Raw genomic sequence first — 57671 nt, forward strand, 5'->3', positions numbered from 1 at the left:
ATTACGGATTTCAGTCACGATAAACGTTGGAATTTCCGGTTCTTTAATAATGAGATCAATATATTTTGAAGCAATTTCTTCCACTTTTTTGTTTAAAGTTGTTCCTTCATCATCCAATACCACAATCATATTCTTAATAAAGCCTGATAATGTTTCCAGCATGATGATTTCGAATAACTTCGCTTTACTTCTGAAATAATAATTAAGCAGCGCAAGATTAATATCTGCCTCCTCCGCAATATCTCTTGTACGGGTAGCAGCAAATCCTTTTCTGTAAAAAACAGTACGGGCTGCTTCCTTTATTTTTTCTTCTGTACTTATATCTATTTTTTTAGACTCTTTCATTTCCTTCCCAATCTTTTCCAACACAAATATAAAAACTAAATTTTATTTTTAAACAATTATTTTAATCAAATGATTAAAATATGATTTAACGCATTTTTTATTTAAAAAAACAGATAATATTTTTAATGAACAATTAGTTTAAATTAAAACTAATTTTAAGTATATTTGTAAGGATGAGTGATTTAAAACTCATTGTATTTTTTTCTTATTTTAATCATTAAATTATGTCCTCACAAAATCAAAATATTTCTCAATTGGCACTAGAGCTGGGTTTAGCGATGAGTGAAATGAAAAGCAAACTGAGGCAAAGAATTCAGACTAAAATGAATGAGTACGATTCCTCGCTTTCTTTTGAACTCATTGAAATTTTAGGACTCCTCTGGCGAAACGACGGAATCAACCAGCAAGAGATCAGCAATCAGATCAGCAAAGACAAATCAAGCATCACTTATCTGATTAACAACCTGACAAAAAGAGGACTTGTAGAACGTATTGAGTACAAAAACGACCGGAGAAACAAACAGGTTTTCCTTACAGAAAATGGAAGGAAATTGATGGAAACATTATATCCATGGGCACTGGAACTTTATGAAAAAGCGGCAGGAGATCTTCATGAAGACGAACTCAACAATGCTCTGCTCCTGATCAAAAAAATGACAACCAATCTTAATAAATAAAGGCTCTTAAAGGCTAAAAATCTTTACGAAATGAGAACAATACTTGTACCTGTTGACACAACATCGACCACCGAAAACGCAGTAAAGCTTTCTGCAGACTGGGCAAAGCAATACGGATATGAACACATCATCCTCTTAAAAACGAATAATGAATCTGTATTTGAATACCTGCATATCGCGGAAGGACATTCTTTCGTGAATGAAGAAAGCATCAATATGGTATTGAAAAATACAGAAGAATTACTGGAAAAACTAAGCCAGATCATCCTCGAAAAATCGCCTGAAATAAAAGTTTCGAAAGCAACTACCGATATGTCATTAATAAGAAGCATTAATGATATTATAAAGAATCAGGAGCAAGTAGAATTAATTATTTTAGGCAGCGACGACAACACATCTGTAACTGACAGCTTCATTTCGGAGAATATTATAGATATCGCGAGAACGAGCCCTATAAAAACCTTAATTGTTCCTAATAATTATACGTATACTCCAATTAGAAACATTTTGATTCCTTGCGATGTTGAAAGTATTGCAAAGCTGGACAGACTGTTTCACTACAAATCGATTATCCATCAAAAAGACATTCATTTATCACTTTTAAATATCAATAAAAAAGCAAATAATGATGTTACGGATTCAAAAAAAGAAGAGCTTGAAAAATATATTCAGGAGAATTTAAATGATATTCCGAATAGTATTCACTATTCTTATGATGAAAATATCATCAATGGCATTTTATCTTTTGCTTCGTTAAACAAAACTGATCTGGTGATTGCATTACCCGGCAGACACAGTTTCCTTTATTACTTAGCCAACCGAAGTATATCCGAAGGAATTTACCAAAATGCCAATCAACCTGTTTTGATTTTAAAATAGTATATTTTATTCGCCTTTATCCAATATAAATCCCCACTGTATTTCCTTACAATGGGGATTTGTATTATTCGGGAAATAAAAAAGCTATAAACAATGTTTATAGCTTTAATTCTTGCGATCCGGACGGGACTCGAACCCGCGACCTCCGCCGTGACAGGGCGGCATTCTAACCAGCTGAACTACCGGATCAATTTTTTAAAGAAATTGAGAAAACTTCTGCGATCCGGACGGGACTCGAACCCGCGACCTCCGCCGTGACAGGGCGGCATTCTAACCAGCTGAACTACCGGATCATTTGTTTACTTTAAGGAACTTCGTTTCTTTTTTGTGATTGCAAAACTACGACTTTTTTCCTTACCTGCAAATTATTTTCAAAAAAAAGCCTCCCAAAAATGGAAGGCATTCATTATCAAAGTTATTTTTTTACAAGTGTGCGCTTAATTTTTCAGCGATTACTTCTTTTGGAGTTACTCCAACCAATTTGTCAACTACTTCACCATTTTTGAAAATTAAAACAGTAGGGATATTTCTGATACCATATTGCATAGAAATTTCCTGGTTGTTGTCTACATCTACTTTCCCAACTACAGCTTTTCCTTCAAAATCTGTTGCTACTTCTTCGATGATTGGTCCCAACGTTCTGCATGGTCCGCACCATACTGCCCAAAAGTCTACTAATACCGGCTTATCTGATTTTAAAACCGTTTCCTGAAATGAGCTATCTGTAATTTCTAAAGCCATTTTGTTTCTTTTATTTTAATTAATATTATATTCTTTTATTTTCCTTTAATGGATAGTCAAAATTACGATTTTTGAGTAATAGACCTATCTATGCTCAACATTTGTATTTTCTATAACGAAATCTTTAGAAATTTCTTTCAAAGCGGTTACCAGAGCATCAATATCTTCTTTAGTCGTTAAATGACTGAAAGAGATACGAAGCGGCGTACAGTGATCCATTTCATCTTCAGATAAAACCATCATCATCACCATTGAAGGTTTTGACGCTCCCGAAGAACATGCGCTTCCCTGAGAAATAGCAATTCCTTTCATATCTAACTGAAGCCCGATCAAAGGGTTTTTATAAGGTAATAAAGCACTTAAAACAGTGTAAAGACTATTTTCCTTCTCTGCACTTCTTCCGTTGAATTTAATCCCCGGAATTTCTGCTGTAAGTCTTTCTTCTGCATAGCTTTTTATTACCTGCATCTGATTAGTGTATGCTTCCATATTGTTTAAAGAAAGTTCTAACGCTTTTCCTAAACCTACGATTCCTGCAACGTTTTCAGTTCCGGCTCTCAAACTTCTTTCCTGAGGACCTCCTGTAATTATTCCTTTTAACCCGCTTGCCTTTCTGATAAAAGCAAAGCCAACTCCTTTCGGCCCATGGAATTTGTGAGCACTGCAAGATGCAAAATCAACCTGAATATCAGAGAAATCTAAGTTCATGTGAGCCATTGTCTGTACCGTATCTGAATGGAAAAGAGCATTGTGAGCTTTGCACATTTCCGCAACTTTTTTAATGTCCATCAGGTTTCCGATCTCATTATTGGCATGCATCAGGGTAACCAATGTTTTTTTATCTGAAGCTTTTAAAAGTTCTTCAAGTTTATTAAGATCAATATCTCCTTTTTCGTTCGGGCGAATGTAATTTACTTCAACTCCTTTTCTGCTTTTCATATCCAGAACACTTTCAGAAACACATTTGTGCTCTAAAGGAGAACTGATAATTCTTTCTACACCAAGGTGCTCAACACTTGATTTGATAATCATATTGTTAGACTCCGTTCCGCAAGAAGTAAAAATAATTTCAGCGGGAGTTACATGAAGATAATCAGCAACCTGTCTTCTTACGTTTTCGATAAGAATTTTCGCTTCCTGTCCAAAACTGTGTGTAGAAGAAGGGTTACCAAAATTCATTTTCATGGTAGCTACCATAGCATCGATCACTTCTTCAGAAAGAGGTGTAGTTGCAGCGTTATCAAGATATATTTTGTTCATTTTTATTTTGAAGATTTTATTTCTATAGCGTTAAAATTATAATTGGAGGGAACCGTAAAAATCACATAAGGATTCGAGATCACCTGTATTTCCATTCCTCCTCGCTCTACATAAGGTACTTCTACCTGTAAAACATTTTCTTTTACTGAGATTTTTTTAATTTCAGTCACTCTGTGATCTCCCGCCCTGAAAGTTCCCAGATTATAAAGAACCACTTTTTGATCTTTTGGAAACTTTGGAGCCTGCGCTGCAGGTTCGCTGCCATCACTTATTACAACAACAGAATTTCCTTTCAGAGCTTTCTGAAATTCCTGTTCATTTTTAATAATGCTAAATTCAACTTTTCCTGTTCCACCTTGGGATTCGGAAGCTAAAATTTGGGGTTGTGTCTGCATGTCTGAAGTCTTTTGAGAAGGTGTACTTGTACAACTCATCACGGAAGCCCAACATACGATAAGCAGCTTTTTCATTTTTACATTTTTACCTGCCAAAATTAGTGAAAAAATTGGTAATGTCCTTCATTTGCCCATTTTAGCATCGGTTTGTCACCGGAGGTATCTCCGAAGGCTATTATTTTATCGTATTTCTTGTCGTTGATCTGCTCTTTTATTCTTTCCAGCTTCTCTTTTCCGTTACAGTTTTTTCCTACAAAATTTCCTGTAAAAATTCCGTTTTTAAACTCTGCACGTGTGGAAACCAGCTGCATTTGGAATGCATCGGCAAAAGGCTTAGTCCAAATATCCAGTGAGGCGGTAACCAATAAACTTTGTGTATTGTTTCTATCGATATTATTAATAAAATCCAAAGCATTTTCTCTCACAATTTTAGGATAATGATGATCAAAGAACTGCTTAGATTTTTTCTCAATTTTTTCCTGAGACTGCCCTTTTAAAATGGAACCAATGAAACTTTTCTTCACCTTTTCGGCATGGGCAAGTTTCAGCTTTAACAGTATAAAAAGCGGCACATGTTTCAAAAACTGCATGTGGTATTTGACAGGATTGTAGAACTTAAGATACATAAACATCGTATCCTTATAAGTAAGTGTTCCGTCAAAATCAAAACAATACAATTTTTTCATAAATCTATGGCTTAGGAGAAATTTACGAGTTATTAATTAAAGCATTGATAACTCAACAATCAAAAATAAGCAAATTATTAAAAACAAGATCATAGATAATTCTGAAAAATAAATTCGGCCGTGGTCAATGTATTAGCTTAAAATTTCCCTTATTTCCAAAAATTAAAAGTAAACCAGATTATTAGACAGAATAAAAAATAAAAAGATTAATTAAAAATAAATTGGATGTATCTATAATCCTAAAGCTTTAATTTCTTAAATATAAACTCAGGAATGTTTCTAATGATCATCATAATAATACCCCAAATCGGTAAAACATAAGCTGTGTTCTTCTGTTTTCTGAATGCTTTATAGATACAGTCTGCAGCCTGCTTTGGAGTCGCTGTAAGCTTAGGATTCAAAGGTAATCCTTCTGTCATTTTCGTTGCCATAAAACCCGGCTTTATAGTAATGACATGCACTTTTTTATCAAAAAGATAATTTCTCAATCCGCTTAGATAAGCGGTAAAAGCGGCTTTTGCACTTCCGTAAATAAAGTTACTTTGTCTGCCACGATCTCCTGCTACAGAAGAAAGTCCTATAATCGTTCCCGATCTTCTGTTTTCAAATTTATGAGCAAAATAATTGATTACAGGAACCAGTTTCGAGTAATTGACGTCTATAATCTTCTGTGTATTTTTATTGTCATACAATCCTTCTTCAGTTCCTTCTCCCAGATATCCTATTGCACAAAACAATACCGTTGAATTGATATTTTCAAATGCATTATAATCTATTTCTTTCGTAAGATCCAGTTCAATGATTTCTGATTGTTGCAGAAATTTCACATCAATATGTCTGGCAAATCTCTCTGTGGTCTCTTTATTTGAGGTAAAAAGATAGATTTTTTCGAATTTCTCTCCTTCCTGCAGTGCTTTTTCTACAAATGCCTGTGCAACTTCAGATGTACTTCCTAAAACGATCATGAGTTTTGATTATTATTAACAATTCTTTTATGCTGCAAAGACACAAATTTTGAATTCTGAATATTTTTTAGATAATTCGTCAGTGATGATTTACTCATACTGTCTTTGGTAAGGTAAATTCTGCCCCCAAATTCCTGAACGATCTGGTCAAGCTGAGCAACCAATGCTTTAAGTTTTGAATTCACTCTGAAATCTAGCGCCAAAGTATATCCTTCGATAGGAAAAGAGTTATAAGCTTCCGGATTATTTTTGCCGAAAAGTTTTAGAACGGCTAAAAAAGAACCGTTTCCGCTTCTGGCAATCGTTTCCAGAATTTTTTTCATTCCTTCTTTACCCTTTTCTTTAGGAATAACCATCTGATATTGGATAAATCCTGATTTACCGTAGATTTTATTCCAGTCTCTTACTACATCTAAAGGGTAAAAAAACGTTTCGTAGTCAACTATATTTTTAACTTCTTTTTTAGTCTGTTTTTTATAATACAGCAGATTAAAAATCTTTACGGTAAGCTTATTTAAAACAAAACCCGGAAAATAAAAAGGAACTGTGGGTTCAAACTTTTTCTTTAATCGTAAAGGCTTTTCTTTAAAATTCTGAGGAAGCTCATGCTGAAAAGCGTGTTCTCCTCTCATTAAGATACTTTTCCCTATGTTTTTTCCTGTCTGAAGGCAATCGATCCAGGCTACGTTGTAAGTCCAGCTTTCACTTTCGTCAAATAATTTGAAGATCTCATCTAGGTTTTCTGCTTTAATGCTTTCCTGACGGATGTAAGCAGATTCTATATTCTTAAGTTTAAATTTAGCCGAAAGAATAATTCCTGTAAGTCCCATTCCTCCAATGGTCGCCCAAAACTTTTCTGAGTTTTCGTCTCTGGAGCAAGTAATGATCTCACCATTTTCAATCATTAATTTAAATTCCAGCACATATTCTGAAAAACATCCTTCTGCGTGATGGTTCTTCCCGTGAACATCTGAAGCTATTGCTCCCCCTACAGAAACGAATTTCGTTCCGGGAGTTACATATAAAAAATAGCCCTGCGGAACGGAGATTTCCAATACTTCAGAAAGCAAAACTCCAGATTCGCATTCAATAATCCCGTTTAAACGATCAAAGCTGATGAATTTATTTAATTTTTTTGTTGAAAAAATATTTTCGCCTAACGAAGCATCTCCATAGCATCTTCCGTTTCCTCTTGCTATTACTTCATTTCGAGTCAGTATAAAATCTTTGATTTTTGTAAAACTATCATCCGATTTCATCTCTTTTTCTACTACCGGAAAGTTTCCCCAGTTGGTAACCTTTTGTACGAAATTTGGCTTCATTTTTTAAAGTAGATTAAAATTAAAAATGCAGCAACCCATAATATTAAAGTTACCTGTATATATCTGTCTCTGTAAACAATTTTTGTAGGCGATTCTGTTCTGTTGTATACTAAAGTCTGTTGTAAATACCTTAAAAAAGCAAATACAACAAATATCACCGTATAAAATACCGCCGAATGCAGTTTCATCTGAATTTCCGGAGATAGGGTGAACATGAGGTAACAAACAATGGCCAAAGCTACAGAAATGGAAAGTGCAATATCTGCAAACTGAACATTATAGCCATCCAAAGCTCTTCTGGTCTTCCCCGAAACCTGTGCATTGATAAGTTCTCCTCTACGTTTCCCGATTGCCAATACCAAAGCCAAAACGAACGTCAATAGGATTGCCCATTGAGAAATTTTGATCCCAGTAATATAACCTCCAGCTAAAACTCTCAATACAAAACCGGTTGCGATAATAAAAATATCTACAATGGGAACATGCTTCAGTTTAAAAGTATAGGCTAAGTTCATCACGAGATAGGCAGCAATAATCAGAGCAAACTTCCATAAGATCTGATGAAAGTATATTTGCGCGACAAATACCAGCAAAATATCTGCAATGAATAAACCGGCCAGAATCCCCAACGCTTTTGTTTTAGAAATTGCACCGCTCGCTAATGGGCGTCTTCTTTTTTCCGGATGTTTTTTATCGGCTTCAATATCATTGTAATCATTTAGGATATACACTGTACTGGCCGCCAAGGAAAAAATGATAAATGCAAAAATACTTTTAGTAAGTAAATCCAGATTCTGAATATTACCTGAGAAAAAAAGGGGAACAAATACAAACAGGTTTTTTACCCATTGTTCTACTCTAAGTAGTTTTAAATATTTCTTCATTTATGTTGTTTCAGTTGCAAAAATAGAAATTTTAAAATTGATTGGTATAAAAATACAAAAAAACCGCTGAAGCGGTTTCTTTGTTACAACATTTATGTTTTAATTTTCAAACTACTGCCCTTGTTGAGCATCGTTGATCATTTTCTCATTTGCAGTAATTGCAAATTCTACTCTACGGTTTTTAGCTCTACCCTCTTCGGTATCGTTTGATGCAACCGGCATACTTTCACCTTCACCTAAGGCAAATAGTCTGCTGGAAGCTATCCCTTTACCAGATAAATATGCTTTTACAGCATTCGCTCTTCTCTCAGAAAGTTTCATATTATAGTCATCAGCACCTTTACTGTCTGTATGACCATAGATATTAATATTTGTATCAGGATTGTTGATCAAAACCTGAGCAAGTTTATCTAAGTTAGTAATAGATGCAGGTTTTAGGTTTGAAGAATCAAAATCAAAGTTTACAATACTTTCATTCAGTGTAATTTTGATACCGTCTCCTACTCTTTCTACTTCAGCACCAGGTAAAGTTTCTTTAATTTCTCTGGCCTGTTTGTCCATTTTATTACCGATTACGTTACCGGCAACACCACCGATCACACCTCCTAAAACAGCTCCTAAGGCTGCGTTTTTACCTTTTCCAACGTTATTACCTAAAATACCTCCGATAATTGCTCCGGATGCAGCACCTACAGCGGTACCTCTTTGTTGGTGGTTAGAATTCTGTACTGCTTCACAACTTGTCAGTAATAAAGCTGATGATAAGAAAAGAGCTCCGATATATGTTTTTGTAAATTTCATTTTATTTATATTTAAGTTAAACTATTTCATTCCCGTTCTCTGGAAGTTGTACACAACTCTTACATTTTCACCGTCAAAAGGAATGTTCTGCTCCAGCGAGAATTGATCTGTAGCCTGATTAGTCAATGTTAAAGTATATCCTACTGTATTTTGTTTTGCTTTTGTACCTTCTGCGATTTTCTTAAACTCAAAAGTATTACCGTCTTTTACATCAATTTTAATAGGTTGTGTAATCGCCGGGCAAGATCCTCCACCATTTAAAGTATATGCTCCCGTCCAGTTATTTGGAATTAATCTCCAATGACTTCCCACGAAACATTGTGCGTCTGCTCCTTCATCGAAAGGTTTAATCTTGAACTGCTTATCATAATCGATGCTTACGATTTGCCAGTCCCCTTTCATTTTAAGGAACTCTGATCTTTGATTTTGTGATGTTTTTGCGTTGTTAACGGAGGAACAAGACACTGCAAAAAGTGATGTTCCCAACATCCCTGCAAGTAGTAACTTTCTCATTTTGTTGTTTATTATTTTGTTATAATAAAGTTACAAAAAACCGTGCCAAAATAATGAATAAAAATAAAAAAAGTCCGAAATTTTCGGACTTTATATCTATAAATGGTAATAACACTTAGATAATTTATTTTTTAACAGTCTTTTTTACAGATTTCGTAGCTTTTTTTACAGCCCCAGATTGACCATTATAAAAATTAGTGTAAGCGTATTCTGCTGCTTTTTTCACATCAATCACACCTCCTGCCTGAGAATAATCTCCAAATCCGTCTGTAGTGTTCGGATTGCTAGATTTTACTAGAGATTCAATGATCTGAGCCGGAGTAAGGTTTGGCATATACGCTAATAATACTGCTGCTGCACCTGCTACAACCGGAGAGGCCATTGAAGTCCCCTGTAGGTATTTATACTCGTTATGAGGCACTGTAGAATAGATTTCATCACCCGGAGCAAAAACATTAACCATTTTTTTATTGTAGTTAGAGAAACCAGCTCTTAAAGCATCATTTTTATTGGTACTTGCTCCTACTACAATTACATTATTTACAAATGGTTTTTCATCGGTAACATTTTTAAAATTCGTAGGGTAAGCCAAGTGTTCTGCAACGTCTTCGTTTTCGTTACCTGCAGCTTTTACCAAAAGAACTCCTTTATCCTGAGCATATTTAAATGCATCCCAAACTACACTTTTACCTGGAGATACAGGTTTTCCGAAGCTCATATTTAAAACTTTAGCTCCGTTGTCTACTGCATATTTAATAGCGTTTGCAACATCTTTATCTCTTTCGTCTCCGTTTGGAACAGTTCTTACAGACATGATTTTAGCAACTTTTGAAGCTACCCCATACTGAATTTCTTTTCCTTGCGGAAGTCCTGCGATGATCCCTGCAACGTGAGTTCCGTGCATTGCATCAGGACCTTCATAATGATTGTTTCCGTAATTTTTTTCTGAGTAATCATCATAGTTATCTCCTACTATTTCTTTTCTAGGATCGTAAGACAGATCATATTGTTTTGCTTGAGGACCATAATAATCAAGAGCCTCTTTGATTTGGTCTTTCATGATTTTCTCAAACTCAGCAGGAGTTTTCCCCTGAAATTCCGGATTTGCAGCCACTTGTTTCAGTACCTGAAGAATCATTGCATCTTTCTGATCTGTTACTTTAATTGCCGCAACATTTTCAGGAGTCACATTTTTTCCTCCAAGCAATTTCACCATATTCGGGATGGCTTCATCGATCATTGTATACGTCTGGAAGCCTTGTTTTGCTTCAACACTCTTCTTAGAGAAAAGGTCCTTAGCTTTCATATACATTTCAAAATCTTCCGGCATTTTAGCTTGATTTGCTTTATTTTTTGTAGAATCATCTCCTTCAAAGATCGGTTTGTATTTCGCTACCACTCTCGTTACTTCCATGTTGTCGATATCGATATCGCCGTTTTTCCCTCCGATAAAGTTCCATCCGTGAACGTCATCAATATATCCGTTTCCGTCATCATCTTTTCCGTTATTGGGAACTTCATTTGGATTAGACCAGATGTTTTTTACCAATCCCGGGTGATCTACCTGTACTCCGCTATCTAAAACACCTACTACAACCGTTTTAGGCTTAAGTCCTTTAGATTCTAAATATTTGTAAGCATTCTCCGTATTTACACCATATACTTTGGCAGAAGAAAAGTCTTTATGATACCAAGTCATTAAGTCTTTATCTTCTTTTGGGTCTACATTCTTACCTTGAGCTTCCTGAGCGTAAGTAAAACTAAAACCTGCTAAAAAAACAGCAGCTAATAATATCTTTTTCATGTTAGTATGATTGTTTAATATTTCTTATATAAGTCATAGATTCAGGGCCTTTGTTACAAATAAGGTCCAAAATTGACAAATCCTGTATAAAACCCAGTTTATCTGTGAATGTCTGATAATATTCGTCCATTTCAAATTCTGAGGGTTGTTTGGCTGAAAATTTCTCTCTGAAATTAACTTCTTCAGGATTTTTGATATATTCTGCATTCAAAGAATGTGCCTTTTCTATTTTCAGGATCTGTTGCAAAATTTCTAATGCTTTTAAGTTGAAGTCTAAAAGGTATTTTTCTTTCAGGTCAAATATCTTTCTGATCTTATCTTCGTAAAACTCAAAATAAGGAGAGCTTTGATAGGCTGTTTTAATAGATTTCCAATGAAGGCTTCTCCAGTCTTCTCTGTAAGAGATTTCAATGTCTTTTAATGCTCTACTTCCGTTATGATTGATCGGAATAATTAAAGATAATTTTCCGTTTGCCCCGTAAATATTGGCTCTGTTTCTGTAGGTCTGTTTGGGAAAATTTTCAAACTGTTCAAATACGATTTCATTTTCAGGATTTAACAAAACTGAAAACCAGGAAATAGGTGGTAAATAAAATACCGGTAATAATACATTCGTCATATTCATAATGCAAAAATGAAGTATTTTTTCAAATACTTCATTTTTTTTTCACTTTATTTAATCAACCTTTTGTCTTTTGTAAATAATAAATGAGGAGGATTTATTCCTATCTATTGTTTAAACTAACATATTAAACTTTATCTAGTTACCTAATTCAAGTTGATTTTTAACTAAATTATAATAATTATTTTTCTTCTCAACTAATTCATAATGCTTCCCACGTTCAACAATTTCTCCATTTTTTAATACAATAATCTGATCCGCATTTTTAACGGTTGATAATCGATGGGCAACAATAATCACCGTTTTTCCTCTGAAAAAAGACTGAAGATTTTTATGAATGATCATTTCATTTTCTGCATCCAAAGCACTTGTAGCTTCATCAAATAGTATAATATGCGGGTTTTTGTAAACTGCTCTGGCAATCAATATTCTTTGTTTTTGTCCTCCTGAAATACCATTTCCTGCAGCTCCTATTTTTGTTTTGCTTCCTAAAGGAAGCTGTTCTACAAAAGTTTTGATATTGGCTATTTTAAGAGCTTTCTCCAACTGTATTGCATCAATTTCTTCATCCCCAGTTGCTATATTTCTTTCTATTGTATCGGAAAAAATAAATCCTTCCTGCATAACTACCCCAGTGTTTTTTCTTATGTCAACTGGTGAGATTTCTTTTATATTTAAATCATTAAAATAAATTTCACCGTCTACCTGCTCATAAAATTTTAATAAAATTTTTAAAAGCGTTGTTTTACCGCTTCCACTATCTCCTACAATGGCCGTAATTTTTCCTTCAGGAATAAAAAGATTTATATCTTTAAGTACAAAGGGTGATCTTGGACCTTCGTACTGAAATGAAACATTAACAAGATTAATCCCACTATTTACGTGATAGTTTTTTATATTAGTATCTAATCCAACAAAATAATCTTTTTCTTCAGTAGGATGGTTTTGTACTTCATTTAATCTGGATAGGCTAAGTTTAGCATCCTGAGAAGATCGGAAAAAAGAAATCAGCTGAGACAATGGTGAGTTCATTTGTCCAATAATATAGGAAACACTCAAAAGTGCACCTAAAGTCATATTATCTTTAACTACATAAGATGCAGCAAGAAACGTGACAATAATATTTTTAAGTTGATTAAAAAACTCAAAACCAGACATTTGAATCTGATCAAGTTTAAGAACTCTGATATTAATCTTGAGTAGTTTTTCCTGTATTTTTTCCCATTCTCTTAATTTAAATCGCTCGAACTGGTTTAGTTTCATTTCTGAAATCCCATTTATGATTTCATAAATCGATTCCTGATTTTCACTTTTGCGTTGAAAACGAAAATAATCCAGAATTTTTCTCTTTTTCATCCAATAAAGCGACCAAAATATTGATATTACTGTTAAAGCAGTATATACTATTAAAATATTCAGGTTATAATACCCCAGAATTACAAAAAAAACAGAAAAAGTTATTATAGAAAATAACGTGAGTAGACTTTGTGAAGTTAAAAAATCTTCAATTCTTTCCTGATCCTGAATTCTCTGATTAAAATCTCCGAGAAGTTTTGTATCAAAAAATTTAATCGGAAGCTTAAACAGCTTTTTAAAAAAATCAGAAATAATCTGAATATTTACTTTGGTTCCTACTTCTAATACAATCCAGTTTCTGAAAATATTAAAGGTCATATTTCCAACAAAGAAAGCCAGCTGAGTAAGCAATATGTAAGTAACAACTGAAAGATTTTTTTTATCTACCCCCTCATCAATAAGTTTCTGGGTGAGTATGGGAAAGAAAAGTGTTGTTAATGTTCCAAGCAGCAACAGGCAAAACATCTGCCACATTTTTTTATGGTGTGGCTTCAAGTATTTTAGAAGATATTTAAAAGAAATATCTTCTTCTTTTTTATATTCTATTTTATAAAATTCTTCTGTTGGTTCTAAGAGAAAAGCGATCCCCTTTTCATCCTCTACAAGCCAACATTTTTTAAACTCTTGCTCAGAAAGAGAAACAAATCCATGAGCAGGATCTGCTATTTTGTAAATAAGCTTCCCTGAAAAAAAACTTTTTGATATTTTATACAGTACGACAAAATGGTTTTTATTCCAGTGCAGGATACAGGGAAGATGCTTCTTATCCAATGCTTCATATTTTATTTTTGCAGCAGTAGACTGTAACCCGACTTTTTTAGCAGCTTCGCTTATCCCCAATAATGAAACTCCTTCTCTGGTAATATAGCTTTCATATCGGAGATACTGAAGATCAATATCTTTTCCGAAAAATGAACAGATCATTGCCAGACAAGCCGGACCGCAGTCCATTGCATCATTTTGAAATATGAATTTCTTCATTCTTAGCAGATTCTCTTAGATAATAATCTAATATTAGTTTTTCTTTATAGTTAAATTTAAATTCCGGGCATGCTGGAGTATCTTCATACCATGATTTCGGACATCCTCCTCCGCAAACCGGCAGATGCGAGCATTCTTTACACCAAGTTTTTCCAGATTTTATTACGTCTGACCAATTACGTAAGGTAGCATTGTTATCAAAAGTTGAATAATCATTATTTAGATTACCAATTTTGTGTTCGTCTCCACCATAATTATCGGTATACGGAAACTCCCAACAAGTATAAATATTTCCAAAAGCATCATATACTTCTGAATCATCTCTTTCTACCATACATGCATAGTGTATTCTTTTTGGTAACAGGCTTGAAAACTTAATTTTATTATCAAAACAATAAAGTAGCCAGTCAATTTCCTTTTTAGCAAAATCTTCATTGGTTAAAGAATCTTTTCCTGCATCATTTCCTCCCCAATTAACGATCGGTGCGAAACTTACTCCAATATACTGGTTAATACCTTTTTCAACAAAATATTCAAGAAGAGGATCTACAAATGAATGGTTTGTTTTATCAATATTAATTCTCACTGTAATCCCTCCAAGTTTATTTTGATAAGCCTCGGTTTTTGTACAGTCTACAATGTTTTTAAATATTAAATCGAAAGTAGGGTTATTATTATTTTTGGTATATCTTCTTTTATCATGCGATTCAGCCAGCCCATCCAATGTAATCTGAAAATCTCTGACTTTATACTGAGTTACAAGTTCCTGAAAAAGCTTACCTTTCAAACTCAGTCCATTTGTTACCATAGAAGCAGAATACCAAAGATCTCTTTCCTCGCATATTTTTAATAGCCTTTCTGTGGTATTCTTTATAGATTTAAGTCCCGTTAAAGGCTCTCCTCCATACCAAGTAATATTTATTCCTTTATATTTCTTCCCAGAATTTAAAAAGAACAATATTCTTTCTATATATTTTTCAATAATATCTTCCGAAGCATAATCTTTAGTATGGTTTTGTGCACAATAATAGCAACCTAATTGACAGTTTGCAGAAGGCTGGATAGTCATAGACAATACATCTACGCTTTCACGGTTTTCATCATTTTCTGTAACTACTGTATGAAACTCGTCTTCGTTTTTATCTACTATTATTAAATTATCCTTCAAAGTGGCTATGAGCTCTTCATTTATACTTGAAAAATTACCTGCCAGTAGATTCTGATAAATATGTGAATCTACTAAAAGGGAAGAGCCAGTACGGGTTGAAAAGAGTATTTGCTTGTCCGGAAGATCATATTCATCCAATATATCTGTAGACAAGTGATATTTTGATATTTTCATTGTTTAAGGTTGATCAATTTTTAGTTTATAATTAAATTTTATCTTATGTGATTAATAAGGCTGGAAAAATTCCAGCCTATCAAAAAACTTTTATTATCCGTTCCAAGAACAAGTTCTCAAGTTAGGACAAGCTTCACTGTTCCATCCACAGTCAACCAGTTTAGTACAAGTTGTAAGACTTGTATCTGTACTTATACCAGTTCCTCCTTTAATAGATGTAAGGCCTGAATCCTTGATAACTTCGATCCCCTCATGTCTCTCTGATTTTTTAGACATGTCTTTTAGTCTTTTTTTTAACATAATTGTAAAATTTAAAAATTAATAAAGTATAATAAACACTTGTGATCTCACGTGGCCTTTGTTTGATCAGTATGTTTAATCTTTTTTAAAATTTGTTTTATAAACAGAAACTTTATTAATTTCTATTTAATGTCAATCAAATTTTGGTTGTTTATCTTGTTCCAGATATATATATCTGTTTTTAATCATTTTTTGCATCATTTTCTTTTTTTGATTCAGTTCCGCTACTGATGTGATATCAGCATCTTTTACAGAAACTTTATTGCCATTTTTTATATTCTCAGACATTGAGCGGGTCGGATTATTATAAATATCAATCAAATATGTATTGAAGTTCTTTACATTTGTCTTAACGGCTTTTTTATCATAATGATTCTCTAAAAAACTGCTTGTATCATAGGTTTTATTAAATTTGGTGTTTTTAACAAGTTTGTAAACAAAGTTTTCTTGGGAATCTTTCAATAAAAATATCAATCCAGGCAAACCTCTAAACTTATAAGGTCCTTCAGGAATATTTACAGAATCTGCAAACCAAGCAGTCCATTTCCGTCCTCCAAAATCTGTTGTTGCTTTCTGAAGAGTATATCCTTCGTAGGTGATAGTCTCCTTAGAAAGCTCCCACTTCATTTTATCTGTCGTGCTTATCACGAAATATTCAAAAAAATCTCTATACCACTTATTAGTATAGCTATTTGCGTCTCTCACTATTAGCTGATCAGTACCAGTATTAGTTCTTGACACTTCTCCGCTTAGATTATTTTTATTTATAGAATCTTTGTCTAACAAAACCTTATCATAGAATTTTACAGACTTGGGGTTAATGTCCAAAACCATAATATTCTGTTTATAATCCTGTGTCGAATCTTTTCTTGACTTTAGTTCATAAAAGAACCTATTTGTCTGAGAATAATAAAAAAAGGATATAAGCATCACTGTAAATGAGAGAATCTTTTTCATAATTGTATCTTTATTACTTGATCAAACTATTTTTTCGGAGGAGTAACTTTTGGATCTTCATCAAATTCGCCTAAGCCATTAATAGCTCCGGAATTATCTGAGTTTTGCATATTAATAACTTCCTTTATCGTATCAGAATTTTTCATTAATACATTCTTAGAAGATATGCCTATTGAAGTTTTTGTGGATTCAAAATCAAAGTCATCTTGATCATTTCTGCACGACCCTAACAGTAACAAGAACATTACTGCAAGACATGCATACCATTTAAAATTTGTCATTACTTTTCTATATTTTCTGAAACAAATCTAACACAACAACACATTGAATAACAAACACTTAAACCAAATCAATCTTGTATTTATAAATTATTATTTTAATTAAATACAAAACAATTATAAATTCATAAAATATATTTGTATAATCATAAAAAACGCAATAAAAACTATTGTAAATCAACATTTTGTGATTTTAAATATTAAATCATAATTATTTACTTAATTTTGTCCCAGTTTTATGACGCAAGATGAATTTTTCAAGACTATTTATATCCATTTTATTATTTATATTTTCTTTTTCATACACACAGTATAAAGGCCCATATGCAGATTCTTCATATTCAGATTTGGAAAGCAAAATAAAATCTCTAGAAAAGGACCCTAGCAAGCAATGGGAGTACATTATTGATCTTATTAAGAAAGCCAAATCAGAAAATAATTTAAAACAGATCAGGAGAGGCTATGTTCTAGCAAGCTTCAACCAACGAGGAGCTGACCAGATCAAGTACAGTGACAGTGTGGTCATTTATGCTAGAAAAATTAATCAGACCAACCTGTTAGGTGATAGTTATTTATTGTTAGGTATGACTTACGTTACCAACGAAAATTATCCTAGAGCCCTTGATAGCTTTTTAAAAGGCTATGACTACATTCAGAAAGGAAAAGATCCTTATTTATTACATAATGCGGAATATCAAATCGCGAGGGTTAAAAACTACCTAGGGCTATATAAAGAAGCTGATACTCTATTTGAAAAAAGCGTGAATTTTTTCCGCGATAATCATAAAAAAATTGGTGATACAGACTACAGATATTATTACATTTATTCATTAATCGCTTACAGTGATAATAATAATCAAATAAATAAACAAGGTGACTTTAAGCTTATTGATGAAGGTAAAAATTTCATTAAAAACAATAAAGATCTCAAGGAATATTACCCTTACTTCATATCATTGGAAGGAACAACTCATTATTTTCATAAAAACTATTCTCAAGCAATAAATACTCTAAATGAGGCGCTTCGTTTGTATGAAGATAATTGGAAACATCTCAGTGATAAATTTTATATAGGGATGTCTTATTGGAATCTCAATCAAAAAGAACAGGCAATACCTTATTTTCTTGAACTCGATCGTGAATATGAAAAAACTGGAAAACTAGATCCTTTTTTTAGGCCTGCCTTTGAAATATTAATTAAATATTATTCTCAGGCAAATGATGTACGTAAACAGCTGCAGTATGTAAATAAATTAATGGCCCTTGACAAAATATACGAAAGAGATTATAAATATCTATATGGTACTCTAAAAAAAGAATATGACACAAAGAAACTGTCTGATGAAAAAGAGAACCTTGAAAATACTTTAAAATGGGAAAGAACTTTATATATCACCCTGATATTTTTAGGTTTAACAATCATGTCATTTCTTGCTTTTCATCTTATTAAAACTTATAAGAGAAAAAAATATTTTAAAAAGCTTTACGAAGAATTATTTATTTCCCAAAAAGAGAAAGATGAAAAAGAGCCTTTTCTAAAAGATCAACCAATCGAATCTGATGATGAAAAAAAAATAATTCATAACACACTCAATATAAACCCTTTAATTATTGAAAACGTCTTGAATCAACTTAATATTTTTGAAACGGAAAAACATTTTTTAAAAAGAGATATTACGCTTCTCTCTTTATCAAAGACATGTGGCACAAATACTACCTATATGTCTAAAATACTTAATCATTATAAAAATGAAAACCTATCTGGATATCTAAATAATTTAAGACTTAATCATATTGTATCTCAATGGAAAAATAAACCTAAAACAAGATACATCAGCCTACAGGAAACCGCAGAAAAGGCGGGCTATAATTCTACACAGGCATTCGCCAAAAATTTTCAGGAAAAGTACCAGATTCCACCTTCGTATTTTTTAAACCGTCTCAATGAAGAAGAGAAACATCGATAAATTTCAAAATAAGATACCATCTAAAATAAAAAAGACAACTGTTTTAGTTGTCTTTTTATTTTTATAAATTTTCTTCTTTTTTATCCTTTTTGAATAGTTTCATGAAGTATTCCCAACCGAAGAACAGGATAAGAATCATTGCTGCAACCCACCAATATGAAGTTTTGTTGGCTTCTCCTGTATTGGTTGCTTTAAACATTCTGTCCCAACGGATTTTTTTAGGAGCCTGATACGTTGAGCTTGCATCTGGGAAAACTCCCTGAACGCTCATCCATGTAAACATTGGCTTTCCTACAATATTTTCTTCCGGAACAAAACCAAAGAACCTAGCATCTAATGAAGCATCTCTGTTGTCTCCGATCATCATATAATAATCCTGCTGAATCGTATATTGGTTTGTTTCTTTTCCGTTAATAAAGATTTTCCCGTTTTTGTTTTCTAAACTGTTATGTTCATATTCAGAAATAATCCATTGATACGTTGGAAGTGTTTCTTTAGTAATGGTAACAACGTCACCTTTTTTAGGAATTCTCAAAGGACCGTACCAATCCTGATTCCAAGGTTTATTTATCGGGAAGATAGATTGAGTGGTATCAATACTCTTAGTATAAGCTGACTTGTCTGCATTTAATTTATAAGAAACCGTAGCAGAATCTTTAGGAAAAATACTTTCTTCCATACTTACCACATTCGGTAAAGTTTTTATTTCTGCAGCTGTTTTATCTGTCAATCCCTGAAATGCATAGATAAATCCTTTTTCAGTCTGCATCTCTCTTACCGGTAAAAATCCGTAAGTATTGTATAAGGAAGGAATATCTAACTGAGATCCTGTATTTACTGTATAAGCGTGCTGAACTTCCTGATCTCCCAAAAATGTTTCTGCTTTTCCATTGACAAAAAGTCTTCCTCCTCTCATCTCGAAAGTATCTCCTGCAATAGCAACACATCTTTTTACATAAGGGTCTTTTCTATCAATAGCTGTATGTACAGAATCCTGAGGATAGTTGAAAACAACTACGTCTTTTCTCTGAGGTTTATTGAATTGGAAGATTCTCTCGTAAGGAAGTTTTACTGCATCCACATAAGATTTAGGATCATCTTTAGGGTTCCCTTTTTCTCCGGTATCCATAATTGTTCCCTGTAAGAAAGGAATCGCAACGGGACGCATCGGAAGTCTGTATCCATAGCTCCATTTGTTTACGAAAAGGAAATCACCTACTAAAAGTGTTCTTTCCATAGATCCTGTAGGGATTCCGAATGGCTGGGTAACAAAAACGTGGATGATTGTTGCGAAAACTACCGCAAAAGTAATAGAACCGATGAAAGTATCTTTTTTCTTTGTGGTTTTTTCTTCGTCTGTTAAGAAAACATCATTGGCATCTTCATCTTCTATTTCTACATCTTTAGAGTAGTTTACAGTTGCCATGTATATAAATGGAAGAATTACCGTAAGAAGTTGATTCTGGAAAAGGGTTTTTCCAAATTTCTTCATTAAGTAAATATGAAAAACAGACATCATGATAGGCCCTACAATGGGTAAGTAGGATAAAATTGCCCACCACTTTGGATGTTTTGTTTCTTTTAAAATAATGAAATAATTATAGAAAGGGATAAAAGCAAATAGCGGACTATATCCCATTTTCTTAAACAGCTTCCAAGTAGAAATCCCCATCAATACAGATAAGATGAGAACATAAACTGTGTACGTTAAAAAGTAATTCATAAAATTCTTATGCCTAATGTATAATTTAAGTAATCTGGAATGAGCAATGGGTTATTTTGTTCATTGATCATTTCTTACTAATTAGTTTACAATGTAAGGATTTTGTTACAAAATTAAAGACCTAAAACGTCTTTCATTTCAAAATTTCCTTTTTTATCTTTAATCCATTCAGCAGCAACTACAGCGCCCAGTGCAAAACCGTTTCTGTTGAAGGCAGTATGCTTGATTTCAATTTCATCTACTTCACTTCTGTAGAATACACTGTGAGTTCCCGGAACCTCATCTTCACGAATCGCAAAAATACCCAATTGGTTATCTTTCGTTTCATCCAGTTTCCAGGCATCAAACTTTGAATTGTGTTTGAAAATTCCTTCTGCAATAGAAATCGCAGTTCCACTTGGAGCATCTTTTTTGTGAACGTGGTGAATTTCTTCCAATTGGCAAGAATATTCATCTACATTTTTCATTAGATCAGCCAGTTTTTCGTTTAAAGCAAAAAATAAGTTTACCCCTAAACTGAAGTTTGATCCGTATAAAAATGCCGTATTATTTTCAACAGAGATTTTTTCGATTTCAGCTCTTTTTTCCAGCCATCCTGTTGTACCGCAGATTACCGGAATGTTATTTTCAAGACATGCTTTTACATTTTCAAATGCCACTTCGGGAAGTGAAAATTCAATAACAACATCCGGATTATTAAGATTTTCAGCAGTTGGAGTTTCTTTTAGGCGGGCTACGACTTCGTGACCTCTTTTCTGAGCAATTTCATCAATGATTTTACCCATTTTACCATATCCAACTAATGCTATTCTCATATTTTTTTATTATTTTAATTATACCAAAATCTAAATTCAGTATAATTTATTAAAATCTATAACTTAAACTCAACCCCGTTTTAGGAGGGGTAATTCCATATTGATCCTGAATGACTGCAGGTGCAAAAGAAAGGTCCGGATCGTGACGGCTTTCATAAAGATGAGAGTCTACCACAGCATCTACAATATTCAGAATATAAATAAGTCCTGTAATAGCGATTGCATAGTCTCTTTGTCTTTTTGCCCTGTCCTGAACGTTTCCTAAAGCTGTTTTATCCAACCACGGTTTGCTGTCAACAAATTCATTCGGAGTACCGTTCAACTTGGCAATGTAATATTCACGGTATTTTTTGTACTGATTATCATTCCAGATCGCGATTCCTACTCCGGTTCCTACCGCTCCCCATACGATTGGGATTTTCCAGTATTTTTTATTGTAATACTGTCCTAATCCAGGCAAAACTGCAGAGTATAAACCCGCTCTTGTAGGATTAAGCTTTACGGTTTGTCTCGTAGGTCCATTTGCTTTTTCTAAATCTTCTACAATTTTCGATTCAGGTTTAAGAGTTCTTTTAGGTTGTGCTACAGGTTTCTCCTTAATCACAACAGAGTCTACCTTAATGGTATCATTAGGGATTACTTGTGAATAGGCCACTGTGAACAGACACAGAAAAAATGTGAAAAATATTTTCTTCATTTATTTTATATGGGATAAAATATATTCCAGTTCATCTTCATTTTTGAAATCCAGAACCAGCTTACCTTTTTTACCATTTCCGGAGGTTTTAATCTCCACTTTTACATCTAATATATCAGATATTGTTTTCTGAACTCTCTTATAATTATTGGAAAGTTCTGCTTTTGCTCTTTTTGCTGCAGGTGATTTAGGGTTTTTCAGTGCTGTAGCCGCTTGTTCAGCCTGACGAACGTTCAACTGTTCTTTGATAATTAAATCAAATAAAATCTGCTGATGTTCTTCACTTTCCAAGCTGATGATCGCTCTACCGTGTCCTGCAGAAATTTCCCCGCTTCTGATTGCGTTCTGGATATCCGGACTCAATCTTAAAAGTCGTATTGAGTTAGTAATAGTACTTCTGTCCTTTCCTACTCTTTGGCTAAGATTTTCCTGCGTCAATCCAATTTCTTCTAAAAGTCTGTGATAAGTAAGCGCAATTTCAATGGCATCCAGATCTTCTCTCTGAATATTTTCAACAAGAGCCATTTCCAGAAGCTCCTGATCATTTACCAAACGAATATAGGCAGGAATACTGGTAAGACCGGCAATTTTACTTGCTCTGAAACGTCTTTCCCCAGATATAATTTCGAATCTTTCTCCGTCTTTTCTTAAGGTAATAGGCTGAATAATGCCTAAATTCTTAATAGATAGAGCAAGTTCATTTAATGCTTTTTCATCAAAATAAGTTCTTGGCTGGGTCGAATTCGGATAAATATCTTCTATGGATACTTCTACAATATTTCCCACAAATTTATCTGCTCCCACATCGGTAGCAGAATTAATTGTCGCTTTGGATTCTGCACTAAGAATAGCACCTAAACCGCGCCCCATCGCTCTTTTTTTGTCCTTCATATTTTGCTTTTAGCTTGGCTATTTGCTTTTTTTTAATTCTTCACTAATTTTTCGTTCTTCAGCAAAACTTCTTCAGCCAGCTGAATATACTGAACCGCTCCTTTACTTTCTGCATCGTAGTTCAGGATACTTTCTCCAAAACTAGGAGCTTCACTCAGTCTTACGTTTCTGCTGATGATGGTTTCAAACACCATTTCAGGGAAGTGAGAATTCACCTCTTCCACTACCTGATTAGACAGTCTCAATCTACTGTCGTACATCGTTAAAAGAAGTCCTTCGATATCTAAATCTTTGTTATGGATCTTCTGAACATTTTTAATGGTATTCAAAAGCTTTCCTAATCCCTCCAATGCAAAATATTCACACTGAATCGGAATAATCACAGAATCTGCTGCTGTAAGCGCATTCACTGTGATAAGCCCTAAACTCGGAGCACAATCGATAATGATATAATCGTAGTCTTTTCTTACGCTTTCCAATGCTTTTTTCAGCATATACTCACGGTTTTCTTTGTCTACCAGCTCAATTTCTGCTGCTACCAAGTCGATATGAGAGGGTACAATATCAAGATTCGGAGTTGCCGTTTGCTTGATACAGCTTCTTGTATCAACACTATGCTCCAATAAATTGTATGTAGAATACTGAACGTCCTCAACACCTAAACCTGAGGTAGCATTCGCCTGAGGATCAGCATCAATGATTAATATTTTCTTTTCCAATACCCCTAATGCTGCCGCTAAATTTACTGCGGTTGTCGTCTTTCCAACACCTCCTTTTTGATTAGCGATACCTATGATTTTTGCCATTCTTAGAACTTTAAGATTCAAAAATACACTTTTTTCTTTGCTCTAGGTGGGTCACAAAATTAAAAATAGAGTTAAAATATTGTTAATAAGACTTTTAGCAATAAAAAAAATTATCCACAAAAAAAATTCTTTGTGGATAACTGTTATGATTTGTTTTCGAGATATTAATTATCAAACTTCATTGATATTGGAAATTTGAAATAGCTTCTTACGGATTCTCCTTTTACTTTTGCTGGAGTCCATTTTCCTTTGATTGATTTTATAGTTCTTAACGCTTCACTGTTAAAATCACCATTCATACCATCTGCTTTAATTCCGGAAATTGTTCCGTCTTTTTCTACGATGAATGTAATAGTTGTTTTAATTACTCCTTCATTTTCAAAACCTGAAGCATCAAACTTATTCATTACTTTATTTCTAAAGGCGTCAATTCCTCCCTCAAAAGCAGCTTCTACATCTACTTTTGTTCTAGGTGTTTTATCTTCAACTTCCGGAACTACAACAGGAGGTTTTACAGTATTACTAATAACCGGTCCTGTTCCTATTACTGGAGGCGTTGGTATATAATCAGTTTTTGCAGCTTCTCCCTTAAAGTTATCCTGCGTTCCTGCTATAGCATCAATTGGTCTTTCCTCCTTATCAACTTCAGCAGCATTTCTTGTAGGTTGAATCTCTCTTGCATCGTATGTTTTTACATTAGGAGGTGTAGTGGGCTCTACAGGTTCAACTTTTACAGGCGGGACATCTGGCTGATCCACTTTATGTAATTCAATAACTACCGGCGGACCATCCGTAGGAATATGTACCGAACTCTCAGCGTTAAATGCATTAATCACAAATGGCGTAATAGAAACTGCAGCCAATATACTCACACCTACAAAAAGTGCTTTGGTTAATATCCTGTCTGATTCATTTCTTAAAACATAGGCTCCATACTCCTTATTACGGCGCTCAAATAAAACTTCATTAAAACGAAATTCTTGATTTTGGTGTAGGTGTTTCATCACTAAAAATTTAAACTGTTAAAAAATAAAATTATCAGTTTTTCAACTCCTGATAATTAATCCCCAAACGTCTATCAAAATATTTGCCAAAAAATTACCAACATTTCATAAAAACAAAATAAACAGTACAATATTTAAAATTTAACTATATCATAAATATATTCAACACTGATATATAAGCAAAAAAATCCCGCTATTAAGCGGGATTTAAAATATCTGAAATTATTTTAGAATAATTCTTTTCTGATAATGTTCTGGCTTCTTTCTGGACCTACAGAAACCAAGTAAACGTTGATTCCTAAATATTTTTCGATAAACTCGATATATTCCTGAGCTGTTTGTGGAAGTTCATCATAGCTTCTTGCTTTTGTGATGTCTTCTTTCCAACCCGGTAGATCTTGGTAGATTGGTTCGTAGTTGTATAATTTTTCTGTTGAAGAAGTAAAATAATCGATGATTTTTCCGTCTTCAGTTTTATAATGAGTAACAACTTTTAAGTTTTCAATTCCTGTAAGAACGTCTAGTTTCGTAATTACCAAGTTATTGATACCGTTAATCATACAAGCGTGCTTTAAAGAAACAAGATCTAACCAACCCGTTCTTCTTGGTCTACCTGTAGTTGCTCCGAACTCACCACCGATTTGTCTGATACTTTCTCCTAATTCGTTGTCTAATTCTGATGGGAAAGGTCCGTTTCCAACTCTCGTACAGTAAGCTTTTGCCACACCGATTAAGTTTTGAAGGGATGTTGGCGGAACTCCTGCTCCTGTACAAACACCACCCGTAGATGGAGAAGATGAAGTTACGTATGGATAGGTTCCGAAATCGATATCTAACATCAAAGCTTGCGCTCCTTCAAACAAAACGTTTTTACCATCTCTGATCGCTTCGTTTAATTCTAATTCAGTATCTACGATTCTGTCTTGAAGCTGTTTTCCGATCTCTAAATATTCGTTGTAGATTTCTTCAACGTCTAATGTCGGTTTTCCGTAATATTTTTCAAAAAGAGAATTCTTAATTTTTAAGTTTTTCTCGATTTTGTCTCTTAAAATCTCAGGATTCAGAAGGTCGATCATTCTGATCCCAACTCTTGCAATTTTATCTTCATAGCAAGGTCCGATCCCTTTTTTCGTCGTTCCGATCTGCGTTCCTCCGTGTTCTTCTTCACGGTAAGTATCCAAAAGAATGTGGTAAGGCATGATGACATGCGCTCTTCTGCTGATGAAAATGTGATCAGTTTTCAAGCCTTTGCTTTCAATCTGATTCACCTCCTTAATGAAAGATTTAGGATTTACCACTACTCCGTTGGCAATGATACACTTCCCTTTGCACTGAAGAACTCCCGATGGAAGAAGGTGCAAAACGAATTTCTCTTCACCTACATAAACCGTGTGACCAGCGTTGTCCCCTCCTTGGAAACGTACAACGTAATCTGATTTTGCCGATAAAACATCCGTGATTTTTCCTTTACCTTCATCTCCATACTGAAGACCTACAACTACGTAAGTTGACATATTTTACTTTTATTTTAGATTCATGCAAAATTACTTTTAAAAAATTGGGTGAGCAAATTTGTGGTGGATTTTATTTTTGAATGGGATGGAAATCGTTACGGTTTTCCGCATTATTTATTAGTTTACATTACATATATTAGCAATAAAAAACAAAGAAATGCCAAAAAAGTTTACTCAATATTCAATTCTTTTGAGTTCCCCTATGGATTTAGAATCTGAAAGAAATGAAATACCAAATTTAATAAATGAACTTAATAAAACATATGGAAAATCAAATGATGTCCATTTTGATTTAATTAAATGGGAAACCCATTCTGCACCAGGAATTACTCTCCAACATACACAGCAAATTATTAACGAAGATATTGGAGACGAATACGACATTTTCCTTGGTATCATTTGGAAAAAATTTGGAACCAAAACTGCAGTAGCAGAATCAGGAACAGAAGAAGAATTTTTAAGAGCTTTAAAAAGATTTGAAAATGGAGAAAATATTCAAATATTATTTTACTTTAAATCTGAAGCAATTCCCGTAGATGAAATTATTCCGGAACAGATAACTAAAATTAAAAATTTCAAAGAAGTTTTAAAAGAAAATAATATATTATATTGGAATTTTAATAATACTGAAGATTTAATAAGTCAGTTAAGAATTCATCTTCCAAAAAGAACTGATAACCTATTAAATAATTCAACAAATGAGTCTACTACAAAAATAAAATCAAAAGTTAATAGTTTAGATATCTCTTCTGAAAATGAGGAAATTGGTGTTTTAGACTTTATTATTCAATTCGAAGATTATACGGCAAATATAAATTTAGCTTTAAATAATATTTCAGAAGCTACTAATATAATTGGAGAAGAATTTACAAACAAAACAGCTGAATTAGATAGGATTAAAAACTTACCAAAATTTAATAAAAATTTAGTAACCTCAATATTAGGAAGAACAGCAAAAAGTATTGATAACTATACAAATAGACTAATACTTGAATCACCATTATATGAAGAAAATTTTGAGTCAGCAATAAAAATTTGTTCAATTTATATCAATAATATTAACAAAGATAATATTGATGAGAATATTAATAACTTAACATCACTTTTAGAAGAAATTAAAAGTTTAAAAGAAAATATACCTACTGTAATTAATGGAATGGAAGGGTTCTATGATGTTATGAAAAATTGGCCAAATGTATATTCTGTTCTTACAAAATCTAAAAATAAGCTTTTAAATCAATTGGATTCTCTGAGATCTACATTAAAAACATCCTACAATCTAACTAATGAACTTGAAGGTGAATTAGAATATAAATTAAAGTTATAAATCAAATAATTATCATTCCGCAGAAACCTTTCAACAACTTAGATTCCTGCGGAATGACAAACAGTATGGATATTTTATTATTCTTATTGCAACAAAACCTCATCGACAACCACAATCTCCTTCAAAAACACCCCATCGTGCGAAATCACCATCAAAGTTCCATGATAATCCTTAATAGAATTCGTCAGAATTTCCATATTTTGAAAGTCTAAATTATTCGTCAGTTTATCAAATATAATTATACTGGGAACTTTAGTATTCCATATCTTTGATTAGCATCTAAATAAGTTTTTATGTCTCTACCCCAAACCGCAGCCTACCTCTCATCAAAAATAAACAATGAGTCACAGCTTTTTTACACCCTGTTTTCTCCGGAAACAACAAAAGCCACCCTGCTTATTGTTCATGGCATGCAGGAACACAGCGGAAGATATGTAGAGATTGCAGAATATTTTGCAGCTCATGGGATCGCTGTATTGACATATGATCATTTAGGACATGGAAAATCGACAAAAGAGAAAAAGGACATTGGCTTTTTCCAGCTTGAAAAGCCTGATGAAAGACTTATTGCAGATTCGGAAATGATGGCTAATCATCTTGCAGAGCAGTTTCCAGATGTTCCGCATTTTATCTTGGGACATTCTATGGGATCTTTTATTACCCGCTGTCTTCTTCAAAAGGCAAGTAACAAATTTTCAGGAGCAATCATTACAGGAACCGGCGGACCTTTACCTGGAATAAATATTTTGATAGCCTATTTATCATTAGCAAATGCTATCTCACCCCGTCATCTAACTTTTTTAAATTCTGTTTTTACAAGTGTCAATAACAAGCATTTTAAAAAGGATAAAGATTTTAGCAACACCAGCTGGCTAAGTATCAATCCTGAAAACAGAAAAGCTTTTGAACAGGATAAACTCTGCGGCATTCCTTTCACCAATAATGCTTTTTACACTTTATTTACCATTTATAAAAAAGCGACAACAAGAAACTGGGCTTCTTCTATTTCTAAGTCATTCCCTTTTTTATTCGTAAGCGGACAGAATGATCCGATTGGTGATTTTGGGAAAGGAGTGATGCGTACCGTTAACAATTTAAAGATTGACAGTTTTCAGAATGTAGAGGTAAAGCTTTATCCGGAAATGCGCCATGAGATTTTAAATGAGAAAATACGGGAAGAGATACTTAATGAAATTTATCACTGGATTTTAAAACAGTAAAAACATTTATTCCTGAATATAATCAACTTGAATAAGAACAGGCTTTTTAAATATAAAATCCAGGATGATATATCCGGGATAATTTTATGATAATTCGGCTTATAAGAATACAAGTACGAGTATTTAATCTAATTTCAGTTCCTGATCTATCCTAATCTCCTCCAAAAACACTTCATCATGTGAAATCACCAGCAAAGTTCCATGATAATCCTTAATAGAATTCGTCAGAATTTCCACATTTTGAAGGTCTAAATTATTGGTCGGTTCATCGAGAATAATCATATCGGGAGCTTTATTGCTGATAGAAAGCCCGCACAGAAGAAGTCGAAGGCGTTCTCCACCACTCAAAACATCACATTTTTTGTCCCAGGTTTCCTTTCCGAATAAAAATCTTGATAATAAGGTTTTTACTTCAGATTCCTGCAACGCATTATCGTTGAATTGTTGAGCAAACTCATAAACCGTTGCCTGTTTATCAATCAAAGAATATTCTTGATCAATATAAATCGTCTGAAAATCCGATCTGGAAATTGTTCCGACAGAAGGTTGCAGATCTCCGAGCAACAGTTTAATCAAAGTTGTTTTTCCTGAACCATTCGAGCCTTTAATCGAAATTCTGTCACCACTTCGGATTTCAAGATTGAGATTTTCTTTCCAAAGATTGTTTTCATCATATGTATAATTAATTTCCTTCGCCAAAATCAAAATTTTCCCCGAATGCAGATTCGAATCATTAAAATTTACTTTCATCTGATCCGCATTTCTCACAGACGAACGCAAATCCCGCAAATCACCGGAAATATCATTGATTTTCTCAGCATGAACAGATTTTAATTTCGAAGAATTTTTCTCGGCATTATTCCGCAACGTATTCATCATAATTCTTGCCACACCCGATTTTTCCTGCTTTCCTTTTCCTCTCGCATCGAGTTTTTGTTTTCGCTCAATCGTTTCTCTTTCCTTTTCTTTCGCTTTTTTCAGCGCCCGTTCTTTGGAATGAATATCGTTTTGCAAGGCTTCATTTTCAATTTCTTTTTGTTCGGCATAAAAATCATAATTTCCGCCATACGTTGAAATTCCCTGATTGCTCAGTTCAAAAATCGTATCAACCAAATTCAGCAAAGTACGATCATGACTCACAATCACAATGGTTGAACTCGTTTTTTCAATAAAATCGTATAACAGATTTCGACCTTCCAAATCAAGATGATTCGTTGGTTCATCCAGCAAAATAATTTCAGGCTGATTAATTTGAATTCCGGCAAGAAAAACCTTTGTTTTCTGGCCGCCACTCAGGCTTTCCAATTTTTGATCTAGATCTAAATTTTCAAGTTTCCAATATTGTAAAGCATTTTGGCAACGTTCTTCGATATCCCAATCGTCATTCAAAGTTTCAAAATAAATTTCATCCACTTCCCCACTCGTTATTTTTTGGAGAGCTTCTAGTTTTTTATCAATTTTAAGACATTCCGCGACCGTTAAATCATTAAAATTCCCAAACATTTGCGGAACATAAAATAAGTCACCTTGGCTGTTGACATTGCCTTCCAAAGGTTCAATTTCATTCGCCATGATTTTCAGCAATGTGGATTTTCCCATACCGTTACTTCCGACCAAAGCCGATTTTGTGTGAGTTTGTATCGTTAAGTTGATAGAATTAAATAGTAGATTGCCCGCAGGAAACCCAAAGGATATATTGTGTAAAAAAAACATAATTTCTTTCTGTAATTAAAATTAGAACTGCAATAACTTTGGTTGTTATTGTTTATAAAATCTGAAAGAAATTGTATCCTACATCCTGATATTTTGGGTTTTATGAGTTGCAAAGATAAGGAAAAATTATTTTTTGAAGCTTTTTCCCGCTTTCCGTTACAATCTTTTTTTTCAAAAAAGGATTTTCTCTGCAATCGGGGCTAGGATTTTAGCAATTATTTTCAAAGTTTGAGATCATCGTAAGGTTTGTCATTCCGTAGGAATCTCGGCTTACTATTAGAAACATAAGTATTATAAATCCGAGTTTAGATTCCTACGGAAAGACAGCAGAATGGAAAACGATGATGTAACAATATTGAAAATAAACCACCCGTCAAAAATTTCTTTGAAATTTTCGCCACCCCTCCAAAGGAGGGGAATTTTTAAACTGTGATTTGTTTACTTTATAAAGATGCTTCGAATTCGCTCAGCATGACAGGTCTAAATTTTATTCGTTTTTATTGAACAGTGCATTTTAACGGTATCATGCTAAGCTTGCCGAAGGATCTGTTTCATTTTATTAAAACTTTCTCTTCCAATTGTTTAACTAAACTGATACACCCTCAAAAAACTTTCGTCAAAAATCCGTAACTTTGCAGCCTACTAAAAATTTTTATGGAAAGTATTAAAGTTCACGACAAAACTTTTGTTCCTTATTTGAAGGATGCCGAGATTCAGGAGATTGTAAAAGCTACAGCTTTAAAAATTTATGAAGATTATAAGGATGAAGTTCCTGTTTTTATTGGGGTGTTGAACGGAGTAATTATGTTCTTCTCAGACCTTTTAAAACATTATCCGGGAGAATGTGAGATTGCTTTTATCCAAATGAGTTCTTATGCAGGAACAGAATCTACGGGAATCGTTTACCAAAAAATGGAACTAACGAAGGACGTAAAAGACCGTCACATTATTCTTGTAGAAGATATCGTGGACACCGGAAATACTGTTGAAAGTCTTTTCAAATATTTCAACGAAACGCAACGTCCAAAATCTGTAAAAATCGCTTCATTTTTATTGAAACCTGAAGTGTATAAGAAAGATTTCCAACTGGATTATATCGGAAAGGAAATTCCAAATAAATTTGTTTTAGGCTACGGATTGGATTACGATGAGTTGGGTAGAAACTTACCGAATTTGTACCAATTATCTGACGGACAAATCAACCATTAAACGCTGTTGGCTATTAGCTGATAGCTTTTAGCTTAAAAAGTAAAATAAAGAAATAAATTTAATAATAACTTAAAAACGCTAAAGGCTAAAAGCAGGGAAACTTAAGGGAAAAACCAAAAGGCAGCTGTAATTGCCAGAAGCAAAACAACATTATGATAAACATTGTTCTGTTCGGCCCTCCAGGAAGTGGAAAAGGAACTCAAGCTCAAAACTTAATCGAGAAATTCAATTTAAAGCAAATCTCAACGGGTGATCTTTTCAGATTCAATATGAAAAATGATACTGAGCTTGGGAAACTGGCAAAGTCTTATATCGATAAAGGAGAATTGGTTCCGGATCAGGTAACGACAGATATGCTGGTTGACGAAATCAGAAAACCGACCGATGCTGCAGGATTTATTTTCGACGGATATCCAAGAACTGCTGTTCAGACAGAAGCTTTGGAGAAAATCGTAAAAGAGGAATTGAATGATAAGATCGACGTTTGTCTTTCTTTGGTAGTGGAAGATACTATTTTGGTTGAAAGACTGTTGAAAAGAGGAGAAATCAGCGGAAGATCTGATGACAGCAATGTAGAAATCATTGAAAACAGAATAAAAGAATACTACGCAAAAACAGCTGAAGTAGCCGAGCTTTACAAACAACAAGGTAAGTATGTAGAGATCAACGGTGTTGGAGATATCAACGAGATCTCTGAAAAACTTTTTGCTGAAGTAGAAAAAGTAAAATAAAAACAGTTGATAGTTGATGGTTGATAGTTTTCAGCAATCAACTGACAACCATTAACTGACAACAAAAGAATATGTCAAATTTTGTAGATTACGTAAAGATTCATTGTAAAAGCGGTCACGGAGGTGCAGGTTCTGCCCATCTTCGCCGTGAAAAGTATATTCCTAAAGGTGGTCCTGATGGTGGAGACGGAGGTCGAGGCGGTCACGTCATCATGAAAGGAAATGCTCAGGAATGGACTTTACTTCCCCTTCGATACACGCGTCACATTAAAGCGGAACGCGGTCAGAACGGGGCTAAAAACCAGCTTACAGGAGCTTATGGTGAGGATGTTTATATCAACGTCCCTATCGGAACTATTGCTAAAAATGAAGAGGGTGAAATCATTGGCGAAATCATGGAAGATGGGCAGGAAATCATCCTGATGGAAGGAGGAATGGGAGGAAAAGGAAATGAGCATTTCAAATCTTCTACCAACCAAACGCCTAGATTTGCACAACCTGGAATGGACGGGCAGGAAGGCTACGTTGTTTTCGAACTTAAAATTTTAGCGGATGTAGGCCTTGTTGGTTTCCCTAATGCCGGAAAATCTACACTTTTAGCGTCTGTTTCAGCAGCTAAACCGAAAATTGCGAACTACGCATTTACCACTTTAACTCCCAATTTAGGAATTGTTGATTACAGAAACTACAAATCTTTTGTAATGGCAGATATTCCGGGAATTATTGAAGGTGCTGCAGAGGGGAAAGGTTTAGGACACAGATTCTTAAGACATATTGAAAGAAATTCAATTCTATTATTTTTAATTCCTGCAGATTCTGAAGATCATTTTCAGGAATTTAAGATTCTGGAAAACGAATTAAAAGAATATAATTCTGAATTATTAGATAAAGATTTCATCATTTCTGTTTCAAAAGCGGATCTTTTGGATGATGAACTGAAAAAAGAAATTTCTGCTGAATTCCCTGAAAACAAACAGCCTTTATTTTTCTCGGGAGTTACAGGTGAAGGTCTTGTGGAATTGAAAGATGCAATCTGGAAACAGCTACATGGATAGAAAAATATTTTTATTCTTATTTATTGTAATCAATCAGTTTTGTTTTTCACAAAGCAAAATGTTATCAAAAATAGACAGCCTCGGAACAGAATCCGAGGTTCAGTCTTTTATAAGGAATTGTAAACTCAGTAAATCAAGCTGTTTTCCTAATTTTGAATTAAAAACCATTCAAAGTTTTGATGAAAATTATCACGATGTCACAGATAAGATAAAAAATACCGCAGATAGCTTAAACATTAATAAAAGTTTTTACAAAGGAGATTTTGATCACAATGGCAAAACAGATTTGTTAGTCATTGGTGATGATAAAACCTGCCGTGGCTACGATGAAAAGTCCCAGAAAGAAACTTCATGCACTTCTACTGCAAAAATAATTTTGGATCTAGGCGACTCTTATCATATTAAGAATATAAAACATGTTTTTTTTGATTTTGCCATCCCCGCACCTGTAAAAATCGATGGTAAAGATTATATTGCTTTATTTTTTGAAGAATTTACCGAAGATTTGGAAGCCTCTACTTATAAGTTGAATTCTAAGATTATTAAGAAAACATTAGATTATAAATTCGATGACTTTATTGAGTACAATCCCTCTCCTGTCACCTATTATTCTATCCAAAAAATAGAATACGCTACAGGAATGTGCTATGGAACATGTCCTATGTTCAGCATGGAGCTTAATAAAAATGGAACTTCTAAATTTATTGCTAAAGCGTTTAATTTCACCAATGAAAATGACCCGAAAGCGCTAGATAAGGCATATGAAATTTTAAACAAAGGTAAAAACGAGGGATATTTTGAAGCAAAAATAAAGGATGCTGATTTTCTAACCTTTGAAAGTATTCTAAATTATATTAATTTCTCCCAGCTTAAAGAAGATTATGCTGTAAGATGGACAGACGATCAATCTTGTACTTTGACAATAACCTATGACAACGGAAAAACCAAAACAATCAAAGACTATGGTCTATCCGGAACATATGGCTTAAAATTATTTTACCGAAAACTATTTGATCTTAGATTTAATCAAGACTGGAAAAAGATAAAATAACAAAAGGAGAAACATAATGTTTCTCCTTTTTACCTAAAATTTAAAAGTAAAATTTATTTTTTAATAAATTTCTTAGTTGTTTTTCCTTCTTTTGTTTCAATAGTAATGATATAAGATCCTGAAGGAAGATTTCTCACATCAACTTTATTTTCACGGAAAGTGGCATTGCTATTTTTCCCTGAAATATCAGTCACACTTACATTTTCAATTTTCAGATCGGTTTTTATTGTAAGAAGATCAGAAACAGGATTAGGATAGATGTCTATGTTTTTCATCTGCAATCTTTGTTTTCTTTCTTCTTGATCGAGCATTAATACCATTCTTTTTTGATCGGGATTTGATTGTTTAAGCATCGTTCTGTGACCTTCTAAATCAAATGATGGAACTAATTGTGGTAATCCATATTCGGTACTCCCTGTACCACCTAAATATATTGCATTCAGATCATATCCAATACCAGGTCCGAATACATCAGGTTTCAATATTTGAGCCAAATACAATTGAAAATTCTTACTGAAATAAATATCACCTTTTGCGTTTCTCTGAATAGCCATACCTGAGCCTGAAGAGTAAGGCTGCGGATCATCATACACCATCATAGAGTGAACTGATGTACCAAAGGAATTATTTAAATCAACAGCATAAAGGTCTTTAGCTCCTAAAAAAAGCACAGAGGCATCTTTATTAAACTCAGCTGAATAGGTTCTTAATGCATTTGCCTCCAGATAAAAGTCAGGAACAATCTCGCCGGTCGCAGCATTAAACGAATATACCTGGTTGGTAAAATCGCTATCCGGTGCTCCCCATGCATTATTATCCGACCAAGGAGAGATGCATATATAATGGGTAAAATGGCTATAGTAAACTTTTGGAGAGGCTTTTATACCATAATGATTACCACTTATTGGGGCATTAAGATTACTAATTACAGGATTCCCATTATCAAAGCCATTCGCATCAAGACGATAAGCATACAGTCTTTTATCATTCGGAATCAATACCCAATATGAAACTCCATCTGTATTAGGGACAATAGTTATTGCTTCAGAGGTAAAGAGATTGCCCGCATCATCCAATACCGGAATTTGTTTAAATCGATATAACACCTCACCAAGAGGGTTCCCATTACTCCCAATATTCCCTAGAGACATATCAACAATTGAATAATTGATTCGATAAGTAGACGTTACAATACCGTTTACTCCTGTTGTAAAAACATAATACTGGTTATCATTTGCCGGATTTTGTACAATAGCAAGTTGTTGCGCCGTATCCATATAGGAAACTAGATTACCATTAGTCATCACTTGGTTATCCCTATTCCAGATATTTTGAGGGCTCATATAAAAAAGTAAATCTCCATTGCTGTCGCTTACGGAACCACAACCTTCCAGCGTTTCCATAGCACTGTTGGTGATGGCTGCAGGTGTAGAATTAGAAAAATTGACAGCTGCTTTATATCCAAAGTACCAGTTATCATTCTCTCCTTGAGCGAAAAGCAGACTTGTTCCTAAGTTTAAAAAAAGAAGTAAAAAAATATTTTTTGTATTCATAATTTTTTCAGTTTATTATTATTGATTATTTATTGTTCTTACCTTCATTAAACTCATATTGAGCATTTACATGTAAGCCTGAGAAAGCAGGGAGATTCCGTGAGGAATGAAAAGTTCTATTGGCATGGCACACTGCCTCCAATGAAGTAATGATTTCTTTCATAATAATTGTTAATTTGATGCCAAAAATAGCCATAGTGCCATCATTATAATTATATAATTTTTACTATTTATTACATAATTATTTCACATAATGAAGAATTGATTATTTTTTAATAAATTGAAAACAATTTCTCTTAATGTATTTTTTGGAACAGTTCTTGAAACAAATCCTACAAATTTAAACTATGAAATATTTATTCAGTTTGTTAACAGCATTGCTTTTGTTCTCGTGCTCCACTCAAAAAAACACGTCAAAATATTCAACCATAGAATATGAAGCGGGAGCATGCTTCGGATCTTGTCCTATTTTTAAAATCACAATTAATCCAGATAGAACGGCCGTATTGGAAGCGGAACATTTTAATTTTTCCAAAGAGTTTTCAAAAGCTGAATTTTCAAAACCCAGAGAAGGAACGTTCAAAGGGACTATAAAACAGGAAGATTACAATAAGCTGGTTGCCTTACTAGACAATTTAGACGTAAAAAATCTGAATGATAAATATGGAAACAGAAATGTTACCGACATGGCGACTTCATATCTTAGAGTACATTTTGCCGATGGAAATTCAAAACAAGTAGAAGACTACGGGAAGAAAGGAAGTGAAAAATTAGTTGAAATTTACAAGTTTTTCGAAGATCTGAGAAACAATCAACAATGGACAAAAGTGAAATAACTCATTTAAAAATATTTAAGCTACCTTTGCAAAACATAATTCCTTCATTTTGAAGGAATTTTTATTTAATTAAAAAATAATTCATTTGAATTTTACAGACTTAAACTTAATAGATCCTATTGCGAAAGCAATTCAGGAACAAGGATATACCAACCCTACTCCCATCCAGGAAAGATCGATTCCTGAAATTTTAAACGGTAGAGATTTTTTGGGATGCGCACAGACAGGAACAGGAAAGACAGCCGCTTTTTCTATTCCCATTTTACAAAATTTGGCAAAGAAAGATTTACGAAATAATAAAAATATCAAAGCGCTAATTCTAACTCCTACAAGAGAATTGGCTATCCAGATTGAAGAAAACATCAAAGCATATGGAAAATATCTTCCATTAAAACATCTGGTAATTTTCGGAGGGGTAAAGCAGGGAAATCAGGAAGCAGCTTTGAGAAAAGGTGTTGATATTTTGGTGGCAACTCCCGGAAGATTACTGGATTTTATAGCTCAGGGAATTATCAGTTTAAAAAATATTGAAATTTTTGTATTGGATGAGGCCGACAGAATGCTGGATATGGGATTTGTACATGACGTAAAAAGAGTTATTAAACTCCTGCCTCCCAAAAAACAGACGTTATTTTTCTCTGCAACAATGCCTGCAGAAATCCAAAAACTGGCAGATTCTATTCTTAATAATCCTGTAAAAGTAGAAGTTACTCCGGTTTCTTCCACAGCAGAGACTATTAAACAATCAGTATATTTTGTGGAAAAAGAAGACAAACTGGATCTTTTAACTCATATTTTAAAGAACGATATTTCTGATTCGGTACTGGTTTTTGCCAGAACAAAACATGGTGCAGATAAAATTGCGAGAAAGCTTCAAAAAGATAATATTACTACAGAAGCTATCCATGGAAACAAATCTCAAAATGCCCGTCAGAATGCTTTAACCAATTTCAAATCCGGAAAAACCAGAGTATTGGTTGCTACCGATATTGCTGCGAGAGGAATTGATATTGACGAACTGAAATACGTAGTCAATTTCGAACTTTCCGACGTGTCTGAGACCTATGTTCACAGAATCGGAAGAACAGGAAGAGCAGGCGCAGAAGGGACTTCTATCTCTTTTGTAGATGGTTTGGATTTATTAAACTTAAAGAATACCGAGAAACTGATTGGAATGAAAATCCCAATTGTGAAAGACCATCCGTTCCATACCGATAATTTGGTAGCTCAGAAGAGAGATTCTAATAATAAACCTGCTGCAGCAGGAGGTGGAAGACCACAATCGTCTGGTAATTCTTCAAGACCTAAAAAGAAACCGGCCTCTCCTACTGCTTCAGTAGGATTTAAAAAGCCTAAGAATAAAAATTTCACCAGAAAGAAATAAAAAAAGCCTTCCGATTTGGAAGGCTTTTTTATGTATATATTAAATCTCTGTTTCAATTTTTGCTTTCCTATCCAAAAGAAAACAAGAGCTGACAATACAAAATGGTAATGCAGCCGCTAAATAGGTAATATTAAAAAAATTATAACTACTTCCTCGGATTCCCTGCTCAATAAGATGTGCGGACATTAAACAGAAAATGACAATAGTCGATAAATAAAAAACCTGTTGAATATTCTTTATATACAAAGAAAAAATTATTGTCAAAATAAGGAAAAACAATACCACAATAGTATTCGACTGACCTTGCATCTGCAATGGATTATACTGTAATATATAATCAAAATTTTCAGCCGGTAAAAGAACAGATAGTAATAAAGTACCTACAATTATTAAAAAAGCTAAAGAAAATTTAATCTTACTTTCCCAATTTGTATTCAGAAAAGATTGAAATAAAAATAATATTAAAGGAATAACGACAACACTTCTTGTAAGGCATATTATACCTAATATTACTCCTAATAAAATAGGTTCTTTAAAATAATTCCCTTCAAACTTCCTATGCCAAAACATGATAAAAGCAGAAGTAATAATAAATGAAGAAATAAAATCACTTTTACAAACAGCTTCATAAATAAATGATAAAGAAGCTCCTAAAAGCAAAATTCCAAAAAAACGGATATTATTATTTTTGAATTCTTTAATAACTGCAAAACTGAACAAAACCAAACTTGCTGCCTGTATATATCCAACATTTCCTAAAAACCGGAATAGAACTAATAAAAGAAGTTGCCCAGGTAAATACGAAGGAATATTCCCCATGAAGTTTTTAGTAGCATAAATATATTTCCCATGCAACCAATAATCTAAGGAATACTCTATTGTCTGCCATCTATCAATCTTTAACTGATAAGGATCTTTAACCAAATGTGATAATACCACATAAAAAATCCCATTGAAAAGTACAAATAAGTAAATAGTCTGTTTAGTTATTTTGAACCTTTTAATAAAGAAATTATAGCCTTCAAAAATCAGAAAATGAAAAACACAAAACAATACTATTAGAATTAAAACAGGAACTTTATCCTGTCTTATTCCATATTTAATTAAAAATAAAGCATTAATAATAAAATATATAAAGAACATTATATACTTCATCCCTTTTTCCTTTTCAAAAAAATCAAATACTTTATTAATCATTCATTTTCTATTTATTGAATAAATTTAAAGCATTCTCAGTCGTAATCCTGTCGATCTCAGAAAAATCTACTTTATAAATATCCACTAATTTTCCGGCAACCAGATCAAGATATGAACTTTCATTTCTTTTTCCGCGGTGCGGAACCGGCGCTAAGTACGGAGAATCTGTTTCCAGAACGATCTTATTTAAAGGAATCTCATGTAAAAACTGATCGATCTTGCCATTTTTAAACGTTACAACTCCACCAATTCCCAAAATAAAGTTGAGATCAATCGCATGTTTTGCCTGCTCTAAATTCCCTGAGAAACAATGGAAAATCCCTCTTAATTTTGGATGCTTTTTTCTTTCCAGCACCTCAAAAGTCTCCTCAAAACTTTCTCTGGTATGAATTACAATCGGCAGATCCATTTCAATCGCCCAGTCAATTTGCTGTTCAAAAGCTTTTACCTGAATATCTAAAGTGGTCTTGTCCCAATATAAGTCGATCCCGATCTCTCCGATTGCAGGAAAAGTTCTTTGGTCAAGATAGTTTTTTACGATTTCCAGTTCCTTTTCCCAAGATTCCGGTTTTACGTAGCAAGGATGCAATCCCATCATGGAAAAAATCTGGTTGGGATATTCCGCTTCCAGCTGAAGCATTTTTCCATGCGATTCAGAATCGATGGCAGGAAGATAAAATTCCGTAATTCCTTTATCTATTGCCCTCTGAATGGCTTCTTTTCTGTCTTCCTCAAATTCTTCTGCGTATAAATGGGTATGTGTATCAATCATTGTCTTTACTATTTTAATAGATCTTCATAAGGATTTTCAAGTCCCATCAACATTCCGAAAGCGGGTTCCGTTTTGATTCCTTTTTTTTTTAATTCTATTATTTTCTGTTTAAATTCTTCTCCTTTTTCCTGTAATATTCTGTATTCAGCGATCATGTGACGGTAAGCATTCTGCTCAGTGACGGGTTTGTTCTGTCCGAAAATTTCGATAGGAAATTCTTCTAATTCAAAATTACAAACTAATGATTCCTCATTATTTATATCTAATTTTTCAATCCTTAAATTAAAGTTTTTAAAACTTTGAATTAAAAATCTCTCAAACTCAGCCTTATCCTCAACCTCACAAATAATATCCAGATCACTTTCTTCAATATCAATTCCAATAGGAATTGTTCCGGCTAAAAGCGGTGAATAATTACTTAATTTTTCGAATATTTTATATTTTAAAAGAACTTCATAAGCTCTTTTTTGTCTATCATTTCCTACTTTCAAATAATTGATGGTGGTAAAATCAATCATTGGAAAAGATTTGATGTTTTACTTTTTGTCTTTGGATTTCGATCCTTTGATTTAATTTTTCTTTAAACTCAATATATTTCGGATCTTTCTCATCATCTGTTCTGTGCTCCAAAGCTCTATGAATTTTAAAATTCTCTTTAATAAAATCTTTAGTCATTTCAGAAAAATAAGCGCCTCCAAACTTGTCAAAAATATAATTCACTGCCTGATTGTTGGGATGAATCATATCTTCTTTATAGAAACGGTAATCGCGAAGATCATCCATTAAAATTTCATAAACAGGAAGGTAATGACAGTGTTCAAATTGTAAAATGACCTCATGAATCGCTGTAATTAATTTTGATTTACTTAACTGATTTTCCACCATTCCGTCTTTTGTATGACGAACAGGCGAAACCGTAAATAAAATCTGAACATCATCTTTACAGATATCATTTAAATTTAAAATGGTATTGTAGATAGAATCTGTAAGTTCCTGATGAGTAAGCAATCTTTTTTCAAAGAATTTCTGCGGAATTTTATGGCAATTTGCCACCAGTTTTTGCTTCGGAATAAATTCATAGATAAATGAAGTTCCGTACGTAATAATAATCCAGTTGGAATTCTGAAGAAAAGAATTTCCTTCTTCGATTTTGCTATTGATTTTATTCAGCGTCTGATGAATGTATCTCGTATCAAAATTGGTATGATGATCCAGAGAAATAAATTCGTCGTTAAAGGTGATTAATTCCTCTTCTTCATAAAATCCGGCATCATGTAGTCTTTTGATCGCGTTATTGATCGAAAAAGGGTTAAAAATGGTTCCAAACGGATTATTGATAGTCTGTAACTGACCCTGATGAAACAGATCTGACATTTCAGAAGCAAAACAGGAGCCTATTGAAAATATTTTATCTTCAACTTCAATTTTCTTCTTCGATTCTTTGATATCAACTTCCGTCCTGAATTTCATTGCATAGGTATGAGGATGCAACTTTCAGGTTGCAGGCAAAACTACTACCTGCAACCTAAAATCTACCATCTTTTTAGCTTTCTCTTCTCAATAAATAATTTGCCAGTTCTGCAAAAGGCTTTTTCTTTTCTTCCGGAATATTGATTTTCTCAAGGTAGCTTTGACCGATTTCATTGTGTTTCTCGATCAAACGAAGGGCTTTTTCATCCACTTTTGTTCTTCTGAAAATCTTTTCTACTCCGTATACTTTATCAACATTATCTGTCTTTTTAGAATACCAGTAATCCAGCTCTTTTCTTTCTTCTTCTGTTGCGTGTTCTCTCGCCATCAGATAAAGAACTGTCTTTTTATTTTCATAAATATCTCCTGCGTGCTTTTTACCAAACTGCGCCTGATCTCCGAATACATCCAAATAATCATCCATAATCTGGAAGGCAATCCCGATATGTTTTCCGAAGTTGAAAATAGCTTTGGCATCTTTAAAATTCGCTTTGGCAATCAAGGCTCCGATTTCAAATGAAGAAGCACTTAAAACTCCTGTTTTATAAGTAATCATTCTGATATAATCATCAAAAGTCACATTTTCCTGAGTTTCAAAATTGATGTCATATTGCTGACCTTCACATAAAAGCAAACCTGTATGGGTAAAAATTCTGATACACGCTTTGAAGATTTCCGGCTCAAGATCTTCGAAGAATTTATAAGCCTTTAACATTAATCCATCTCCGGAAAGAATTCCTGTATTAATCCCGTGCAACGTATGAATAGTCGGTTTATTTCTTCTTAAAGGAGCTTCATCCATAATATCGTCATGGATCAACGTGAAATTATGGAAAAATTCGATCGCCAAAGCAGGTTTTATTGCTTCTTTCAGGTCACCTCCAAATAAATCACACGCCATTAAAACCATGATCGGACGAAGACGTTTTCCACCATGTGAAATAATGTAATTCATCGGGTCATATAATTCTGCAGGCTTATCTTTGAAAGTGTATTTTTGAATAGCATCAGCAACAATCTGTTGGTATCTGTCTAAAAATTCCATAAATTCTAATAATTTGAACAAAAATACGATTTTCTAAGGCTTTACAAAACAAAAAACTTTGCCCAAATGAGCAAAGTTTAATTATATTTTAAATTTTCAATTAAGATAAAAAGGTTACCAAAAGATAAGTAATTCCTGCTACGATTGCAGAGATTGGAATGGTTAAAACCCAAGCCCAAAGTAAGCTTACCGTAATTCCCCATCTTACAGCAGAAATTCTTTTCGTCAATCCTACCCCAATGATAGAACCTGTAATGGTGTGTGTTGTAGAAACAGGAATACCAAAATGATCTGTAATGAATAATGTGATCGCACCTGCAGTTTCAGCACTCACACCTTCTAATGAAGTTACTTTTGTAATTTTAGTACCCATTGTTTTGATGATCTTCCAGCCACCGCTCATTGTTCCCAATGCAATAGCCAAGAAAGAAATCAAAGGAACCCAAAGATAGTGTTCTGAGAAAAATTTGAAACGATCTGCACTTGCAATGTTTAAATATACTGGATCGTGGATCATTTCAACATGATAGTAAATCAATGCAGCACCAATAATACCCATTACTTTTTGCGCATCATTCAAACCGTGTCCCAAACTGAAAAAAGCTGAAGAGAATAATTGCAACTTTTTAAAAGTTTGATCAGCTTTATGAGGATTTGATTTTTTGAATATATGAACAATAATTAAAGTAATAATGATCGAAATAACCATTCCAATAATCGGAGCCATGAAAATGAACAGGAAAATAGGAATTACTTTATCAAATTTCACTACACTTTGATGAGTCACCTGATTAAATGCTTCTTTAACAGTTCCAAAAAATCCTAAATCCGGTTGTGCCGCAGCAACAGAGTGGTAATCCATCATGAAAGCATGCATTAAAGCCGCTCCAAGAAAACCGCCGATTAAGGTATGGGAAGAAGAGGAAGGAATACCAAACCACCATGTTAACAAGTTCCAGGCGATTGCCGCAACAAGACCTGAAAAGATAACTTCAAGGGTGATAAAGTTTTCGCTAACCGTTTTGGCAATCGTATTACCAATCTTAAAATCTTTAATAATATAGGCAGCAATAAAGAAGGCTGCAAAATTCCAAAGTGCTGCCCAAAGTACAGCCTGGAAGGGAGTTAAAACTTTTGTAGAAACAATAGTCGCAATTGAATTGGCCGCATCATGAAAACCATTGATGTAATCGAAGATTAAAGCCAACGCAATAATAACTATAAGTAAAATCGGAAATTCCATTGTTTAATTATAATTATTAATTAAGCGTATTTAATCATGATGTTCTCAATTGTATTGGCAACATCTTCTGCTTTGTCAGTTACTATTTCAAGATAATTAAGTACAGATGAAACTTTGATAATATTGATCGCATCGTTTGTTTCGAACAATTCTACCATAGAATTTGATAACAAATCGTCTGCAATGTTTTCAATAGAGTTTACTTTGATACAAGCTTCTTTTACCTGTTCCATGTTTTTGAAACCTTTAAGGTTTTTCATCGCATTCTGAATTTCAAGACATGCTTTGTGGATCAGTAAAGAAAAATCTGAATACGCCTTCATCTCAGGCGACTTGTAAAGGAAAATATATTTTGTAGAAGCGTAGATGTAATCTGCGATATCATCTAATCCTGTCGCTAATGTATGAATATCTTCTCTGTCGAATGGAGTAATGAAGTTTTTCCCCAATTCTATGAAGATCTCGTGAGTAAGCTCATCATTTTTATGTTCATAATCGCTCATCTTTTTCAACATAGAATCGTCATTAAGATCGAAGTCTTTGATTCCGTGGTTGAATTCCTCAGACATTGCTACAAGGTTTTCTGTTACTTTTTCGAAAAGCACAAAGAAGATTTTATCTTTTGGTTGAAAAGCGTGGAAAATATTACCAATTCCCATTTTTAAGTTTTTATAATTCGTGTGCAAATTTCTTAAAAAACCACCTTACCCAAAAGCATATGACGTTAAGTTTTGTTAACATTGAATTAACATACAGTTATCAAATAAAAAAACCGGCTTTACAGCCGGTTTTCATATTGTTTTAGATGATTAGTTAGCCTCTTCAGCTCTCATATCTTTACCTCTAAATTTCATGCTCGAAATATTACTCAAAAGATCTCCTTTGAACGATTTTTCAACTTCAAAGAAAGAGAATTTCTCTAAAATTTCAATATCTCCGATTTCAGCTCTTTTTTTGCTTTTTCCGTTCGATGTTGCTTTGTTGATAATATCCAACACGTCCAATTTCTTCAATTGATCTTTTTTACCCAAATTGAAGAAGAATCTTACCATGTTTTCATCTTTTCTTCTTGGTTTTCCTCCGCGTTCACCACGATCTCTGCTTCTGTCGCTTCTTTCTCCTCTCTCACCTCTGTCGCGATCTCTTCCTCTGTCTCTGTCACGGTCTCTTCTGGATCCTCTGTCATCATCTCTGCTGTTTAGCTTCTGCTCAACAAGATCATGTCTGTCTTTGTAATAAAGAGCAAGATCCTTCAATTGGAACTGAAGTAGCTTGTGAACCAATTCTTCTTTTGTGAATGCTGACAAATCAGGGATTAAAGCATCATCAAATTCAAAGAAATCTTCGTGTACTTCAAAAAGACTTTCAAACACACCACCAACCTGAGCTTTGATCACTTCTTCTCCCGTAGGAATTTTAGCTTCAGCAATCTCAATTTTGGTAACTGATTTTATTTGTTTTAGTTTTCTGCTTTCTTCAGGCTTAATTAAAGTAATTGAAACCCCATCTTTTCCTGCTCTACCTGTTCTACCACTTCTGTGAACGAATACTTCAGGATCATCAGGTAAAGAGTAATGAATAACGTGCGTCAGTGAATTTACATCCAAACCTCTGGCTGCAACGTCTGTTGCTACCAAAATATCGATATTTTTCAATCTGAACTTCTTCATTACCGTATCTCTCTGTGCCTGAGAAAGATCCCCATGAAGCGCATCAGCAGCATACCCGTTCTGCATCAAGAAATCGGCAACTTCCTGAGTTTCCATTCTTGTTCTACAGAAGATAATTGAATACTGATTCGGGTTTGAATCAATTAATCTTTTAAGAGCTTCTTTTTTCTGACGGTAACCTGCTACATAGTATTCATGCTTGATGTTCTTCTTAACTTCGTTAATAGAACCAACAGAAATTCTGTGAGGTTTTGTCAAATAATTTTTAGAAATTCTCTCTACTTCTTTACTCATCGTTGCCGAGAATAAGAAAGTTTGTTTTGTTTCAGGAGTTTCGCTCAAAATTGTTTCCAATTCGTCTTTGAAACCCATTGAAAGCATTTCATCGGCTTCGTCTAAAACCAACCAATGAATAGCAGAAAAGTCAAGAGCTTTTCTGTTAATTAAATCGATCACCCTTCCCGGAGTTCCCACGATAATCTGTGGCTTATCCTTCAAAGATCTGATCTGTTCCATAATACTACTTCCACCATAAACCGCAGTTGTTTTGATGTCTTTCATATACTTAGAATAATTCTTTATGTCTTTTGTAATCTGAAGACATAATTCTCGTGTCGGACAAAGCACCAAAAATTGGATTTTGCGACTCGTATCGTCAATCATATCCAAAATCGGAAGCGAAAATGCTGCTGTTTTGCCTGTCCCCGTCTGCGCAAGTGCGATCAAGTCGCGAATATCTGAAAGAATAAAAGGGATAGTCTGTTTTTGGATTTCTGTCGGGCTTTCGTAGCCCAGTTCGCCAATAGCCTTAAGAATGTCAGGACTTAAATTGGTTTCCGTAAATAAATTCATTAAATATTTTAAAATTTTTGCAAAGATACAATAAATATTTGATTTGTTTTTGAACAAAGTGTTAAATAAGTAAACTTAAATTCAGAATCTTATAACATTTTTTTAATTTTTAAAAAATTTCCCGCAAAAAAACACAGTCTGTGTTAAAAACCTGTTAAACATCATTTTTTTTTATTAAATTCGAATTGATTTTTCTGTGTAATCTATGAATTTTCAAAAAAAATAAGCTATGAAATGCAAATTTTTCTTTTTGATCCTTCTCCTCAAAACGCTCGGAATATTCGCACAAACTAATAACTATCCGCCTAGCTGGACGCTTGAAAGCTGCATTGAATATGCAAAAGAGAACAATATTTCTATTAATTCTTTAAGGCTCTCAAAAAATTCAGCAGCCCAGGATCTTCTTCAGGCCAAAGAAGCAAAATATCCTAATCTAAACGGAAGTCTTTCTCAGGGTTTGTTTGCTGTGAATGGAAGTGACGGGCTTCATGTGAACGGCGCACAATCCCAAAGCATCGGTGCCAATTCATCTATGACTTTATACCATGCAGGTTATATTAGAAATAACGAATCTTCAAAAAATCTGCTGGTTCAAATGGCCGATCTGTCGGTACAGGAAGCACAGAATAATATTACGTTGAGCATTACTCAGGCTTATCTCAATATTTTAATGACTGAAGAAAATATTGTTGCTCTTGAAGAAATATTAACGACAACAAAAACCCAACTCAAGCAGGGAGACCAGTTTTATAAAGCGGGAAATATCTCCAAATTAAATTATTTACAGATACAGGCGCAGGTTGCTCAGGATGAATACAATTTAATTGCTGCTCAAAATAGTTTAAGAACCAATATTGTCAATCTCAAACAGATTTTACAACTTCCTACTGCTTATGATTTTCAAATTGTAAAACCCGAAAACATTGTTGTTGATGAAAATTTAAAATCTTTATCCGAAGCTCAGGATCTGGCTCAAAATCAACGTCCGGAAGTAAAATACGGAGAATTGAATATTGAAAACTCCAACACCAATCTGAAAATAGCTCAAGCTTCTATTCTGCCAACTTTAAGTGTTACAGGAAATATTTCAACCAATTATTCTTACAACAATGGGAATTATTTTAACCAGTTGGGAAATAATTTCTATTTGCCTGTCGGATTAAGTTTAGGAATCCCGATTTACAACAACAGAATTTACAAAACAGCGGTTGAAAAATCAAAAATTGAAATCCAGCAGGCTAATCTGGATTTATTAAATACAAAAACAGTCCTCAATCAACAGGTTGAACAATCTTATATCAATCTTCAAAATTCAATTTCCCAATACGAATCTGCTTCCAAACAGATGAACCTCAACAAACAAAGCTACGACATCGTAAATGCCCAAATGAAAATCGGAAGCATTGATTATGTACAGCTTCAACAGCAACGACTGACTTACATTCAATCTATACAGAATTATCTGCAGGTGAAATATTCCGCTGTTCTTAATAAACAGATCTACGAATTCTATGCAGGAAACCCTATAAATATCAAATAAACTATGAAAGCAAAAAGTAAAAAATGGCTGTATTGGATCGCCGGAGGTATTATTGTTTTGGGTGCGGTTTGGTATTTTTTCATCAGAGAAGAAGAAGTAAAAATTAAGCTCGAAACAGTGCAGCCGGAAATGGGCGAAATATCAAACTCCATCACCGCAACCGGGAAAGTACAACCGGTTGATACCGTTGCTGTGGGTACGCAGGTTTCGGGGATTATTAAAAGTATTTATGTAGATTTTAATTCTACCGTGAAGAAGGGACAGCTTCTGGCAACATTAGATCCCGATCTTTTAAAATATCAAACGGAACAGATCAACGCCAACCTGCAAAATTCAAAAAGCAATCTGGCTTATAATGAGATCAACTTCAACCGACAATCTCAATTATACAAAGTCGGGGCGATAAGTAAGGCAGACTATGATGTAGCACAAAATCAGCTCAATATAGCAAGAGCACAGGTAAATTCAGTGAACGCGCAACTTTCTACCGCTAATAAAAATTTATCATTAACGAATATTTACTCTCCCATAGACGGAACTGTCTTAAACAGAAATGTAAGCGAAGGACAAACTGTCGCCTCCAGCTTCAGCACTCCTACCCTTTTCAGTATTGCTAAGGACTTAACTAAAATGCAAATCCGGGCATCTGTGGACGAAGCTGATATAGGAAATGTAAAGGTCGGGCAAAAAACAACCTTTACCGTGGATGCTTTCCCCAATGAAACCTTTAACGGAAGCGTTTCGGAGGTACGACTTCAACCGACCGTCTCATCGAATGTTGTGAATTACACCACGATGATCAATGCAGATAATTCCAGTTTAAAATTAAAACCAGGAATGACCGCCAATATTACCATTTATACTGAGGTATTGGATAATATCATGAAAATTCCGGCTTCAGCAACCAGTTTCAGACCAGACAGTCTGGTGGTAAAAAAATATAAGATCGACTCTCCTTTTGCCAATGGAAAAAAGGGTAAAAAAGGAAGAAAAGGAAGCGGGCAAACCAATGAACAATCTGGTAGTAAAAGCAGTGACGAAGCCGCAGTTTGGGTCATTGGAAAAGACAGTGTGATCACCCGAAAAAAAATAAAAACAGGAATGGACAATGATACGGAAATACAGGTAATTTCCGGCTTAAATAAAAGTGACAATATCATTACCGGATACAAAAGCTTATCTAAAAAATCTTCGGGAGGTTCTGCAAAAAGTCCTTTCATGCCTCAGAGACGAAATACAGGAAATAAGGGTGGCGGATCCGGAGGTGGCGGTCCTAGATAACAGAATCTTGATTTTGACACTATCCAAAAAAAGCACAAAACCAATAATTATCAATTAACAACAAACCACCATGGCTGACAAAATTCTCGAAATACATGATCTGAAAAGAGAGTTCAGGATGGGTGATGAAATCGTTCACGCCTTAAAGGGAGTCACATTTACTGTAGAAAAGGGTGAATTTGTGACCATCATGGGAAGCAGCGGTTCAGGAAAATCGACTTTACTGAACATTATTGGCTGCCTTGATAAACCTTCGGGCGGAGATTATCTTCTGGATGGGATCAACATTAAAAACCTGGATCGTGATGAACTGGCACTTTTAAGAAATAAAAAGATAGGATTTGTTTTTCAGTCCTATAATCTTTTACCAAGAACCACTGCTAAAGAAAACGTAGAGCTCCCTCTTTTATATAATCCAAAAATTTCATCAGAAGAAAGGCATGAAAGATCTTTAAAAGCACTGGCAGCCGTAAAACTGGAAAGCAGAATTGATCATTTGCCCAATCAGATGTCTGGAGGGCAACAACAGAGAGTCGCCATTGCAAGAGCTTTAGTCAACGAACCTGTCATGATCTTAGCGGACGAAGCAACCGGAAACTTAGATACCAGAACTTCCTACGAAATCATGGCTTTGATGCAGGATTTAAATAAACAGGGAAGCACGATCGTGTTTGTAACCCATGAACCGGACATAGCAACGTTCAGCAGCAGAACGGTCACTTTAAGAGATGGAAAAGTCATTAAAGACATTAAGAATGAAGATATAAAGTCTGCTAAAGAAGCCTTAGAAAATCTTCCTACCAATGATGATTATAAATAATTGTTAATCCAAAACCTGAAACGAAATGAATCTTTCAAATCTCTTCAGAATCGCCTGGAAAGCCCTTTTAAGAAACAAACTCCGTGCATTTCTTACCATGCTCGGAATCATTATTGGGGTTGCCTCCGTGATTGCCATGACTGCCATTGGAGAAGGTTCCAAAAAAAGTATTAGCGATCAGCTTTCGTCTATGGGCTCAAATATGATTACGATCCGCCCGTCGAGCAATGTAAATGTTTCCGGAGGAGCCAGAATCGGAGCTACAGGTTTACAAACGTTGAAAACTCAGGATGCAGATGCTATCGCCAAAGGCGCACCCGATGTTTCTTACGTCTCTCCTGCTGTTCAGACCAACGGACAGGCCATAAGCGGTGCGAATAACTGGCCGACACAGCTTCAGGGGGTGAATGAAGATTATTTCGATATCAGAGACTGGGGAATTTCAGAAGGTTCATTATTTACTCAAAAAGACGTCAACTCTTCCAATAAAGTCTGTTTGCTCGGACAGACTGTAGTAACCAATTTATATCCCAATGGTGAAGACCCAATTGGAACCATTATCCGTTTTAATAAAGTTCCGATGAAGGTGATTGGTATTTTGGCATCAAAAGGCTCAAATGCTTTCGGACAGGATCAGGATGATGTGATTATTGCTCCTTTCAATACGGTTCAGAGACGATTTTTAGGAATTACTTATGTGCAGACCATCTATGCTTCTTCAACCAGCGAAGACACTTCTGAACAGGCCACGGATCAGGTTTCCGAAATTTTAAGAAAACAGCATAAACTTCCTGAAGATGGGAGCAATGACGATTTCTCCGTGAGAACTCAGGCAGAACTGATTTCTACCATGAGCTCAACAAGCCAGCTTTTAACAGTTCTTTTATCGGCCATTGCAGGGATTTCCCTGATTGTAGGCGGAATCGGAATTATGAATATCATGTACGTTTCCGTTACGGAAAGAACCAAAGAAATCGGACTGAGAATGTCGATCGGGGCAAGAGGAAAAGACATTTTATATCAGTTTTTAATTGAAGCCATTATGATCAGTATTACGGGAGGAATCCTCGGTGTTCTGCTGGGAATTCTAGCTTCAGAATTGGTTACGTTTTTTCTTTCCTGGCCTACTTTTATTACGGAATCTTCGATCATTGTTTCTTTTATTGTCTGTGCTATTACCGGAGTGTTTTTTGGATATTATCCCGCTTTAAAAGCCTCAAAACTTGACCCGATTGAAGCATTGAGATATGAATAGTTTTTTCTAATTTTGAATGAAAAGCAAATCGCACCCATTGTATTTAAACACTCAGCTTTACACTATAAACGCTCAACTTACTTTTTATGACAACACTCTCTCCCGAAGTTTTCGGATTTTTAAAGAAACTCAACAAAAATAATAACCGCGAATGGTTTACAGAAAATAAAAACCTGTACACAGAATCTCAACAGAATGTGATCGCATTTTTGGAAGATTTGCTTAAGGAAATGTCTGAGTTTGACGAGGAATTAGCAAAAATTGATGCAAAAAAATCTTTATTCAGAATTTACCGTGATACAAGATTCTCCAAAGATAAAATTCCATACAAAACCAACTTCGGCGCTTCTTTAGGAATGGGAAAAGGAAGCCAGAAAGGAGGCTATTATCTTCATCTGGAACCCGGAAAATCCTTTATCGCCGGAGGAATTTATATGCCGGAATCTGCAGTTTTAAAAGAACTCCGAAAAGAAATTTCACTGTACGGAAATGAATTTCTTGCCATTCTGAACCACAAAGAGTTTAAAAAGCATTTCCCGGAACTGGACCAAGACGACAAACTGAAAAAAATTCCGCAAGGTTTTGAAAAAGAGGACCCGATGGCAGAATTTTTAAAATTAAAAAATTTCATCGTGGTCTATTACCTGAAAGATGAAGAAATTCTGAATAAAGATGCCACAAAAAACTTAGCTAAAGTTTTCAGATTGATGAAACCTTTAAATGATTTTCTGAACGCTCCTTTTTTATAAAATTCCACGGAACGCAAAAACCAAATTAAACCCTGAAAATCAATTCAATACATTTTGATATTTTTAACAGGAATTTAACATTTTTGTGTATCTTTGCATCCCGTCTAAATCTACACCAATGTCTTTATATCAAAGGATTGCAGAAAATCTTCAATATATCAGTCCAAGTTTTTACAAAAGAAGATACTTTAAAAGCTTATACAAGCTTACCAAAGAAAATTTTTCTACACGCAATGTAGAGCCTGAATTGGTTTGGATCAAAGAATATCTTAAAGACAATTCGGTGATTTTTGACATCGGAGCCAACGTGGGAACATTTCTGTATCAACTGGAAGACAAACTGAAGTCTCAGAATATTTATGGTTTTGAACCTAATAAAAAACTGAACAACAGATTAAAAAGACTGTTTCCATCGATGCGCATTCACTCGGTAGCACTTTCTGACGAAAATACAACGGCAGAATTTAAAGTTCCTATCATCAACGGGAAAATGATTGCTTCTCGTGGAACGCTAAACACTTCCTATAAAGAAAAAGGTGAAGAAAAAAGCTACACCGAAAAAGTAGAAGTTGTAAAATTAGATGACTGGGCGAAAAAGCAGGCCATCACTAAACTAGACTTCATCAAAATAGATGTTGAGGGCAATGAGATGAAAACCCTGAACGGAGCTAAGGAAACCATTCAAAAATTCCAGCCTACCTTGATGGTGGAAATGGAACAAAGACATCATGACACTCCTATCTGGAACGAAATTGCTGAGGTAGCTTCATGGGGATTTGATGTAAAATATCTGAACAGAAACAACTTTAAGTTGGAGGAACTGACTGAAGAGGTTTTACTGAAAAACAGCGCCAACGAAAAAAACAAGACCGAATATATCAACAACATTATTTTCACCCCTAAAACCCAATAAAAAAACCTATGAGTTTAGTAGCAAGACAGGGCTTCAAATATTCCATCATTGGGTATATTGGTTTTTTACTGGGGACGGTTTCGGCACTTTTTATTTTTCCAAACGATTTTGAATTTTACGGAAAGCTGCGTTACAGCATGCAGACTGCAGAAATGCTTGTTCCTTTTGTTGTTTTCGGAATTTCTTATGCCAATGTGAAGTTTTTTCATTCTCTGCAAAAAGACGGAAAAACCCAGAATATGCTTTCCCTGTCATTGGTGAGCATTCTTATCAATTTCCTCATCTTTACCATTGTATTTTTTGCCCTGCCCTATTTTTATCCAAAATTTGCGCATTCGGAAGCATGGAAAATCAAGGAAATTATTCTACCCTTAATTTTAGTTTTATCGCTTTGTGCGATTTTCAATAAATATGTCTCCAACTTTAAAAGAATCGTAGTTTCCAATATTTTTGATAATCTTTTTCCAAAGATTGCCAATCTGGGAGCTTTTTGTCTTTTCTTTTATTTTTCATTTTCCCAGAAAATTGCGCTGGCATTTTTCTTCGGGATATTTGCACTCATGCTTTTCGGGTATATTTATTACACCAATAAGCTTCAGAAGATCAACTTTGATCTCAGCACCGATTATTTCAAAAAAGATGATTTCTGGAAAGAATTTCTCAATTACAGTTTCTTTGGGTTCCTAGGAACTTTCGGAAACTATCTTGCGATTAACAGTTTTATGATCGGAGAATTCATGGGAATGGAAGAAAACGGAATTTATTCTGTTCTCTATGCTTTGATTTCCCTGATCTCGATTCCGCAGCTTGGATTATTCAATATTTCAGCACCTATCATCAGTCAGCATCTTGCGGATGGTGATATGGAAGGACTCGACAGATTCCACAAAAAAACTTCTCTTACTTTATATTTTTTAGGAGCTGTCCTGTTTTCATGCATCATGGTAGGTTTTCCTTATCTTACCCAATTCATGCCTAAAAATGGTGTTATGCTGAGACTTTATGAACCGGTGATCTGGATCTGGGGTTCTGCCGTTTTAGTCGATTTAGCAACAGGATTCAACGGGAATATCATTTCTCTTTCTAAATATTACCGTTTTAATATCCTTGTAATGCTTTTATTGGCAGGCTTAACGATTGGTCTGAATTTTTATTTCATCAAAAATACAGAGCTTAAACTTGTAGGAATTGCTTTATCGACTGCGATTTCTTTAACGACCTACAATGTGGTGAAAATCGTTTTCAACTATATTGTTTTCAAGGTTTCGCCTTTAACGATAGAAATGATCTTTGTTTCCATCATCTGCACTTTGGCAATTACGGTAGCGATTGTTTTGCCTAATTTCAATAACAACTTTATCAATTTGGTTTATAAACCGTCAGTAGTTTTGATATTGATTTTTATCGGAAATTATTTCACAAAAGTTTTCCCACTCGAGGATTATCTGAACAAAAAATTTATCAAAAGTATTTTTAAGTTTAAATAGAAATTAAACTCATTAACGTATTCTCAAGATTCTCCTGAACGGATTTCCTGTTATACTTTTTCTGAAAGTCGTACGAAGTGTTTTTAAGCATTTTAAACTGCTCAATGATATTTTCTTCTTCAGGAATAATAAAGTCTGATTTTGAAGGATAATTACGTGGAAAAACAGCCCATTTTCCAAATTTGATAGCATCACCCAAATTCCCGGTCATTTTTGTTGTTCCATAGATTTCTTTATGGCTGAAAAATTCGGTCTCCGGCTGAATCGGACACCATAAAACGTCGGCTTTCTGCATCCATTTTTCAAAATCCTCAGCAGAAACTCTTTCCTGAAAATACTGAATAGTAACATATTCCAGAGATCGCTCCAGATCTGTGATTTCTTTTAGTTCTGATCCTTTTGCTTTTCCTAAAAAAACAAATTCAATTAATTTTTCTGAAACATTTCCTTCTTTGAAGCTCTTCTCTATTTCTTTTATCTTCAAAAAGACTCTTTTGTAATCTCTTCTCTTTTGGGAAACTCCTCCCGGAATTACGACAACCAACCTTTGATGCGGCTGCTTTTCAAATTCTTTGGTACAAAAAAGGGGTAAAAACCTGTATTTTTCAGAGTAGAATGCTTCATCCAATACCAACAGTGTTTTTGCTTTTTTATAGGTTGCAGAAGCATTAAAAAGACCTTCTTTCCACCATAATTTCAACCTGTAAATAACATCTTCTTTGAAAATATTCCTAAACAGATTAAATTTTGAAAGCGTCGTAAAATTGATATTATGAACAATAAAAGCAGTGTTATATTTTTCAGCGATCGACTGAAAGGTATTAAAATACCGATGAACAGTCCCTACAATGATCAGATCGTATTTTTTTACTTTCAGCTGCTCAATAATCATCGAACTGTCTGAAAGAAAAACGTTTTCCTTACCCGTTTGAATCTGCTTTTTTATCTTTTCGGAAAAATAATAATCTACCGCCAAGTTTTCAGAACCCTGCATCAGTTCAAGGAAATTCTGTGCAATTTCAGCATGGGTATCGATTTCTATGTAAGCGATCTTTTTCAAATTTTCAACCATTTCTTTTTTAAGGCATTCCAACGCTGCTCGTTAATTGCTTTTTGTTCGTCTTTTGAAATTTTAAGTTCCAATTGTTGGGAACGGCAACTTTCATAAGCTTTAATGATCTGTAAGAAAAATGACAATGATTTAATCTTCATCGCTTCTTTTGACGAGGCGATATATGCCAGAAACCTGTTCAATCCTAAGAAATAAAAGTATCTCCCGTAGTAATCTGCCGGTTTAATGGTATAATCACTTCCTTTTACTTTTAATAATTTCACTTGCAATTCCGGCAAAACCACTTCTTTCCAGCCTAAATTTTCAAGTAAAATAGCATCAATATTATCCCATCCCAAAGTTTCTCTTATTCCTCCCATCGCATCAAAACATTCTTTTCTGTATGCTTTCATCGGTCCGCGAACATGGCCTTTATTTGAATTGCCTTCATATACCCATTCTCCGTTTTTCTCCACATAGAGTAATCCTCCTACCAAACCATATTTCGGATTGTTTTGAAAGGCTTCGTTGATGGTTTGAAGATAATTTTCAGGAAGAATTATATCTGCATCGAATTTACAGATCACCTCAAATTCTTCTGGTTTTTGCGTATTTAAGCCATTTTTAAAAGCTGCAACTACTTTTGAACCGGGTTGATGTGCCGATTTTTGAAGATTGATGGTCTGGAAACGTGAATCCGCTTCTGTAAAACGTCTGATCACTTCAGGAGTGCTGTCAGTAGAGCCATCATTAACGATTACTGTGGTAAAGTCTCTGAAACTTTGCTGCTGTAAAGATTCTAAGGTAAATGACAGATGCGCTTCTTCGTTATGCGCAGGAATGATGATTAAAAACTTCAAGAGATTTTTTTATACATGATGGATGATAAGTGATAAATGATGTAAGCATACCGTTTTATTTGTATATGTTATCATTTATCACTCATCAATTATATTTATTTGTTATGAGGTTTCAGCATATTTTTCGGGTCAAGAATTTCATCAAGCTTTTCCTGAGAAAGTATTCCTTTTTCCAATACTAAATTGTAGACGCTTTTTCCTGTCACTAATGCTTCTTTGGCAATCTGGGTAGATTGTTTGTAGCCGATATAAGGATTCAGTGCCGTTACAATACCGATGCTGTGTTTTACCATATTCAGGCAAACTTCTTTATTCGCTGTAATTCCTGTAATACATTTTTCACGAAGCGTGTCTAATGCATTGCTCAGGAAATGAATATTTTCCATGATGGCATGAGAAAGTACCGGTTCCATTACATTTAACTGTAATTGTCCGGCTTCTGCTGCAAAAGTCACGGTAAGGTCATTTCCAAAAACTTTAAAACAAACCTGGTTCACCACTTCCGGTATTACAGGATTTACTTTTCCCGGCATAATGGAAGATCCCGGCTGCATTGGAGGCAGATTGATTTCAGAAAGCCCCGCTCTTGGTCCTGAAGATAATAATCTTAGGTCATTACAAATTTTAGATAATTTCACCGCAAGACGTTTCATTGCAGATGAATAAATCACGTAAGATCCAGTATCCGGAGTCGCTTCTACCAGATCCGGCGCAGAAACAACAGGAAAACCTGTAATTTCAGCCAAATTCTTAGCACACAAGGTTGCATAGCCTAACGGAGCATTGATTCCTGTTCCGATAGCTGTTGCTCCCATATTCACTTCTACGAAAAGGTTCGCGTTGTTATTCAACTTAGAAATAT

Annotated in this window: 53 protein-coding genes and 2 tRNA genes (2 of these 55 cut by a window edge); 18 read left to right on the forward strand and 37 right to left on the reverse strand. The window is 34.2% G+C overall.

The features are described from left to right. A protein-coding gene (locus JI747_RS14425; RefSeq protein ID WP_225689601.1) for a TetR/AcrR family transcriptional regulator crosses the window boundary here: on the reverse strand, window positions 1-345 show its 5' portion. It extends 279 nt beyond the left edge of the window; the window shows 345 of its 624 coding nt (coding positions 1-345); its start codon is at window positions 343-345; the stop codon falls past the left edge of the window. 224 nt (window positions 346-569) lie between these two features. Here JI747_RS14425 and JI747_RS14430 point away from each other — a divergent pair, with 224 nt between their 5' ends. Both JI747_RS14430 and JI747_RS14435 read left to right on the forward strand, forming a co-directional pair. Continuing rightward, window positions 570-1022 carry a MarR family winged helix-turn-helix transcriptional regulator gene (locus tag JI747_RS14430; protein WP_225689602.1) on the forward strand — a complete coding sequence of 151 codons (453 nt, stop codon included), beginning with the start codon at window positions 570-572 and terminating at the stop codon, window positions 1020-1022. 30 nt (window positions 1023-1052) lie between these two features. Continuing rightward, window positions 1053-1901: a universal stress protein gene (locus JI747_RS14435; RefSeq protein ID WP_225689603.1), complete on the forward strand. Its 849-nt coding sequence runs from the start codon at window positions 1053-1055 to the stop codon at window positions 1899-1901. Between the two features lie 115 nt (window positions 1902-2016). Here JI747_RS14435 and JI747_RS14440 read toward each other — a convergent pair. The 16 genes from JI747_RS14440 to JI747_RS14515 all read right to left on the reverse strand — a co-directional run bounded on the left by JI747_RS14440 (window position 2017) and on the right by JI747_RS14515 (window position 16830). Beyond that, window positions 2017-2090, reverse strand: a tRNA-Asp gene (locus tag JI747_RS14440). Window positions 2091-2120: 30 nt separating this feature from the next. Further along, window positions 2121-2194 (reverse strand) — tRNA-Asp (locus JI747_RS14445). Window positions 2195-2324: 130 nt separating this feature from the next. Further along, window positions 2325-2642, reverse strand: a complete 318-nt coding sequence (trxA, locus tag JI747_RS14450) for a thioredoxin (RefSeq protein ID WP_034682284.1) — start codon at window positions 2640-2642, stop codon at window positions 2325-2327. A gap of 84 nt (window positions 2643-2726) precedes the next feature. After that, window positions 2727-3902 (reverse strand): cysteine desulfurase family protein, encoded by a 1176-nt coding sequence (locus JI747_RS14455; protein ID WP_225689604.1) that lies wholly within the window; start codon window positions 3900-3902, stop codon window positions 2727-2729. Between the two features lie 2 nt (window positions 3903-3904). After that, on the reverse strand, window positions 3905-4372 hold the full coding sequence (locus JI747_RS14460) for a hypothetical protein (protein ID WP_225689605.1): 468 nt from the start codon (window positions 4370-4372) through the stop codon (window positions 3905-3907). Window positions 4373-4395: 23 nt separating this feature from the next. Then, entirely contained in the window at window positions 4396-4983 is a 588-nt protein-coding gene (locus JI747_RS14465; protein ID WP_225689606.1) for an HAD family hydrolase, read from the reverse strand. 239 nt (window positions 4984-5222) lie between these two features. After that, complete coding sequence (locus JI747_RS14470) at window positions 5223-5948, reverse strand: SDR family NAD(P)-dependent oxidoreductase (RefSeq protein WP_225689607.1); 726 nt, start codon at window positions 5946-5948, stop codon at window positions 5223-5225. Continuing rightward, window positions 5945-7270, reverse strand: coding sequence for an FAD-binding oxidoreductase (locus JI747_RS14475; RefSeq protein WP_225689608.1), 1326 nt, complete (start codon window positions 7268-7270; stop codon window positions 5945-5947). Before JI747_RS14475 ends, JI747_RS14470 begins: the two co-directional genes overlap by 4 nt. Then, window positions 7267-8154 carry a decaprenyl-phosphate phosphoribosyltransferase gene (locus JI747_RS14480; RefSeq protein ID WP_225689609.1) on the reverse strand — a complete coding sequence of 296 codons (888 nt, stop codon included), beginning with the start codon at window positions 8152-8154 and terminating at the stop codon, window positions 7267-7269. The genes JI747_RS14475 and JI747_RS14480 overlap by 4 nt, the downstream gene beginning before the upstream one ends. A 111-nt stretch (window positions 8155-8265) precedes the next feature. After that, on the reverse strand, window positions 8266-8955 hold the full coding sequence (locus JI747_RS14485; RefSeq protein WP_225689610.1) for an OmpA family protein: 690 nt from the start codon (window positions 8953-8955) through the stop codon (window positions 8266-8268). 21 nt (window positions 8956-8976) lie between these two features. Beyond that, window positions 8977-9468: a hypothetical protein gene (locus JI747_RS14490; RefSeq protein WP_225689611.1), complete on the reverse strand. Its 492-nt coding sequence runs from the start codon at window positions 9466-9468 to the stop codon at window positions 8977-8979. Between the two features lie 124 nt (window positions 9469-9592). Then, entirely contained in the window at window positions 9593-11272 is a 1680-nt protein-coding gene (locus JI747_RS14495) for a S8 family serine peptidase (RefSeq protein ID WP_225689612.1), read from the reverse strand. A 1-nt stretch (window position 11273) separates the two neighbouring features. After that, window positions 11274-11897: a WbqC family protein gene (locus JI747_RS14500; RefSeq protein WP_225689613.1), complete on the reverse strand. Its 624-nt coding sequence runs from the start codon at window positions 11895-11897 to the stop codon at window positions 11274-11276. A gap of 135 nt (window positions 11898-12032) precedes the next feature. Beyond that, a complete protein-coding gene (locus tag JI747_RS14505; protein WP_225689614.1) occupies window positions 12033-14231 on the reverse strand; it encodes a peptidase domain-containing ABC transporter in 2199 nt (732 codons plus the stop codon). Beyond that, complete coding sequence (locus JI747_RS14510; protein ID WP_225689615.1) at window positions 14206-15573, reverse strand: radical SAM/SPASM domain-containing protein; 1368 nt, start codon at window positions 15571-15573, stop codon at window positions 14206-14208. Before JI747_RS14510 ends, JI747_RS14505 begins: the two co-directional genes overlap by 26 nt. 432 nt (window positions 15574-16005) lie before the next feature. Further along, entirely contained in the window at window positions 16006-16830 is an 825-nt protein-coding gene (locus JI747_RS14515; protein WP_225689616.1) for a GLPGLI family protein, read from the reverse strand. A 526-nt stretch (window positions 16831-17356) separates the two neighbouring features. On the opposite strand from JI747_RS14515, the gene JI747_RS14520 reads away from it, so the two are divergent. Further along, a complete protein-coding gene (locus JI747_RS14520; RefSeq protein WP_225689617.1) occupies window positions 17357-19075 on the forward strand; it encodes a helix-turn-helix domain-containing protein in 1719 nt (572 codons plus the stop codon). A 61-nt stretch (window positions 19076-19136) separates the two neighbouring features. On the opposite strand, the gene lepB is transcribed toward JI747_RS14520, so the two are convergent. The 7 genes from lepB to JI747_RS14555 all read right to left on the reverse strand — a co-directional run bounded on the left by lepB (window position 19137) and on the right by JI747_RS14555 (window position 26525). After that, complete coding sequence (gene lepB / locus JI747_RS14525) at window positions 19137-20798, reverse strand: signal peptidase I (protein ID WP_225689618.1); 1662 nt, start codon at window positions 20796-20798, stop codon at window positions 19137-19139. A gap of 113 nt (window positions 20799-20911) precedes the next feature. Further along, a complete protein-coding gene (gene dapB, locus JI747_RS14530; RefSeq protein WP_225689619.1) occupies window positions 20912-21613 on the reverse strand; it encodes a 4-hydroxy-tetrahydrodipicolinate reductase in 702 nt (233 codons plus the stop codon). A gap of 49 nt (window positions 21614-21662) precedes the next feature. Next, window positions 21663-22310, reverse strand: coding sequence for a DUF5683 domain-containing protein (locus JI747_RS14535; protein ID WP_225689620.1), 648 nt, complete (start codon window positions 22308-22310; stop codon window positions 21663-21665). Further along, window positions 22311-23201 (reverse strand): ParB/RepB/Spo0J family partition protein, encoded by an 891-nt coding sequence (locus JI747_RS14540; protein ID WP_225689621.1) that lies wholly within the window; start codon window positions 23199-23201, stop codon window positions 22311-22313. Between the two features lie 32 nt (window positions 23202-23233). Then, window positions 23234-24007 carry a ParA family protein gene (locus JI747_RS14545; RefSeq protein ID WP_225689622.1) on the reverse strand — a complete coding sequence of 258 codons (774 nt, stop codon included), beginning with the start codon at window positions 24005-24007 and terminating at the stop codon, window positions 23234-23236. A 164-nt stretch (window positions 24008-24171) separates the two neighbouring features. Continuing rightward, on the reverse strand, window positions 24172-25011 hold the full coding sequence (locus tag JI747_RS14550; protein ID WP_225689623.1) for an energy transducer TonB: 840 nt from the start codon (window positions 25009-25011) through the stop codon (window positions 24172-24174). Window positions 25012-25238: 227 nt separating this feature from the next. Then, on the reverse strand, window positions 25239-26525 hold the full coding sequence (locus JI747_RS14555) for an adenylosuccinate synthase (protein ID WP_225689624.1): 1287 nt from the start codon (window positions 26523-26525) through the stop codon (window positions 25239-25241). A 157-nt stretch (window positions 26526-26682) separates the two neighbouring features. On the opposite strand from JI747_RS14555, the gene JI747_RS14560 reads away from it, so the two are divergent. After that, a complete protein-coding gene (locus JI747_RS14560) occupies window positions 26683-27852 on the forward strand; it encodes a DUF4062 domain-containing protein (protein ID WP_225689625.1) in 1170 nt (389 codons plus the stop codon). A 293-nt stretch (window positions 27853-28145) separates the two neighbouring features. Beyond that, the gene (locus tag JI747_RS14565; protein ID WP_225689626.1) at window positions 28146-29072 is read left to right on the forward strand and encodes an alpha/beta fold hydrolase; all 927 of its coding nucleotides are present in this window, start codon (window positions 28146-28148) and stop codon (window positions 29070-29072) included. 123 nt (window positions 29073-29195) lie between these two features. Here the strand turns inward: JI747_RS14565 and abc-f are convergent, their stop codons facing one another. Then, window positions 29196-30785: a ribosomal protection-like ABC-F family protein gene (gene abc-f, locus JI747_RS14570; RefSeq protein WP_225689627.1), complete on the reverse strand. Its 1590-nt coding sequence runs from the start codon at window positions 30783-30785 to the stop codon at window positions 29196-29198. Window positions 30786-31439: 654 nt separating this feature from the next. Between abc-f and JI747_RS14575 the strand changes: the two genes are divergently transcribed. From JI747_RS14575 to JI747_RS14590, 4 genes are all read left to right on the forward strand, one after another. Continuing rightward, window positions 31440-31994, forward strand: coding sequence for a phosphoribosyltransferase (locus JI747_RS14575; RefSeq protein WP_225689628.1), 555 nt, complete (start codon window positions 31440-31442; stop codon window positions 31992-31994). A gap of 152 nt (window positions 31995-32146) precedes the next feature. Continuing rightward, entirely contained in the window at window positions 32147-32725 is a 579-nt protein-coding gene (locus JI747_RS14580; RefSeq protein ID WP_225689629.1) for an adenylate kinase, read from the forward strand. Between the two features lie 71 nt (window positions 32726-32796). Continuing rightward, the gene (gene obgE, locus JI747_RS14585; RefSeq protein WP_225689630.1) at window positions 32797-33780 is read left to right on the forward strand and encodes a GTPase ObgE; all 984 of its coding nucleotides are present in this window, start codon (window positions 32797-32799) and stop codon (window positions 33778-33780) included. A 58-nt stretch (window positions 33781-33838) separates the two neighbouring features. Next, entirely contained in the window at window positions 33839-34831 is a 993-nt protein-coding gene (locus JI747_RS14590; RefSeq protein WP_225689631.1) for a DUF6438 domain-containing protein, read from the forward strand. A 53-nt stretch (window positions 34832-34884) separates the two neighbouring features. Here the strand turns inward: JI747_RS14590 and JI747_RS14595 are convergent, their stop codons facing one another. Beyond that, on the reverse strand, window positions 34885-36384 hold the full coding sequence (locus tag JI747_RS14595; protein ID WP_225689632.1) for a T9SS type A sorting domain-containing protein: 1500 nt from the start codon (window positions 36382-36384) through the stop codon (window positions 34885-34887). Between the two features lie 347 nt (window positions 36385-36731). Between JI747_RS14595 and JI747_RS14600 the strand changes: the two genes are divergently transcribed. Both JI747_RS14600 and JI747_RS14605 read left to right on the forward strand, forming a co-directional pair. Then, on the forward strand, window positions 36732-37220 hold the full coding sequence (locus tag JI747_RS14600) for a DUF6438 domain-containing protein (RefSeq protein ID WP_225689633.1): 489 nt from the start codon (window positions 36732-36734) through the stop codon (window positions 37218-37220). Between the two features lie 85 nt (window positions 37221-37305). After that, window positions 37306-38604, forward strand: coding sequence for a DEAD/DEAH box helicase (locus JI747_RS14605; protein ID WP_225689634.1), 1299 nt, complete (start codon window positions 37306-37308; stop codon window positions 38602-38604). A 39-nt stretch (window positions 38605-38643) separates the two neighbouring features. On the opposite strand, the gene JI747_RS14610 is transcribed toward JI747_RS14605, so the two are convergent. The 8 genes from JI747_RS14610 to JI747_RS14645 all read right to left on the reverse strand — a co-directional run bounded on the left by JI747_RS14610 (window position 38644) and on the right by JI747_RS14645 (window position 46853). Then, complete coding sequence (locus tag JI747_RS14610; protein ID WP_225689635.1) at window positions 38644-39801, reverse strand: hypothetical protein; 1158 nt, start codon at window positions 39799-39801, stop codon at window positions 38644-38646. Window positions 39802-39808: 7 nt separating this feature from the next. Next, window positions 39809-40573, reverse strand: coding sequence for a TatD family hydrolase (locus JI747_RS14615; protein WP_225689636.1), 765 nt, complete (start codon window positions 40571-40573; stop codon window positions 39809-39811). 8 nt (window positions 40574-40581) lie between these two features. Further along, complete coding sequence (locus tag JI747_RS14620; RefSeq protein WP_225689637.1) at window positions 40582-41091, reverse strand: DUF4269 domain-containing protein; 510 nt, start codon at window positions 41089-41091, stop codon at window positions 40582-40584. After that, the gene (locus JI747_RS14625) at window positions 41084-42043 is read right to left on the reverse strand and encodes a GSCFA domain-containing protein (protein WP_225689638.1); all 960 of its coding nucleotides are present in this window, start codon (window positions 42041-42043) and stop codon (window positions 41084-41086) included. Before JI747_RS14625 ends, JI747_RS14620 begins: the two co-directional genes overlap by 8 nt. A gap of 73 nt (window positions 42044-42116) precedes the next feature. Continuing rightward, window positions 42117-43088, reverse strand: coding sequence for a polyprenyl synthetase family protein (locus JI747_RS14630; protein ID WP_225689639.1), 972 nt, complete (start codon window positions 43086-43088; stop codon window positions 42117-42119). Between the two features lie 100 nt (window positions 43089-43188). Further along, window positions 43189-44331: an inorganic phosphate transporter gene (locus tag JI747_RS14635; protein WP_225689640.1), complete on the reverse strand. Its 1143-nt coding sequence runs from the start codon at window positions 44329-44331 to the stop codon at window positions 43189-43191. A gap of 20 nt (window positions 44332-44351) precedes the next feature. Beyond that, window positions 44352-44990: a DUF47 domain-containing protein gene (locus JI747_RS14640; protein WP_089753431.1), complete on the reverse strand. Its 639-nt coding sequence runs from the start codon at window positions 44988-44990 to the stop codon at window positions 44352-44354. 150 nt (window positions 44991-45140) lie between these two features. Beyond that, entirely contained in the window at window positions 45141-46853 is a 1713-nt protein-coding gene (locus JI747_RS14645; RefSeq protein ID WP_225689641.1) for a DEAD/DEAH box helicase, read from the reverse strand. Between the two features lie 229 nt (window positions 46854-47082). Here JI747_RS14645 and JI747_RS14650 point away from each other — a divergent pair, with 229 nt between their 5' ends. The 7 genes from JI747_RS14650 to JI747_RS14680 all read left to right on the forward strand — a co-directional run bounded on the left by JI747_RS14650 (window position 47083) and on the right by JI747_RS14680 (window position 54898). Next, on the forward strand, window positions 47083-48393 hold the full coding sequence (locus tag JI747_RS14650) for a TolC family protein (protein WP_225689642.1): 1311 nt from the start codon (window positions 47083-47085) through the stop codon (window positions 48391-48393). 3 nt (window positions 48394-48396) lie between these two features. Next, window positions 48397-49674, forward strand: a complete 1278-nt coding sequence (locus JI747_RS14655; protein WP_225689643.1) for an efflux RND transporter periplasmic adaptor subunit — start codon at window positions 48397-48399, stop codon at window positions 49672-49674. 70 nt (window positions 49675-49744) lie between these two features. Further along, a complete protein-coding gene (locus JI747_RS14660) occupies window positions 49745-50494 on the forward strand; it encodes an ABC transporter ATP-binding protein (protein WP_225689644.1) in 750 nt (249 codons plus the stop codon). A gap of 25 nt (window positions 50495-50519) precedes the next feature. Further along, entirely contained in the window at window positions 50520-51749 is a 1230-nt protein-coding gene (locus JI747_RS14665) for an ABC transporter permease (protein WP_225689645.1), read from the forward strand. A gap of 86 nt (window positions 51750-51835) precedes the next feature. After that, window positions 51836-52498 carry a DUF2461 domain-containing protein gene (locus tag JI747_RS14670; protein ID WP_225689646.1) on the forward strand — a complete coding sequence of 221 codons (663 nt, stop codon included), beginning with the start codon at window positions 51836-51838 and terminating at the stop codon, window positions 52496-52498. Between the two features lie 118 nt (window positions 52499-52616). After that, on the forward strand, window positions 52617-53411 hold the full coding sequence (locus JI747_RS14675; protein ID WP_225689647.1) for an FkbM family methyltransferase: 795 nt from the start codon (window positions 52617-52619) through the stop codon (window positions 53409-53411). 8 nt (window positions 53412-53419) lie between these two features. After that, window positions 53420-54898 carry a lipopolysaccharide biosynthesis protein gene (locus tag JI747_RS14680; RefSeq protein ID WP_225689648.1) on the forward strand — a complete coding sequence of 493 codons (1479 nt, stop codon included), beginning with the start codon at window positions 53420-53422 and terminating at the stop codon, window positions 54896-54898. Here the strand turns inward: JI747_RS14680 and JI747_RS14685 are convergent. The 3 genes from JI747_RS14685 to aspA form a co-directional block, all read right to left on the reverse strand. Continuing rightward, window positions 54891-55970 carry a hypothetical protein gene (locus tag JI747_RS14685; RefSeq protein WP_225689649.1) on the reverse strand — a complete coding sequence of 360 codons (1080 nt, stop codon included), beginning with the start codon at window positions 55968-55970 and terminating at the stop codon, window positions 54891-54893. The two genes, JI747_RS14680 and JI747_RS14685, sit on opposite strands and share 8 nt — an antisense overlap. Then, the gene (locus tag JI747_RS14690) at window positions 55955-56809 is read right to left on the reverse strand and encodes a glycosyltransferase (protein WP_225689650.1); all 855 of its coding nucleotides are present in this window, start codon (window positions 56807-56809) and stop codon (window positions 55955-55957) included. Before JI747_RS14690 ends, JI747_RS14685 begins: the two co-directional genes overlap by 16 nt. A gap of 95 nt (window positions 56810-56904) precedes the next feature. Continuing rightward, a protein-coding gene (aspA, locus tag JI747_RS14695) for an aspartate ammonia-lyase (protein WP_225689651.1) crosses the window boundary here: on the reverse strand, window positions 56905-57671 show its 3' portion. It continues 634 nt past the right edge of the window; only the last 767 of its 1401 coding nucleotides appear in the window; the start codon falls outside the window, past its right edge; its stop codon occupies window positions 56905-56907.

Source organism: Chryseobacterium tagetis, from assembly GCF_016735585.2.
Classification (GTDB): Bacteria; Bacteroidota; Bacteroidia; order Flavobacteriales; family Weeksellaceae; genus Chryseobacterium; species Chryseobacterium tagetis.

Excerpts from the sequence above, each read along its gene's own strand:
- JI747_RS14540 (WP_225689621.1), bottom strand. The coding sequence starts at position 23,201 with ATGAAGGACAAAAAAAGAGCGATGGGGCGCGGTTTAGGTGCTATTCTT.
- JI747_RS14455 (WP_225689604.1), bottom strand. The coding sequence starts at position 3,902 with ATGAACAAAATATATCTTGATAACGCTGCAACTACACCTCTTTCTGAA.
- JI747_RS14635 (WP_225689640.1), bottom strand. The coding sequence starts at position 44,331 with ATGGAATTTCCGATTTTACTTATAGTTATTATTGCGTTGGCTTTAATC.
- JI747_RS14510 (WP_225689615.1), bottom strand. The coding sequence starts at position 15,573 with ATGAAAATATCAAAATATCACTTGTCTACAGATATATTGGATGAATAT.
- JI747_RS14485 (WP_225689610.1), bottom strand. The coding sequence starts at position 8,955 with ATGAAATTTACAAAAACATATATCGGAGCTCTTTTCTTATCATCAGCT.
- JI747_RS14675 (WP_225689647.1), top strand. The coding sequence starts at position 52,617 with ATGTCTTTATATCAAAGGATTGCAGAAAATCTTCAATATATCAGTCCA.
- JI747_RS14685 (WP_225689649.1), bottom strand. The coding sequence starts at position 55,970 with ATGGTTGAAAATTTGAAAAAGATCGCTTACATAGAAATCGATACCCAT.
- JI747_RS14655 (WP_225689643.1), top strand. The coding sequence starts at position 48,397 with ATGAAAGCAAAAAGTAAAAAATGGCTGTATTGGATCGCCGGAGGTATT.
- JI747_RS14575 (WP_225689628.1), top strand. The coding sequence starts at position 31,440 with ATGGAAAGTATTAAAGTTCACGACAAAACTTTTGTTCCTTATTTGAAG.
- JI747_RS14535 (WP_225689620.1), bottom strand. The coding sequence starts at position 22,310 with ATGAAGAAAATATTTTTCACATTTTTTCTGTGTCTGTTCACAGTGGCC.
- abc-f (WP_225689627.1), bottom strand. The coding sequence starts at position 30,785 with ATGTTTTTTTTACACAATATATCCTTTGGGTTTCCTGCGGGCAATCTA.
- JI747_RS14475 (WP_225689608.1), bottom strand. The coding sequence starts at position 7,270 with ATGAAGCCAAATTTCGTACAAAAGGTTACCAACTGGGGAAACTTTCCG.
- JI747_RS14580 (WP_225689629.1), top strand. The coding sequence starts at position 32,147 with ATGATAAACATTGTTCTGTTCGGCCCTCCAGGAAGTGGAAAAGGAACT.
- JI747_RS14565 (WP_225689626.1), top strand. The coding sequence starts at position 28,146 with ATGTCTCTACCCCAAACCGCAGCCTACCTCTCATCAAAAATAAACAAT.
- lepB (WP_225689618.1), bottom strand. The coding sequence starts at position 20,798 with ATGAATTACTTTTTAACGTACACAGTTTATGTTCTCATCTTATCTGTA.
- JI747_RS14645 (WP_225689641.1), bottom strand. The coding sequence starts at position 46,853 with ATGAATTTATTTACGGAAACCAATTTAAGTCCTGACATTCTTAAGGCT.
- JI747_RS14550 (WP_225689623.1), bottom strand. The coding sequence starts at position 25,011 with ATGAAACACCTACACCAAAATCAAGAATTTCGTTTTAATGAAGTTTTA.
- JI747_RS14590 (WP_225689631.1), top strand. The coding sequence starts at position 33,839 with ATGTTATCAAAAATAGACAGCCTCGGAACAGAATCCGAGGTTCAGTCT.
- JI747_RS14480 (WP_225689609.1), bottom strand. The coding sequence starts at position 8,154 with ATGAAGAAATATTTAAAACTACTTAGAGTAGAACAATGGGTAAAAAAC.
- JI747_RS14600 (WP_225689633.1), top strand. The coding sequence starts at position 36,732 with ATGAAATATTTATTCAGTTTGTTAACAGCATTGCTTTTGTTCTCGTGC.
- JI747_RS14515 (WP_225689616.1), bottom strand. The coding sequence starts at position 16,830 with ATGAAAAAGATTCTCTCATTTACAGTGATGCTTATATCCTTTTTTTAT.
- JI747_RS14520 (WP_225689617.1), top strand. The coding sequence starts at position 17,357 with ATGAATTTTTCAAGACTATTTATATCCATTTTATTATTTATATTTTCT.
- JI747_RS14615 (WP_225689636.1), bottom strand. The coding sequence starts at position 40,573 with ATGATTGATACACATACCCATTTATACGCAGAAGAATTTGAGGAAGAC.
- JI747_RS14625 (WP_225689638.1), bottom strand. The coding sequence starts at position 42,043 with ATGAAATTCAGGACGGAAGTTGATATCAAAGAATCGAAGAAGAAAATT.
- JI747_RS14610 (WP_225689635.1), bottom strand. The coding sequence starts at position 39,801 with ATGATTAATAAAGTATTTGATTTTTTTGAAAAGGAAAAAGGGATGAAG.
- JI747_RS14430 (WP_225689602.1), top strand. The coding sequence starts at position 570 with ATGTCCTCACAAAATCAAAATATTTCTCAATTGGCACTAGAGCTGGGT.
- JI747_RS14660 (WP_225689644.1), top strand. The coding sequence starts at position 49,745 with ATGGCTGACAAAATTCTCGAAATACATGATCTGAAAAGAGAGTTCAGG.
- JI747_RS14495 (WP_225689612.1), bottom strand. The coding sequence starts at position 11,272 with ATGAAAAAGATATTATTAGCTGCTGTTTTTTTAGCAGGTTTTAGTTTT.
- dapB (WP_225689619.1), bottom strand. The coding sequence starts at position 21,613 with ATGAGAATAGCATTAGTTGGATATGGTAAAATGGGTAAAATCATTGAT.
- JI747_RS14630 (WP_225689639.1), bottom strand. The coding sequence starts at position 43,088 with ATGGAATTTTTAGACAGATACCAACAGATTGTTGCTGATGCTATTCAA.
- JI747_RS14435 (WP_225689603.1), top strand. The coding sequence starts at position 1,053 with ATGAGAACAATACTTGTACCTGTTGACACAACATCGACCACCGAAAAC.
- obgE (WP_225689630.1), top strand. The coding sequence starts at position 32,797 with ATGTCAAATTTTGTAGATTACGTAAAGATTCATTGTAAAAGCGGTCAC.
- JI747_RS14650 (WP_225689642.1), top strand. The coding sequence starts at position 47,083 with ATGAAATGCAAATTTTTCTTTTTGATCCTTCTCCTCAAAACGCTCGGA.
- JI747_RS14560 (WP_225689625.1), top strand. The coding sequence starts at position 26,683 with ATGCCAAAAAAGTTTACTCAATATTCAATTCTTTTGAGTTCCCCTATG.
- JI747_RS14665 (WP_225689645.1), top strand. The coding sequence starts at position 50,520 with ATGAATCTTTCAAATCTCTTCAGAATCGCCTGGAAAGCCCTTTTAAGA.
- JI747_RS14555 (WP_225689624.1), bottom strand. The coding sequence starts at position 26,525 with ATGTCAACTTACGTAGTTGTAGGTCTTCAGTATGGAGATGAAGGTAAA.
- JI747_RS14470 (WP_225689607.1), bottom strand. The coding sequence starts at position 5,948 with ATGATCGTTTTAGGAAGTACATCTGAAGTTGCACAGGCATTTGTAGAA.
- JI747_RS14640 (WP_089753431.1), bottom strand. The coding sequence starts at position 44,990 with ATGGGAATTGGTAATATTTTCCACGCTTTTCAACCAAAAGATAAAATC.
- trxA (WP_034682284.1), bottom strand. The coding sequence starts at position 2,642 with ATGGCTTTAGAAATTACAGATAGCTCATTTCAGGAAACGGTTTTAAAA.
- JI747_RS14620 (WP_225689637.1), bottom strand. The coding sequence starts at position 41,091 with ATGATTGATTTTACCACCATCAATTATTTGAAAGTAGGAAATGATAGA.
- JI747_RS14680 (WP_225689648.1), top strand. The coding sequence starts at position 53,420 with ATGAGTTTAGTAGCAAGACAGGGCTTCAAATATTCCATCATTGGGTAT.
- JI747_RS14490 (WP_225689611.1), bottom strand. The coding sequence starts at position 9,468 with ATGAGAAAGTTACTACTTGCAGGGATGTTGGGAACATCACTTTTTGCA.
- JI747_RS14460 (WP_225689605.1), bottom strand. The coding sequence starts at position 4,372 with ATGAAAAAGCTGCTTATCGTATGTTGGGCTTCCGTGATGAGTTGTACA.
- JI747_RS14500 (WP_225689613.1), bottom strand. The coding sequence starts at position 11,897 with ATGAATATGACGAATGTATTATTACCGGTATTTTATTTACCACCTATT.
- JI747_RS14465 (WP_225689606.1), bottom strand. The coding sequence starts at position 4,983 with ATGAAAAAATTGTATTGTTTTGATTTTGACGGAACACTTACTTATAAG.
- JI747_RS14670 (WP_225689646.1), top strand. The coding sequence starts at position 51,836 with ATGACAACACTCTCTCCCGAAGTTTTCGGATTTTTAAAGAAACTCAAC.
- JI747_RS14595 (WP_225689632.1), bottom strand. The coding sequence starts at position 36,384 with ATGAATACAAAAAATATTTTTTTACTTCTTTTTTTAAACTTAGGAACA.
- JI747_RS14505 (WP_225689614.1), bottom strand. The coding sequence starts at position 14,231 with ATGAAGAAATTCATATTTCAAAATGATGCAATGGACTGCGGTCCGGCT.
- JI747_RS14545 (WP_225689622.1), bottom strand. The coding sequence starts at position 24,007 with ATGGCAAAAATCATAGGTATCGCTAATCAAAAAGGAGGTGTTGGAAAG.